Origin of the sequence: Amycolatopsis sp. CFH S0740 (genome assembly GCF_004522315.1) — a bacterium.
Taxonomy (GTDB): Bacteria; Actinomycetota; Actinomycetes; order Mycobacteriales; family Pseudonocardiaceae; genus Amycolatopsis; species Amycolatopsis nivea.
On record NZ_SDLS01000001.1, the window covers coordinates 220,753 to 274,242 of the forward strand.

Annotated in this window: 63 protein-coding genes, 1 pseudogene and 1 riboswitch (2 of these 65 cut by a window edge); of the genes and pseudogenes, 40 read left to right on the forward strand and 24 right to left on the reverse strand. The window is 71.0% G+C overall.

Features of this window, described 5'->3' with window-relative positions; all coding sequences use genetic code 11:
• Positions 1-295 carry the 3' portion of an LLM class flavin-dependent oxidoreductase gene (locus EIZ45_RS01065; RefSeq protein WP_134661645.1) on the forward strand. It extends 863 nt beyond the left edge of the window, so the window shows 295 of its 1,158 coding nt (coding positions 864-1,158); its start codon lies off the left edge, out of view; the stop codon is at positions 293-295.
• A gap of 25 nt (positions 296-320) precedes the next feature.
• Here EIZ45_RS01065 and EIZ45_RS01070 read toward each other — a convergent pair whose 3' ends face one another.
• The 3 genes from EIZ45_RS01070 to EIZ45_RS46385 all read right to left on the reverse strand — a co-directional run bounded on the left by EIZ45_RS01070 (position 321) and on the right by EIZ45_RS46385 (position 3,396).
• A complete protein-coding gene (locus tag EIZ45_RS01070) occupies positions 321-986 on the reverse strand; it encodes a GntR family transcriptional regulator (protein WP_167756313.1) in 666 nt (221 codons plus the stop codon).
• Positions 987-1,046: 60 nt separating this feature from the next.
• Positions 1,047-2,309, reverse strand: a complete 1,263-nt coding sequence (locus EIZ45_RS01075) for an alpha-hydroxy acid oxidase (protein ID WP_134661643.1) — start codon at positions 2,307-2,309, stop codon at positions 1,047-1,049.
• Positions 2,310-2,445: 136 nt separating this feature from the next.
• Positions 2,446-3,396, reverse strand: coding sequence for a helix-turn-helix transcriptional regulator (locus tag EIZ45_RS46385; RefSeq protein WP_205669774.1), 951 nt, complete (start codon positions 3,394-3,396; stop codon positions 2,446-2,448).
• 153 nt (positions 3,397-3,549) lie between these two features.
• Here EIZ45_RS46385 and EIZ45_RS01085 point away from each other — a divergent pair, with 153 nt between their 5' ends.
• Positions 3,550-4,995 carry an amidase gene (locus EIZ45_RS01085; RefSeq protein ID WP_134661642.1) on the forward strand — a complete coding sequence of 482 codons (1,446 nt, stop codon included), beginning with the start codon at positions 3,550-3,552 and terminating at the stop codon, positions 4,993-4,995.
• Here the strand turns inward: EIZ45_RS01085 and EIZ45_RS01090 are convergent.
• Both EIZ45_RS01090 and EIZ45_RS01095 read right to left on the reverse strand, forming a co-directional pair.
• Complete coding sequence (locus EIZ45_RS01090) at positions 4,973-5,821, reverse strand: alpha/beta hydrolase (RefSeq protein ID WP_134661641.1); 849 nt, start codon at positions 5,819-5,821, stop codon at positions 4,973-4,975. The two genes, EIZ45_RS01085 and EIZ45_RS01090, sit on opposite strands and share 23 nt — an antisense overlap.
• A complete protein-coding gene (locus tag EIZ45_RS01095; RefSeq protein WP_134661640.1) occupies positions 5,818-7,035 on the reverse strand; it encodes an amidohydrolase family protein in 1,218 nt (405 codons plus the stop codon). The genes EIZ45_RS01090 and EIZ45_RS01095 overlap by 4 nt, the downstream gene beginning before the upstream one ends.
• Before the next feature lie 52 nt (positions 7,036-7,087).
• On the opposite strand from EIZ45_RS01095, the gene EIZ45_RS01100 reads away from it, so the two are divergent.
• A complete protein-coding gene (locus EIZ45_RS01100) occupies positions 7,088-7,654 on the forward strand; it encodes a TetR/AcrR family transcriptional regulator (RefSeq protein ID WP_134661639.1) in 567 nt (188 codons plus the stop codon).
• On the opposite strand, the pseudogene EIZ45_RS01105 reads toward EIZ45_RS01100, so the two are convergent.
• Together EIZ45_RS01105 and EIZ45_RS01110 are read right to left on the reverse strand one after the other, a co-directional pair.
• A pseudogene (locus EIZ45_RS01105) lies at positions 7,655-7,849 on the reverse strand (IclR family transcriptional regulator C-terminal domain-containing protein); the annotation flags it as partial.
• A 125-nt stretch (positions 7,850-7,974) separates the two neighbouring features.
• Positions 7,975-8,730 (reverse strand): IclR family transcriptional regulator, encoded by a 756-nt coding sequence (locus EIZ45_RS01110; protein ID WP_037805676.1) that lies wholly within the window; start codon positions 8,728-8,730, stop codon positions 7,975-7,977.
• Between the two features lie 39 nt (positions 8,731-8,769).
• On the opposite strand from EIZ45_RS01110, the gene EIZ45_RS01115 reads away from it, so the two are divergent.
• Both EIZ45_RS01115 and dmpG read left to right on the forward strand, forming a co-directional pair.
• Positions 8,770-9,672, forward strand: a complete 903-nt coding sequence (locus tag EIZ45_RS01115; RefSeq protein ID WP_134661638.1) for an acetaldehyde dehydrogenase (acetylating) — start codon at positions 8,770-8,772, stop codon at positions 9,670-9,672.
• Positions 9,669-10,694 carry a 4-hydroxy-2-oxovalerate aldolase gene (dmpG, locus tag EIZ45_RS01120; protein WP_134661637.1) on the forward strand — a complete coding sequence of 342 codons (1,026 nt, stop codon included), beginning with the start codon at positions 9,669-9,671 and terminating at the stop codon, positions 10,692-10,694. Before EIZ45_RS01115 ends, dmpG begins: the two co-directional genes overlap by 4 nt.
• Here dmpG and EIZ45_RS01125 read toward each other — a convergent pair.
• Entirely contained in the window at positions 10,688-11,293 is a 606-nt protein-coding gene (locus tag EIZ45_RS01125) for a TetR/AcrR family transcriptional regulator (RefSeq protein ID WP_043831042.1), read from the reverse strand. The two genes, dmpG and EIZ45_RS01125, sit on opposite strands and share 7 nt — an antisense overlap.
• 91 nt (positions 11,294-11,384) lie before the next feature.
• Between EIZ45_RS01125 and EIZ45_RS01130 the strand changes: the two genes are divergently transcribed.
• From EIZ45_RS01130 to EIZ45_RS01155, 6 genes are all read left to right on the forward strand, one after another.
• The gene (locus tag EIZ45_RS01130; protein WP_134736013.1) at positions 11,385-12,311 is read left to right on the forward strand and encodes an oxygenase MpaB family protein; all 927 of its coding nucleotides are present in this window, start codon (positions 11,385-11,387) and stop codon (positions 12,309-12,311) included.
• A gap of 67 nt (positions 12,312-12,378) precedes the next feature.
• Positions 12,379-13,407: an LLM class F420-dependent oxidoreductase gene (locus EIZ45_RS01135; RefSeq protein WP_134661635.1), complete on the forward strand. Its 1,029-nt coding sequence runs from the start codon at positions 12,379-12,381 to the stop codon at positions 13,405-13,407.
• A 177-nt stretch (positions 13,408-13,584) separates the two neighbouring features.
• Positions 13,585-14,892, forward strand: a complete 1,308-nt coding sequence (locus EIZ45_RS01140) for an MFS transporter (RefSeq protein ID WP_037805686.1) — start codon at positions 13,585-13,587, stop codon at positions 14,890-14,892.
• Positions 14,889-16,304 carry an aminotransferase class V-fold PLP-dependent enzyme gene (locus tag EIZ45_RS01145; protein ID WP_134661634.1) on the forward strand — a complete coding sequence of 472 codons (1,416 nt, stop codon included), beginning with the start codon at positions 14,889-14,891 and terminating at the stop codon, positions 16,302-16,304. Before EIZ45_RS01140 ends, EIZ45_RS01145 begins: the two co-directional genes overlap by 4 nt.
• Before the next feature lie 6 nt (positions 16,305-16,310).
• Positions 16,311-16,502 (forward strand): hypothetical protein, encoded by a 192-nt coding sequence (locus tag EIZ45_RS01150; protein ID WP_304571877.1) that lies wholly within the window; start codon positions 16,311-16,313, stop codon positions 16,500-16,502.
• A gap of 70 nt (positions 16,503-16,572) precedes the next feature.
• Entirely contained in the window at positions 16,573-17,142 is a 570-nt protein-coding gene (locus tag EIZ45_RS01155) for a hypothetical protein (protein WP_134661633.1), read from the forward strand.
• A 62-nt stretch (positions 17,143-17,204) separates the two neighbouring features.
• On the opposite strand, the gene EIZ45_RS01160 is transcribed toward EIZ45_RS01155, so the two are convergent.
• The gene (locus tag EIZ45_RS01160) at positions 17,205-17,939 is read right to left on the reverse strand and encodes a dienelactone hydrolase family protein (protein ID WP_134661632.1); all 735 of its coding nucleotides are present in this window, start codon (positions 17,937-17,939) and stop codon (positions 17,205-17,207) included.
• A gap of 231 nt (positions 17,940-18,170) precedes the next feature.
• Between EIZ45_RS01160 and EIZ45_RS01165 the strand changes: the two genes are divergently transcribed.
• Complete coding sequence (locus EIZ45_RS01165) at positions 18,171-19,073, forward strand: NADP-dependent oxidoreductase (protein ID WP_134736014.1); 903 nt, start codon at positions 18,171-18,173, stop codon at positions 19,071-19,073.
• A gap of 1 nt (position 19,074) precedes the next feature.
• Here the strand turns inward: EIZ45_RS01165 and EIZ45_RS01170 are convergent, their stop codons facing one another.
• Entirely contained in the window at positions 19,075-20,763 is a 1,689-nt protein-coding gene (locus tag EIZ45_RS01170) for an MFS transporter (protein WP_205671767.1), read from the reverse strand.
• Between the two features lie 132 nt (positions 20,764-20,895).
• Between EIZ45_RS01170 and EIZ45_RS01175 the strand changes: the two genes are divergently transcribed.
• Positions 20,896-21,960 (forward strand): zinc-binding dehydrogenase, encoded by a 1,065-nt coding sequence (locus tag EIZ45_RS01175; RefSeq protein WP_134661630.1) that lies wholly within the window; start codon positions 20,896-20,898, stop codon positions 21,958-21,960.
• A 13-nt stretch (positions 21,961-21,973) separates the two neighbouring features.
• Here the strand turns inward: EIZ45_RS01175 and EIZ45_RS01180 are convergent, their stop codons facing one another.
• Genes EIZ45_RS01180 through mrf form a run of 4 tightly spaced genes read right to left on the reverse strand, consistent with a single transcriptional unit; the run spans position 21,974 to position 24,724 of the window.
• Positions 21,974-23,068, reverse strand: coding sequence for a GTP-binding protein (locus tag EIZ45_RS01180; RefSeq protein WP_134661629.1), 1,095 nt, complete (start codon positions 23,066-23,068; stop codon positions 21,974-21,976).
• A complete protein-coding gene (gene rpmF, locus EIZ45_RS01185; protein WP_037805693.1) occupies positions 23,065-23,223 on the reverse strand; it encodes a 50S ribosomal protein L32 in 159 nt (52 codons plus the stop codon). The genes EIZ45_RS01180 and rpmF overlap by 4 nt, the downstream gene beginning before the upstream one ends.
• Positions 23,223-23,486 (reverse strand): type B 50S ribosomal protein L31, encoded by a 264-nt coding sequence (locus tag EIZ45_RS01190; protein WP_134661628.1) that lies wholly within the window; start codon positions 23,484-23,486, stop codon positions 23,223-23,225. Before EIZ45_RS01190 ends, rpmF begins: the two co-directional genes overlap by 1 nt.
• On the reverse strand, positions 23,483-24,724 hold the full coding sequence (mrf, locus tag EIZ45_RS01195; protein WP_134661627.1) for a ribosome hibernation factor-recruiting GTPase MRF: 1,242 nt from the start codon (positions 24,722-24,724) through the stop codon (positions 23,483-23,485). Before mrf ends, EIZ45_RS01190 begins: the two co-directional genes overlap by 4 nt.
• Before the next feature lie 78 nt (positions 24,725-24,802).
• Here mrf and rpmB point away from each other — a divergent pair, with 78 nt between their 5' ends.
• The 6 genes from rpmB (at position 24,803) to EIZ45_RS01225 (ending at position 28,092) form a co-directional block, all read left to right on the forward strand.
• Positions 24,803-25,039, forward strand: a complete 237-nt coding sequence (gene rpmB / locus EIZ45_RS01200) for a 50S ribosomal protein L28 (RefSeq protein WP_009078885.1) — start codon at positions 24,803-24,805, stop codon at positions 25,037-25,039.
• Positions 25,040-25,207, forward strand: coding sequence for a 50S ribosomal protein L33 (rpmG, locus tag EIZ45_RS01205; protein ID WP_037805699.1), 168 nt, complete (start codon positions 25,040-25,042; stop codon positions 25,205-25,207).
• Entirely contained in the window at positions 25,207-25,512 is a 306-nt protein-coding gene (rpsN, locus tag EIZ45_RS01210) for a 30S ribosomal protein S14 (RefSeq protein WP_037805700.1), read from the forward strand. Before rpmG ends, rpsN begins: the two co-directional genes overlap by 1 nt.
• Positions 25,509-25,754 carry a 30S ribosomal protein S18 gene (rpsR, locus tag EIZ45_RS01215; RefSeq protein WP_134661625.1) on the forward strand — a complete coding sequence of 82 codons (246 nt, stop codon included), beginning with the start codon at positions 25,509-25,511 and terminating at the stop codon, positions 25,752-25,754. Before rpsN ends, rpsR begins: the two co-directional genes overlap by 4 nt.
• A gap of 314 nt (positions 25,755-26,068) precedes the next feature.
• Positions 26,069-27,295: a uroporphyrinogen-III C-methyltransferase gene (gene cobA / locus EIZ45_RS01220; protein ID WP_134661624.1), complete on the forward strand. Its 1,227-nt coding sequence runs from the start codon at positions 26,069-26,071 to the stop codon at positions 27,293-27,295.
• 29 nt (positions 27,296-27,324) lie between these two features.
• On the forward strand, positions 27,325-28,092 hold the full coding sequence (locus EIZ45_RS01225) for a PIG-L deacetylase family protein (protein WP_134661623.1): 768 nt from the start codon (positions 27,325-27,327) through the stop codon (positions 28,090-28,092).
• A gap of 332 nt (positions 28,093-28,424) precedes the next feature.
• Here EIZ45_RS01225 and EIZ45_RS01230 read toward each other — a convergent pair whose 3' ends face one another.
• The gene (locus EIZ45_RS01230) at positions 28,425-29,300 is read right to left on the reverse strand and encodes an alpha/beta fold hydrolase (RefSeq protein ID WP_043834334.1); all 876 of its coding nucleotides are present in this window, start codon (positions 29,298-29,300) and stop codon (positions 28,425-28,427) included.
• A gap of 110 nt (positions 29,301-29,410) precedes the next feature.
• On the opposite strand from EIZ45_RS01230, the gene EIZ45_RS01235 reads away from it, so the two are divergent.
• On the forward strand, positions 29,411-30,253 hold the full coding sequence (locus tag EIZ45_RS01235; protein WP_134661622.1) for a crotonase/enoyl-CoA hydratase family protein: 843 nt from the start codon (positions 29,411-29,413) through the stop codon (positions 30,251-30,253).
• A 35-nt stretch (positions 30,254-30,288) separates the two neighbouring features.
• Positions 30,289-31,995 (forward strand): AMP-binding protein, encoded by a 1,707-nt coding sequence (locus EIZ45_RS01240; RefSeq protein ID WP_134661621.1) that lies wholly within the window; start codon positions 30,289-30,291, stop codon positions 31,993-31,995.
• Between the two features lie 21 nt (positions 31,996-32,016).
• On the opposite strand, the gene EIZ45_RS46660 is transcribed toward EIZ45_RS01240, so the two are convergent.
• Complete coding sequence (locus tag EIZ45_RS46660; RefSeq protein WP_037714276.1) at positions 32,017-32,247, reverse strand: hypothetical protein; 231 nt, start codon at positions 32,245-32,247, stop codon at positions 32,017-32,019.
• Between the two features lie 28 nt (positions 32,248-32,275).
• Between EIZ45_RS46660 and EIZ45_RS46665 the strand changes: the two genes are divergently transcribed.
• Positions 32,276-32,455 carry a hypothetical protein gene (locus EIZ45_RS46665; protein ID WP_167756314.1) on the forward strand — a complete coding sequence of 60 codons (180 nt, stop codon included), beginning with the start codon at positions 32,276-32,278 and terminating at the stop codon, positions 32,453-32,455.
• Between the two features lie 351 nt (positions 32,456-32,806).
• The gene (locus EIZ45_RS01255) at positions 32,807-33,040 is read left to right on the forward strand and encodes a hypothetical protein (protein ID WP_037805714.1); all 234 of its coding nucleotides are present in this window, start codon (positions 32,807-32,809) and stop codon (positions 33,038-33,040) included.
• Between the two features lie 120 nt (positions 33,041-33,160).
• On the opposite strand, the gene EIZ45_RS47305 is transcribed toward EIZ45_RS01255, so the two are convergent.
• The gene (locus tag EIZ45_RS47305; protein ID WP_255442913.1) at positions 33,161-33,283 is read right to left on the reverse strand and encodes a hypothetical protein; all 123 of its coding nucleotides are present in this window, start codon (positions 33,281-33,283) and stop codon (positions 33,161-33,163) included.
• Positions 33,284-33,862: 579 nt separating this feature from the next.
• Between EIZ45_RS47305 and EIZ45_RS01260 the strand changes: the two genes are divergently transcribed.
• The 5 genes from EIZ45_RS01260 (at position 33,863) to EIZ45_RS01280 (ending at position 36,937) form a co-directional block, all read left to right on the forward strand.
• A complete protein-coding gene (locus EIZ45_RS01260) occupies positions 33,863-34,459 on the forward strand; it encodes a CDP-alcohol phosphatidyltransferase family protein (RefSeq protein WP_043834337.1) in 597 nt (198 codons plus the stop codon).
• A 46-nt stretch (positions 34,460-34,505) separates the two neighbouring features.
• Positions 34,506-34,889 carry a glycine cleavage system protein GcvH gene (gcvH, locus tag EIZ45_RS01265; protein WP_037805718.1) on the forward strand — a complete coding sequence of 128 codons (384 nt, stop codon included), beginning with the start codon at positions 34,506-34,508 and terminating at the stop codon, positions 34,887-34,889.
• Positions 34,890-35,013: 124 nt separating this feature from the next.
• Positions 35,014-35,484 (forward strand): glycogen accumulation regulator GarA, encoded by a 471-nt coding sequence (gene garA / locus EIZ45_RS01270; protein WP_009078859.1) that lies wholly within the window; start codon positions 35,014-35,016, stop codon positions 35,482-35,484.
• Positions 35,481-36,251 carry a MerR family transcriptional regulator gene (locus tag EIZ45_RS01275; protein ID WP_063697699.1) on the forward strand — a complete coding sequence of 257 codons (771 nt, stop codon included), beginning with the start codon at positions 35,481-35,483 and terminating at the stop codon, positions 36,249-36,251. The genes garA and EIZ45_RS01275 overlap by 4 nt, the downstream gene beginning before the upstream one ends.
• Positions 36,252-36,463: 212 nt before the next feature.
• Positions 36,464-36,937 carry a bifunctional nuclease family protein gene (locus EIZ45_RS01280; protein WP_009078856.1) on the forward strand — a complete coding sequence of 158 codons (474 nt, stop codon included), beginning with the start codon at positions 36,464-36,466 and terminating at the stop codon, positions 36,935-36,937.
• A gap of 36 nt (positions 36,938-36,973) precedes the next feature.
• On the opposite strand, the gene EIZ45_RS01285 is transcribed toward EIZ45_RS01280, so the two are convergent.
• Complete coding sequence (locus EIZ45_RS01285) at positions 36,974-37,603, reverse strand: TetR/AcrR family transcriptional regulator (protein ID WP_037805720.1); 630 nt, start codon at positions 37,601-37,603, stop codon at positions 36,974-36,976.
• 259 nt (positions 37,604-37,862) lie between these two features.
• On the opposite strand from EIZ45_RS01285, the gene EIZ45_RS01290 reads away from it, so the two are divergent.
• Complete coding sequence (locus EIZ45_RS01290; RefSeq protein WP_009078853.1) at positions 37,863-38,444, forward strand: MerR family transcriptional regulator; 582 nt, start codon at positions 37,863-37,865, stop codon at positions 38,442-38,444.
• Positions 38,445-38,477: 33 nt separating this feature from the next.
• A riboswitch (glycine riboswitch) is annotated at positions 38,478-38,577 on the forward strand.
• Between the two features lie 230 nt (positions 38,578-38,807).
• Here EIZ45_RS01290 and EIZ45_RS01295 read toward each other — a convergent pair.
• Positions 38,808-39,182, reverse strand: a complete 375-nt coding sequence (locus EIZ45_RS01295; RefSeq protein WP_134661620.1) for a nuclear transport factor 2 family protein — start codon at positions 39,180-39,182, stop codon at positions 38,808-38,810.
• Positions 39,183-39,307: 125 nt separating this feature from the next.
• Here EIZ45_RS01295 and EIZ45_RS01300 point away from each other — a divergent pair, with 125 nt between their 5' ends.
• The 3 genes from EIZ45_RS01300 to EIZ45_RS01310 all read left to right on the forward strand — a co-directional run bounded on the left by EIZ45_RS01300 (position 39,308) and on the right by EIZ45_RS01310 (position 41,345).
• Positions 39,308-39,892, forward strand: coding sequence for a nucleotidyltransferase family protein (locus EIZ45_RS01300; RefSeq protein ID WP_240690525.1), 585 nt, complete (start codon positions 39,308-39,310; stop codon positions 39,890-39,892).
• Between the two features lie 62 nt (positions 39,893-39,954).
• The gene (locus EIZ45_RS01305) at positions 39,955-40,530 is read left to right on the forward strand and encodes a TetR/AcrR family transcriptional regulator (protein WP_240690524.1); all 576 of its coding nucleotides are present in this window, start codon (positions 39,955-39,957) and stop codon (positions 40,528-40,530) included.
• Positions 40,527-41,345, forward strand: a complete 819-nt coding sequence (locus EIZ45_RS01310) for an NmrA family NAD(P)-binding protein (protein ID WP_134661618.1) — start codon at positions 40,527-40,529, stop codon at positions 41,343-41,345. Before EIZ45_RS01305 ends, EIZ45_RS01310 begins: the two co-directional genes overlap by 4 nt.
• On the opposite strand, the gene EIZ45_RS01315 is transcribed toward EIZ45_RS01310, so the two are convergent.
• Entirely contained in the window at positions 41,335-42,237 is a 903-nt protein-coding gene (locus EIZ45_RS01315; protein WP_134661617.1) for a LysR family transcriptional regulator, read from the reverse strand. The genes EIZ45_RS01310 and EIZ45_RS01315 overlap by 11 nt on opposite strands.
• 70 nt (positions 42,238-42,307) lie before the next feature.
• Between EIZ45_RS01315 and EIZ45_RS01320 the strand changes: the two genes are divergently transcribed.
• Genes EIZ45_RS01320 through EIZ45_RS01335 form a run of 4 tightly spaced genes read left to right on the forward strand, consistent with a single transcriptional unit; the run spans position 42,308 to position 45,364 of the window.
• Entirely contained in the window at positions 42,308-42,997 is a 690-nt protein-coding gene (locus tag EIZ45_RS01320) for a nitroreductase family protein (RefSeq protein ID WP_134661616.1), read from the forward strand.
• A gap of 36 nt (positions 42,998-43,033) precedes the next feature.
• Positions 43,034-43,831, forward strand: coding sequence for a helix-turn-helix domain-containing protein (locus EIZ45_RS01325; protein ID WP_043834352.1), 798 nt, complete (start codon positions 43,034-43,036; stop codon positions 43,829-43,831).
• Positions 43,832-43,851: 20 nt separating this feature from the next.
• A complete protein-coding gene (locus tag EIZ45_RS01330; protein WP_134661615.1) occupies positions 43,852-44,838 on the forward strand; it encodes a zinc-binding dehydrogenase in 987 nt (328 codons plus the stop codon).
• A 40-nt stretch (positions 44,839-44,878) separates the two neighbouring features.
• A complete protein-coding gene (locus tag EIZ45_RS01335) occupies positions 44,879-45,364 on the forward strand; it encodes a GNAT family N-acetyltransferase (RefSeq protein WP_134661614.1) in 486 nt (161 codons plus the stop codon).
• A 145-nt stretch (positions 45,365-45,509) separates the two neighbouring features.
• Here EIZ45_RS01335 and EIZ45_RS01340 read toward each other — a convergent pair whose 3' ends face one another.
• The 3 genes from EIZ45_RS01340 to EIZ45_RS01350 form a co-directional block, all read right to left on the reverse strand.
• On the reverse strand, positions 45,510-45,950 hold the full coding sequence (locus EIZ45_RS01340) for an SRPBCC family protein (RefSeq protein ID WP_134661613.1): 441 nt from the start codon (positions 45,948-45,950) through the stop codon (positions 45,510-45,512).
• A gap of 81 nt (positions 45,951-46,031) precedes the next feature.
• Positions 46,032-46,415: an STAS domain-containing protein gene (locus tag EIZ45_RS01345; RefSeq protein ID WP_134661612.1), complete on the reverse strand. Its 384-nt coding sequence runs from the start codon at positions 46,413-46,415 to the stop codon at positions 46,032-46,034.
• A 163-nt stretch (positions 46,416-46,578) separates the two neighbouring features.
• Positions 46,579-47,064 (reverse strand): hypothetical protein, encoded by a 486-nt coding sequence (locus EIZ45_RS01350; protein ID WP_134661611.1) that lies wholly within the window; start codon positions 47,062-47,064, stop codon positions 46,579-46,581.
• A 123-nt stretch (positions 47,065-47,187) separates the two neighbouring features.
• Between EIZ45_RS01350 and EIZ45_RS01355 the strand changes: the two genes are divergently transcribed.
• The 4 genes from EIZ45_RS01355 to EIZ45_RS46670 all read left to right on the forward strand — a co-directional run bounded on the left by EIZ45_RS01355 (position 47,188) and on the right by EIZ45_RS46670 (position 53,021).
• Positions 47,188-48,138: a zinc-binding dehydrogenase gene (locus tag EIZ45_RS01355; RefSeq protein WP_240690523.1), complete on the forward strand. Its 951-nt coding sequence runs from the start codon at positions 47,188-47,190 to the stop codon at positions 48,136-48,138.
• 183 nt (positions 48,139-48,321) lie between these two features.
• Positions 48,322-49,251 (forward strand): sensor histidine kinase, encoded by a 930-nt coding sequence (locus EIZ45_RS01360; RefSeq protein WP_134661610.1) that lies wholly within the window; start codon positions 48,322-48,324, stop codon positions 49,249-49,251.
• A gap of 402 nt (positions 49,252-49,653) precedes the next feature.
• Complete coding sequence (locus EIZ45_RS01365) at positions 49,654-50,625, forward strand: L-threonylcarbamoyladenylate synthase (RefSeq protein ID WP_134661609.1); 972 nt, start codon at positions 49,654-49,656, stop codon at positions 50,623-50,625.
• 290 nt (positions 50,626-50,915) lie between these two features.
• The gene (locus EIZ45_RS46670; protein WP_240690522.1) at positions 50,916-53,021 is read left to right on the forward strand and encodes an ANTAR domain-containing protein; all 2,106 of its coding nucleotides are present in this window, start codon (positions 50,916-50,918) and stop codon (positions 53,019-53,021) included.
• 144 nt (positions 53,022-53,165) lie between these two features.
• Here the strand turns inward: EIZ45_RS46670 and EIZ45_RS01380 are convergent, their stop codons facing one another.
• Positions 53,166-53,490, reverse strand: partial view of a GAF and ANTAR domain-containing protein gene (locus EIZ45_RS01380; RefSeq protein WP_043834366.1) — the 3' end only. The gene runs 497 nt beyond the window's last position; 325 of the gene's 822 nt are visible here — the last part of the coding sequence; its start codon lies beyond the right edge, outside the window; it ends in the stop codon at positions 53,166-53,168.

Consider the following 53,490-nt stretch of genomic DNA (forward strand, 5'->3'; position numbering starts at 1 on the left):
CGGGACGACGGCACGGGGTCTGGAGATCCATCCGGCACTGTGGGCCGGGATCGGTCTGGTGCGCGGCGGCGCGGGGACGGCGCTCGTGGGGAGTCATGCGGAGATCGCGGACTTGATCGAGGAGTACCGCGAGGCCGGGGTCTCGGAGTTCGTGCTGTCCGGGTATCCGCATCTGGAGGAGGCGTACTGGTTCGGCGAGGGGGTGCGGCCGGAGCTGGCTCGGCGCGGGTTGGTGGACGAGGGACCGGTGGCGGTGCGGGCGGTGCCGGGGGAGCGGGCGGTGGCTGCTCTGTAGGGGAGCCGGGTCCCGGCAGGAACGCTCACGGCAGCAGGTGGGGCACCTCGTTCCGGCGGCGCAGCGCGAGGTGCATCATCGCGCGGCCGCCGAGTTCGAGGTCGTCCTCCAGGGCCTTCAGGGCGGTCTGGCCGCCGACGCGGAGCTGGTCGACGAGGTGCCGGTGCGTCGTCGCCAGGTGGGCCGCGGAGGACTCGGCGCGGATCGTCGCGAGCATGCAGTTCAGTTCGTTCTCGCAGGCCCGGTGCGCGGCGAGCACGCGAGGATTCCCGCTGGCCTTCACGATTTCCGTGTGGACCGCGCTGTGCGCCTCGATCACGTGCCGCCACGGTGTTTCGGCGGTCATCGCTTCGAGTCGCCGCACCGCCTCGTCGACTGCGTCGAAGTTCGCGTTCTGCAGCAGAGCCAGCCGGAGTGCGCCGAGTTCGAGGATGGAGCGGTACGAGCACATCGCGTCGATGCGTTCGGTCGTCACCGCGGGGACGACGATCCCCTTGTTGCGCTGGTGTTCGAGGAGGCCCTCGGACACCAGCGTCTGCAGGCCGGACCGCACCGAATGCCGTCCGGCGCCGAAGCGGGCGCTCAGCGATTCCTCGGTGAGCCGCGTCCCGGGTTCGAGGAGGCCGTCCAGGAGATCGTCGCGGAGTGCTTGCGCGATGCTTCCCGGCGTACTGCCCGCCTGTTCGCGCACTTCGCCACTCGTTTCAGCAGAACTTCCCACAGCGACTGCCGATCTTAGCCGAGCCCGCCGTCAAAGCCGGGCGGGCAGCCGCAGGGAGGCGTGTTCCGCCGCGATCTCGTCGGTGCGCTTGACACCGAGAAGCCGCAACGTCCTTACGTACTCGGCGCGGAGGATCTCGATCGCGCGCTCGACGCCTTGCTCTCCGGCCGCCATCAGGCCGTACAGGTAGGCCCGGCCGACCATCGCGGCCGACGCGCCCAGCGCCCGTGCGGCAACGAGGTCCGCCCCGGTCCGGACGCCGGTGTCGAGGATGACCTCGCAGTCGTCCCCGACGGCGTCCACGACGCGCGGCAGCAGTTCGAGCGGGGTCGGCGCGCGGTCGAGCTGGCGGCCGCCGTGGTTCGAGAGCACGAGGGCGTCGACGCCGGAAGCGGCCATCTCCTTGGCGTCCGCGACACTCTGAATCCCTTTGACGATCAGCTTTCCCGGCCACAGCCCGCGCAGCCACCGCAGGTCTTCGACGGTCAGCGACGGGTCGAACATCGTGCCGATCAGTTCCTCGACGGTGCCGTCGAAGTTGCTCAACGCGGCGAATTGCAACGGTTCCGTGGTCAGCAGGTTCATCCACCAGGACGGCCGGACCGCGATCCCGGCGAGGGTGCGGACGGTCAGCGTCGGCGGGATCGTCAGTCCATTCCGGACATCGCGCATCCGCGCCCCGCCGATCGGGGTGTCGACCGTGAGAACGAGCGCTTCGTACCCGGCCTGAGCTGCGCGTTCGACCAGCGCTTCGCTCGCGGCGCGGTCCTTCCAGAGATAGAGCTGGAACCATTGCCGCGCGGACGGTGCGCTGGCGCGGACGTCTTCGAGGTCGGTGGTGCCCATTGTCGAGAGCACGTACGGGATCCCGGCGCGGGCGGCCGCGCGGGAGACGGCGATCTCGCCCTCGTGGTGCATCATGCGGGTGAAACCGGTCGGTGCCAGCACAAGCGGCAGCGCGGACTGTCCACCGAGGACGGACGTCGCCGGGTCCACCTCGGTGACGTCCTGCAGCACGCGCGGATGCAACTCGACGTTTTCGAAGGCCCGCCGCGCCCGGCCGAGGCTGATTTCCTGCTCCGCCGCGCCGTCGACGTAGTCGAAAACCGGCCGCGGCGTGCGGCGGCGGGCGATGGTGCGCAGGTCGTCGATGGTGTGCGCGGTGGCGAGGCGGCGCTCGCGGACGTCGAACCGAGGCTGCCGGAACTTGAGCAGCGGCCGGATCTCCGACGGCCGGGGCAGCCGCCGCTTGATCGCCCGCCGGGGCAGGTGCTCGGGTTCGAACGTGGTCATCCGCTGCCTCCTGGCCGCCGGGTAATCGGTACACAATCGCGAGCCGGTGAACTTCGGGCTCCATCGGCGTTTGCGCGATTCGTGGGCAGGAGGAGTGAAACATGGCACCCTCGGGAGTGCAAGGATTGTGACACAATCAGCGGTGTGCGGCCTCCAGCGCGCCGAGCGTGTCGAGGTCGTGCTCGAGCGCGTGCCGGGCCAGCGCGGTCCGGTTCGGGCAGTCGAGCTTCACCAGCGAAGACTCGACGTGGCTGCGCACCGTCCGGACTGCGATCCCCAGTGCCGCCGAGATCCGCTCGTTCGACCATCCGCGCGCGACCAGCCCGACGACATCCAGTTCCCGCCCGGTCAACGGCGCGGGATCGGGCAGGCGGGAAATCCGCAGCAGCACTCCGTCCGGTCGGCGCGCCCGGGCGAGCACCTGCCACCAGACGCCGTCCGCGTCCCGATGGCGGAATCCGGTCCGCTCGCCCGTGGTGCATCGCGCGGCGAGCCGGGCCTCGTGCTCGCTCAGCGGCAGGCGCTCCATCGCAGCCGAGCGCACGTCGACCTTCGCCGGTGAGACGAGGAGGACGACGTCGGCCGCGGGATCGCCCGGTTCCGCGCCGGGGTCGGCCAGCGCGGCGAAATCATGAGACAGCATCGTGAGCGCGAGGACGGATCCGTCGTCCAACGGCCGATCGTGGAGGGAACTCAGCGCGACGAAGCTGCGCTCCGGACCGGAACCGGGCGAGAGCGGCAGTGTCACGCCTTCGCGGAAACCGTAGGGCTGGATGCCTTCCCGGTACGTCCTGGTCTCGTGGACCTCCGGGATGTCGACGAAGCGCAGCGGCAGGCCCAGCCGGGCGGCGCGCAGGTGGATCGGGCATTTCCAGCGGTAGGTCGTGGTCATATAGCCGAGCATGTCCGCGGGATAGCCGAGGTTGACCGTCGCGGTGCGCTGTTTGCTGCCGCTCACCAACGCGACGCAGGCGAAACCGAGTTTGTCCCGCACCGCGCGGAGCGGGGTTTCGACGGGCAGTTCGCCGCGGCCCGCCGCGCGCACTTCCCGGGCGAGCCGGGCCCACCACTGCACATCCGCGGTCATTTCCGCACCTCCGCTGCCGGACGGAGCATGAACGGCCGCCGCCGCGGATGTCAACGGGACGCACATCCGCGGCGGCGACGGAACGGCTTTTCGGCCGATGCCGCCGCCCGCGCCCGCTCGTAGCCTTCCGTTCCCCGGCTTAAGGAGACTTCGATGAACCTTGACGAATACGCCGCCCTCGACGCGACCGCGCTGGCCGCGGTCATCGCCTCCGGGGAGGTCACCGCCGAGGAGGTCGCGGCACTGGCGGTCGAAGCCATCGGCAAGGTGAACCCGGAGCTGAACGCGGTCGCCGACGGCCCGTTCGAGCGCCCGCTCGACTACTCGCGCGCCGGCCGGTTCGCCGGGGTCCCGTTCGCGATCAAGGATCTCGTGCTGCACGCTGCCGGAGTGCCGATGCGGATGGGCACGCGGATGCTCGGCCAAGGCATCGTGCCGCCGGCGGACACCCACCTGATGGAGCGCTTCCGCGCGGCGGGTCTGGCGACGCTGGCGGTCACGACTACGCCGGAGCTGGGGTTCAACGGCAATTCCGAAGCGCTGGCCTACGGTTCGACGCGCAATCCGTGGAACACCGGGCACAGCGCCGGCGGATCCAGTGGCGGTTCGGCGGCGCTGGTCGCGGCCGGGGCACTCCCGATCGCGCACGCCAATGACGGCGGCGGCTCGATCCGCGTACCGGCGGCCTGCAATGGCCTCGTCGGACTGAAGCCCAGCCGCGGCCGCGTGCCGACCGGCCCGGACTACGCCGATCCGTTGTACGGCATGGGAGTCGAATTCACGGTGTCGCGGACGGTCCGGGACACCGCCGCCCTGCTGGACGAGGTCGCTGTGAGCTATCCGGGCGACCCGTACGTCCTCGCCCCGCCCGCGCGCCCGTGGCTCGACGAGGTCGGCTCCGATCCCGGACGGCTGCGCATCGGCCTGCACACCGAATCCTGGGCGGGCAGCTACGTCGACCCGGAGGTGGCGCGCGCGGTCGAAGCCGTGGCCGAGGTGCTCGAAGCGGCGGGCCACCACGTCGAACGCGCGACGCCGGTCTTCGACTGGGAAGCGTTCCTGCACACGAATCACGTGCTGTGGTCCGGATTCCTGGCCGGTTCGGTCGCCGGGATCGAAGAGCTGACTGGGGTCGCGGCGAGTCCCGAGAATCTCGAACGCACCACGTGGGCGTGCGTCGAGTACGGCCGTTCGATCAGCGCGATGGAACTGACCGCGGCGTTGGGCGCGATGAACGCCGTTTCCCGGGAGGCAGGCCGGTTCTTCAGCGGATACGACCTGCTGCTGACCCCGACGATCACCACCCCGGCGCCGCCGCTGGGCCGTCTGGACGCGAACGCGGATCTCACTGCGGCCGAGTGGACGAAGCAGCTTTTCGACGTTTGCTCGTTCACGCCGTTGTTCAACTTGATCGGTGCTCCGGCGATCAGCCTCCCGCTGGGCGAGTCCTCGCAGGGGTTGCCGATCGGAGTGCAGTTGGGCGGGCCGGTGTGTTCGGAATCGTTGCTGCTGCGGGTCGCCGCGTTCCTGGAAGAGGCGATGCCGTGGGCGGCCCGGCGACCCGCAGTCCACGCCGCTACTGGGACCGGCACGTCCTGAGGTAGCTGAGGAACGACGCCTGCAACCCGGTCACGTGCGTTTCCCGCAAGACCTCGCTGGTGACGGCGGGCGACGTGACGCGGTGCAGGAACGTTGCCGCGTGTTTCGCAAGATTCTGGTAGACGGCCAGGTCCCCGAAAAGCTCCCGGTCGTTGACGGTCACGTGCAGCTTGGCGGCGGGCCGCCGGTCGCCAAGCTCGCGGAGTTGGGCGAAAACCTGACTGTCTTCACCGATAACGCCGGGGCTGCCCGCTCCGACGCTCTCGAAGAGCGGGCAGCCGCTGAGCCAGGCGTAGAGGCTGAAAAGTCCGCCGTAGGAGTAGCCGAAGAGGCCGTGACCGCTCTCGGCCGTGCCGTAGTCACGTTCGATGCGCGGGTGGAGTTCTTCGGCGAGGAAGGCCAGGAACGCGTCGGCGCGGGTGTCGCGCAGTTCGGCGAGGTAGGCGTCGGCCTCTTCGCGGGTCATCCGGCCCGTGCTGACGCCCATCTCCACGGCATCCACGAATTCCGGGGCGACGGGTTCGCCGGGCGGCACGAGGTCGCGGTTGCGCAGCCGCGCCCAATGTTGCGCGTCCTCGCCCGCGTAGCCGACGCTGACCTGCAGGTACGGCTGGATCTGCTGCATGGGATCCGCCTGCGTGACGATCAGCGGGGCGGTCTGGCCCACGGCCCAGTTGCCGTCGAGCACGTAGACGGCCGGTGCCCGCGTCGTGGCGGGGTCGTAGCCCGGCGGCGTGGTGACCCAGACGCCGTAGTCGTACCCGCTGCTGGAACGCATTTCGAAGTATTCGGTGTCGGCGAAGCAGCCGTGCCACAGGGTGCTCATCGGAGGTCCTTCACTACGCGTCCGGCCTGGACGACGACGATCGCGTTGGCCGGGTCGGAGAAAAGCTGCGGATTCTCGAGCGGGTTTCCGTTCCAGAGCACGAAATCCGCCTGGAAGCCGGGAGCGATGACTCCTACTTCGCCGGCGAGGCCGAGGATCTCGGCGTTGGTTTTCGTGGCTGCCACGAGCGAATCCATCGGCGTCTCCAGACCGGCTCGCAAGGCGAGTTCTTCGCCTCGGTGGTGCTGGGCCGGCCCGATGAGGTCAGACCCCAGCCCGATCCGCAGCCCGGCCTTCTTGGCGACGGCGAGCGCCTCGGCCATCCGCTCGCGAACGCCCAGCACTCGCTCGCGGATCGACTCGTTCAGGCCAGTGCTCGCAGTGTCTCGAAGCAGTTGTTCGACGACGGCGAACGTGGGCACGAGGGCAACGTCGTGCGCGGCCATCAAGGCGGCCGTCGGCTCGTCGATGTCGGTGCCGTGTTCGACGCAGCGCACCCCGGCCTCGACGGCGTTCCGGATGCCTTCGTTGTTGTGCGCGTGAACCGTCACGTAGGTGCCGCGCGCGGCGGCTTCTTGAACCGCGACAGCGATTTCTTCGCTAGTGAACTGGGTGTCGGTCAGCTGGTCATGCGAGCTGACCACCCCGCCGGTCACGCAAAGCTTCAAGAAAGAGGCTCCGCGACGGAAGGCCTCGCGCACGTTGCTGCGCAGCTCGTTCGCGTTGCCAGACTGCATCGACAGGGCGCACAGGCCTGGGATGTGATGGTCGCTCCACCGTTCGGTCGGCTCCCATTCGGCTCCGTAGTAGCCGTGGCCGCCGGTCTGGCATTGAACCGGTCCGCACGACAGCACGCGCGGCCCCCGGACCTTCCCCTTGGCGATCGTGGTGACGACGCCGCCGTCGATGCCGCCGGTGTCCCGGACCGTCGTGAACCCGGCGTCGAGCGCCGCGCCGGCCGTGGCGAAGATGTCCGCCGCGAGCTCGGCGGTACTGAGCCGAAACGCGAACTGCGGTTCGATCGGGCTCGACAGCCCCAGGTGGACGTGCGCGTCGATCAGGCCGGGCGTCATCGTCAGCCCGTCGGCAGCGAAGCGCTCGCCGGACGCGTCGGACTCCGCGATCACCCCGTCTTCGACCGTGACCGTGACCTCGGCGGGATCTCGCCCCGACCCGTCGACGACCGTCGCGCCGACTACCTGAAACCGTCCCACGAGCTGTCCCTCCGCCGTTGCACCGTTCTTTTCCAATGGATAAACTGCGGAGGTGACCTTGTCAAGCACGGAACCCCAGGGCGACGCCCGCGAGCGTCTTCTGGCGCGGCTTCTCGACGCCTTCGACGGGACGCTTCCCTCACCGGAGGTCTCGCTGCGCGAGGTCGCCGCCCGGGCCGACACCAGTCATGCCCTGCTGCGCTACCACTTCGGATCGCTGCCGGGGGTCCTGGCGGCGATGCTCAAGGCGCAGCGAACCCGCGACAACGAGGCACTGTTCGAGACGGCTCGCGACAGCACCTTCGACGAGTTCGTCGTGGCGATCTGGCGGACCTATACCCGCCCGGAGCAGCTGTCTCGGGTTCGCGGGTTCTTTCATGTCGCAGGGCTGGCGGCGTACCGGCCGGAGGACTTCCGCGAGCTGGTCGAGTCGCTGGACGACCTGACGAAGATGCTGGCTTCGCTCGCGGAACGCGAGGGGCGGAGTGCCAGGGATGCGCTGACGATGGCGACTGTCGCCGTCGCGGCGATTCGTGGTTTGTTGTTGCAGGAGGTGCTGACTCCGGAGGGCCATTCGGAGGATGCGGTCGCGTTGATCCTGCGGATGAGCAAGGGCTGATCAGGTCTCGGAAACCGTCCGCGACAACGCCAGTGCCACCGTCCGCACTGCGGGTGCGACGCGTTCGGTGCGCATCCGTGTCGCCCAGCCGGAGATCGACACCGCCGCCACGGCGAGTCCGTTCGCGTCGACCAGCGGGCTCGCCGCGCAGACGACGCCGACCCCGGATTCCTCGCGCTCGAAGGCGATCCCGTCTGACCAAGATGCTGGCTTTGCTCGCGGAACGGCAAGGGCACAGTGCCAGGGAGGCGCTGACGATGGCGACCGCCGCCGTTTCGGAGGATGCGGCCGCGTTGATCCTCCGGATGAGCAAGGGCTGATCAGGTCTCGGAAACGGTCCGCGACAACGCCAGTGCCACCGTCCGCACCGCGGGCGCGACGCGTTCGGTGCGCATTCGCGTTGCCCATCCGGAGATCGACACCGCCGCCACGGCGAGCCCGTTCGCGTCGACCAGCGGGCTCGCCGCGCACACGACGCCGACGCCGGATTCCTCGCGCTCGAAGGCGATCCCGTCCTCGCGGATCCGCGCCAATTGGCGGCGCAGCAACCCGGGCGCGGTGATCGTTCGCGGGCTGACCCGGGGCAGCCCGGCGTCGATCACGCGCGTCACGACGTCGTCGGGGGAGCAGGACAGGATCGCCTTCCCGACGCCGGTCGCGTGCGCGGGAAACCGCCCGCCGGTGCGCGAGGGCAGATCTGGCGCGTCCGGGCCGCGCAGCACGTCCAGGTACACCACCTCGGTGCCTTCCAGGACCGCGAGGTGCACCGTGTTGCGCGTGGCCTCCCGCAGATCCGCCAGGTACGGCCGCGCCGCCTCCACCAGACCGCGGCGGCGCACCGCGAGCTGGCCGATCTCGAAGAGCCGCAGTCCTAATCGGACCGAGGTGCCGTCGCGTTCCAGCAGGCCGGTGTCGGCCAGGTGCCCGGCGAGCCGGTGCACGGTCGTCTTCGCCAGCCCGGTCCGGCGCGCCAGCTCGGATACGCCGAGCGCGTCGTCGCCGGGGCGGAAGGCTTCCAGCACGGCGGCGACCCGTGCGGTCACGAGCCCGTCGCCGTTCCGTCCAGTGGTACGCATGGGTTGAGTGTGCCCCATCCCGGCGAGCACCGTGGCGGCATGGCGGAACGCAAGGTGACGGCCGCGATCGTCGGCCCGGGCAACATCGGTACGGACTTGCTGGCAAAACTCCAGCGCAGCGAGCACGTGGAAGTGCGCTACATGGTGGGCGTCGACCCGGCGTCGGACGGGCTCGCCCGCGCCGCGAAGCTCGGGCTCGAGACGTCCGCCGAGGGCGTCGACTGGCTGCTGGCGTGCGCGGAACTGCCGCAGCTGGTGTTCGAATCGACGTCGGCGAAGGCGCACAAGGCCAACGCGCCGCGGTACGCCGAGGCCGGCATCCGCGCGATCGACCTGACGCCCGCCGCGGTCGGCCCGCTGACCTGCCCGGCGGTGAACCCGCCCGACCAGCTGACCGACCGCAACGTCAACATGATCACCTGCGGCGGCCAGGCGACCATCCCGATCGTGCACGCGGTTTCGCGGGTGACGCCGGTGTCGTACGCGGAGATCGTCGCGTCGGTGTCGTCGCGGTCGGCCGGACCGGGCACGCGCGCGAACATCGACGAGTTCACCGAGACCACCTCGCACGCGATCGAGAAGGTCGGCGGCGCGGACAAGGGCCGCGCGATCATCATCATCAACCCGATGGACCCGCCGATGATCATGCGCGACACGGTGTTCTGCGCGGTCGACCCGGACGCCGACTTCGACGCGATCAGCGAATCCGTGCACCGCATGGTGAAAGACGTCCAGCAGTACGTGCCGGGCTACACGCTCAAGGCCGACCCGCAGTTCGATCCGCCGCGCCCGGACTGGCGCGGCAAGGCCCGCGTGGGCGTCTTCCTCGAGGTCGCGGGCAACGGCGACTACCTGCCCAAGTACGCGGGCAACCTCGACATCATGACCGCCGCCGCCGCGCGCGTCGGCGATCTCTTCGCCGCTCAGGAGGTGGCCGCGTGAACAACACCGACGTCCGGCTGGTCGACACCACTCTGCGCGACGGCAGCCACGCCATGGCGCACCAGTTCACCGAAAAGCAGGTGCGCGACACCGTCCGCGCGCTCGACGACGCGGGCATCTCGCTGATCGAGGTGACCCACGGCGACGGCCTCGGCGGTTCGACCTTCAACTACGGCTTTTCCTTGGTGGACGAGCGAAAGCTGATCGCCGCGGCGGTCGACGAGGCGAAGCAGGCGAAGATCGCCGTGCTCCTCCTGCCCGGCCTCGGCACGGTCACCGACCTGCGCGCGGCGGCCGACCTCGGCGCGGGCGCGGTGCGGATCGCGACCCACTGCACCGAGGCCGACGTGTCCATCCAGCACTTCGGCGCGGCCCGCGATCTCGGCCTGGAAACCGTCGGCTTCCTGATGCTGTCGCACATGTCGTCCCCGGAGGACCTGGCGAAGCAGGCCCGGATCATGGCCGACGCGGGCTGCCAGTGCGTGTACGTCGTGGACTCCGCGGGCGCGCTGATCCTGGACGACGCGTCCGACCGGGTCGCCGCGCTCGTCGCGGAACTCGGCGACGACGCCCAGGTGGGCTACCACGGGCACCAGAACCTGAGTTTCGGCGTCGCCAACTCGGTGCTCGCGTACCGCGCGGGCGCCCGGCAGATCGACGGTTCGCTCGCCGCGCTCGGCGCGGGGGCGGGCAACTCGCCGACCGAGGTCCTGGCGGCCACGTTCGAGCGGCTCGGCATCAAAACCGGCGTGGACAAAGACGTGCTGATGGAAGCCGCGGAGAACGTGGTGAAGAAGTACCTGACCCGGCTGCCGGTGATGGACCGGTCGTCGATCATCCAGGGCTACGCCGGCGTGTACTCCAGCTTCCTGCTGCACGCCGAACGCGCCGCCGAGCGCTACGGCGTCCCGGCGCACGAAATCCTGTACAAGGTCGGCGAAGAACGCTACGTCGGCGGTCAGGAGGACATGATCATCGACATCGCGCTGCGGCTGCGCGACGAGCGGGCAGCCGCTCAGTGAGCTCCAGGGTCGAAAGCGTCCGCGCCGAGCACGAGCTGCACGCAGTGCTCGACGAGACGCTCGCGGCTCACCTTCAGCGTGCCGTCGAGGTAAGCGATGAACACGTTGCTGAGCGCGCCGACGAGACCGATCGCCACCAGCTGGCGGCCGGTTTCGTCGCCGCGCGACAGCTGTTCGCCGACAAGCGTGGTGAACGCCGGGAGCAGGTGCAGGCCGCGCCGGGTCAGCGCCGGATCGGTCAGCGGCGCGAGCAGCAGCACGCGGCCCTTGCGCGGGTCGTCCAGCACCAGTTCCACGAACGCGGTCACGGCGCGTTCGGCCCGGCGGCTCGGATCGGCTTCGCCGGAAACCGCGTCGGCCAGCGCTTTTCTCGCCTGGTCGCCGACGTCCTCGTACACCGCGGCGACCAGGCTTTCCCGGTCGGCGAAGCTTTCGTAGAAGTACCGCTCGGTCAGTTTCGCCGACCGGCACACCGCGCGGACGCTCACCGCCGCGCTGCCCTGCGCGCCCAGCAGGTCGAGCCCGGCGGCCAGCAGCTGGGCCCGGCGCTGGGCCTTGCGGTCGTCGAGCGTCGTGCCCGCCCACGTGCGGCCCGGCATACCCGCTCCCGTCCCGAGTTGACCACAGATGTTGTCACATCCTAACCTGACAACAGCTGTAGTCACTTCGCCGACCCGCCGAGGAGCCGCGATGAGGGACGCACCGGAGCCGCTGGGACCGGACTCGCTGACCTGGAAGTACTTCGGAGACTGGCGCGGGCTGCTGATCGCGCTGTGGGCCGGGTCGATGCAGAACATGCACCCGGGCCTCGGCGCGGGCGTCGAGGAGCATTCGAGGTTCTTCGAGGAGCGCTGGCAGCGGCTGTTCCGGTCGCTGTACCCGATCGGCGGCGTGGTCTACGACGGCCCGCTCGCGCACCGCACGGCGCTGGAGGTGCGCGGTTACCACGACCGCATCAAGGGCGTGGACGCGAAAGGCCGCCGCTACCACGCGCTCGACCCGGACACGTACTACTGGGCGCATTCGACGTTCTTCGTCAGCACCGTCCTGATCGCCGACCATTTCATGGGCGGCATCGGCGAAGAGGAGAAGCGCACGCTGTTCGACGAGCACGTGCGCTGGTGGCGGATGTACGACATGACGATGCGGCCGGTGCCGGAATCGTGGGAGGACTTCCAGCGGTACTGGAAGCACATGTGCGCCGAGGTGCTGGAGGACAACAAGGCCACCCGCGACGTCCTCGACCTCCGCGGCATCGCGAAACCGCCGTTCCTGCCGTGGCTTCCGGATCCGCTGTGGAAACCGGTCGCGAAGATCATCGCGAAACAGTTCGTGTGGCTGACCGTCGGGCTGTACGACCAGGAGGTGCGCGACCTGCTCGGCTACCGCTGGACCGCGCGGGACGCCCGGCGGCACCGTCGCGTGGGCAAGCTGATCAACGCGGCGTTCTCGCTGCTACCGCACGACCGCCGCTACCATCCGCGGGCACGGGCGGGCTGGCGGCGCGCCCGCGGCGAACTGGCCCCGGGGACGCCGCCGGTCGAGACCCCGCGCCGCAATCTTCCCCCGCTCGCCGAGCGCGGGAAACCGGAGCACTACTCGCCGGACGTGCCGTGAAGGACTCCTTCCGGGACTCTGGTTCCCGGAAGGAGCCCTGCACGGGCTTCGAGATCAGGAGGGCTTGATGAAGCTGGGCTTTCACCTCGGGTACTGGGGGAGCGGGCCGATCCCGGGCGCGCAGGAGACCGTGCTCGAAGCCGAACGGCTCGGATTCGACTCGGTGTGGTCGGCCGAGGCGTACGGGTCGGACGCGTTCACCCCGCTGGCCTGGGTCGGCGCGGCGACCAGCCGGATCAAGCTCGGCACCAACATCGTGCAGATGTCCGCGCGCACCCCGACCGCGACCGCGATGAGCGCGCTGACCATGGACCACCTGTCCGGCGGCCGGTTCGTGCTCGGGCTGGGCGCGTCCGGGCCGCAGGTGGTGGAGGGCTGGTACGGCCAGCCGTATCCGAAGCCGCTGGCGCGCACGCGCGAGTACGTCGAGATCGTGCGCAAGGTGCTGGCCCGCGAGGAACCGGTGACCCTCGACGGGCAGTTCTTCCAGCTGCCGCTCAAGGGCGGGACCGGACTGGGCAAACCGCTCAAGCCGACCGTCCATCCGCTGCGCGCCGACCTGCCGATTTACCTCGCCGCCGAAGGCCCGAAGAACGTCGCGCTGGCCGCGGAGATCTGCGACGGCTGGCTGCCGCTGTTCTTCTCGCCCAAGTCCGACGGCTTCTACCGGGCCGCGCTGGAGGAGGGCTTCGCCCGCCCGGGCGCGCGGCGGAGCGGCCTGGACGGGTTCGAGGTCGCCGCGTCGGTGCCGGTGATCGTGCACGACGACGTCGAGGAGGCGGCGAGCTTCATCAAGCCGGCGCTGGCGCTCTACATCGGCGGGATGGGGGCGAAGAGCGTGAACTTCCACCACGACGTGTTCGCCCGGCTCGGCTACGCGGACGTGGCGGACAAGGTGCAGGAGCTGTACCTGGCGGGGCGGAAGGAAGAAGCGGTCAAGGCGATCCCGACTTCGCTGGTCGAGGACACTTCGCTGATCGGCCCCGCGGAGAAGATCCGCGAAGAGCTGGCGGCGTGGGAAGCGACGGTGGTGACGACGCTGCTGCTGCGCGGGGACGCCGGGTCGCTGGCGAAGGCGGCGAAAGCGCTGTCCTGACGAGAGAAGGTCGTGAGCGGCGAGGCCGGTCAGAACCGGCGTCGCCGCTCACGAGGCGGTAGTCGGCCCGGTACGGCCAGTGCATCACGACGGTGGCACGATTCCTCCCGACCACTACCCGGAACCGGCGAAGATCCATTAGGCATGCGTTCGTCGTTCCGCCTTGGAGGAGGACCTTTGGCGTCGCTGTCCCGCCGCACGAGATTCCGCTACTCGCTCGGCTCCTTCGTCACCGGCGGGTTCGGCACGGTGCCCGGGCTGCTCCTGCTCCCGTACCTGACCGACACCATGGCGGTGCCCGCCGCGGCGGCCGGGATCATCGTGTTCGTGCCCAAGGCGTGGGACGTGGTCTTCAACCCGGTCGCCGGGCGGCTGTCGGACGCCGACCTCGCGCGCACCGGCAGCAGGCGGCGCTTCCTGCTGCGCGGTGGGATCGGCGTCGCGATCCTGTTCTTCGCCTTGTTCGCGCATCCCGGCTTCGGCACGCCGGTGTGGGACGCGACGTACGTCGTCGTGATGTTCTTCCTGTGCGCCACCGCGTACGCGTTCTTCCAGGTGCCGTTCAACGCGCTCCCGGCCGAGCTGACCGATTCCGCCGAGGAACGCACGAAGCTCACCAGCGTCCGGATCGGCGTGCTGGCGGTCGCGGTGCTGGTGTCCGGCGGCGGCGCCCCGGCGATCACCGACCTGCTGCCCGGCGTGGCGGGCTACCGGGTGATGGGCCTGGTGATGGCGGTGATCATCCTGGCCGCCACGCTCGGCGTCTACTTCGGCCTGAAGGGCGCGCCGGTCGGCTCGCTGCGGCCCAACACGGTGCGGCTCAAGGAATTGGCGCGCACCATCGCGCAGTGGCGTTCGTTCCGGTGGCTGATGGGCGTCTACTTCATCCAGGCGCTCGGCATCGGCACCGTGCTGGCCGCGATCCCGTACTTCGCGCAGCACGTCCTCGGCGACCCGAGCTACCGCACCTACCTGTTCGTCGGCTTCGTCGGGCCCGCGCTCGTCACCATGCCGCTGTGGCCGCGGGTGGGCGCGCGCTGGGGCAAGCTCGCCGGCTTCCGGATCGCCACCACGTCGTTCTTCGTCGGCTTGGTGGCGATGTACTTCGCTGACCGGCTCCCGTTCGCCGCGACGCTGGTGTTCGTCGCGCTCGCCGGCGTCGGCTACGCGGGCATTTCGGTGTTCCCGCTGGCGATCTTGCCGGACCTGATCAGCGCCGAGGAAGAGCGAACCGGCGAGACCAGGGCGGGCGTGACGGCCGGCGTGTGGACCGCGTCCGAAACGCTCGGGCTCGCGCTCGGGCCGGGACTGTTCGGGCTCGTGCTGCAGGGCGGGAGCTACGTGTCGAGCACCGGCACGACCGCCGTCCCGCAGCCGCATTCGGCGATCACCGCCATCGTGATCGGCGCGTCGGTGCTGCCCGCGGTGCTGATCGCGCTCGGCATCCCGCTGCTGCGCCGTTCGGTCCTGGAGAAGCAGGCGTGAACGACGTACTGGCGCGGCTGCGCGAACTCCGCTCCGGCGACCTGCCGACGCACGGCGGGCGCACGCTCGCTTACGTGTACGACAGCGGACTGTCCGAAGTGGACGAAATCGCCGCCGCCGCGCACGCGCTGGCCAGCTCCGCCAACGGACTCGACCCGACCGCGTTCCCCAGCCTGCTGCGGATGGAGAACGACCTGGTCGCCCGCGCGGCCGGACTGCTCGGCGGGACGCCGGAGACGGTCGGCACGGTGACGTCCGGCGGCACCGAATCGTGTCTGCTCGCGGTCCTCGCCGCCCGCGACGCGCGGCCGGACCTCGCTGCGCCGTCGATCGTGCTCCCGGAAACCGCGCACGCCGCGTTCCACAAAGCCGCGCATCTGTTCGGCGTGCGGAAGATCGTGGTGCCGGTCGATCCGGAGACCTTCCGTGCGGACCCGGCGGCGATGACCGCGGCCATCGACGACTCCACCGTGCTCGTCGTGGCGAGCGCGCCGTCGTACGCGCACGGCGTCGTCGACCCGATCGAGGAGATCGCCGCCGCCGCTTCGGGACGCGGGGTGCGCATGCACGTGGACGCGTGCATCGGCGGCTGGGTGCTGCCTTACTTCGCGAAGCTCGGCGCGGACTTGCCGCCGTTCGACTTCCGCGTTCCGGGCGTCACCAGCATTTCCGTGGACCTGCATAAATACGCCTACTGCGCCAAGGGCGTCTCCGTCCTGTTGCACGCCTCGGCGGAACTCCGGCGCACTCACTACTTCGCAAGCGCCGCCTGGCCCGGCTACACGATGCTCAACCCGACGCTGCAGAGCACCCGCTCCGGCGGTCCGCTCGCCGCCGCGTGGGCCGTCGTGCACCACCTCGGCGAGGACGGTTACCTCCAACTGGCCTCGCGGACGCGGGAAGCCGTCGGACGGATTCGTGCTGGCGTGGCTTCGATTCCGGGCCTGCACGTGCTGGGCGAGCCGGTGTCGACGCTGGTCGCGTTCACCGGCTCGGACGGCTTCGACCTGTTCACCGTCGCCGACGAGATGAAGGTACGCGGCTGGTACGTCCAGCCGCAGTTCGCGCACGGGACTTCTCCGCTGAACCTGCACCTCACCGTCACCGCCGCGAACCACGGCAGCGAGCCGGAATTCCTCGCCGATCTGACGGCCTCGGTCGAGGCGGCGCGGACGCAAGGCCCGGTGCGGGTCGATCCGGACGTCGCCGCGTTCGTGGCCGCGTTGGATCCGGAAACATTGACGTCTGAGCAGTTCGGTGGGCTGCTCGCTGCGGCGGGTCTGACCGGTGGCGGTGGGTTGCCGGAGCGGATGGCGTCGATCAACGCGTTGCTGGCGGCTGCGCCGGAAGCGTTGCGGGAGCGGCTGTTGGTGGAGTTTCTGGGCGCGCTGTACACGCCGTCGCGCGACTAGTTCATCGTGCGGCGCGGCACGTGGCTGACGTCTGAGCAGTTCGGTGGCCTGTTCGCCGCGGCGGGCCTGACCGGCGGCGGCGGGTTGCCGGGGCGGATGGCTCTGGTCAATGCGTTGCTGGCGGTTGCGCCGGAAGTGTTGCGGGAGCGGCTGTTGGTGGAGTTTCTGGGCGCGCTGTACACGCCGTCCCCGGAGTAGCGCAACCGATCGGCCGGTCGCCCGTCCAGGGATCGTGGGGAGTTCCGAGGAAAATCGAAGACCGGGTTTGGTGCGGGCTGCAGTCGTCTTCGTGTGCGGCTGGCTGCCCCTGGCCGCGGTGAAGTACTTCGCCGTCGGTCTCGGCCGGGCTATTCCGTTGCCCGAGATCCTGTACCTCGCTCCGGCGTGGCTGCTCGCCGCGATCGGGACCGCGGTCAGCGCGCGGATGGCGACGCGCAGGCTGGGCCGACGCGGCGCGGCCGGATGGGCGGTGGCCACCGCCGCGGTGATCGCGCTGATGGTCTGTGTCAACTGGGTGCACTTCCATGCCACGACCTGGTACGCGATGCACAGGTCGGAGTACGCCGCCGTGCTGCGCGATGCCGAACACCGCGTGCCGACCGAGCCGTTGCCCGAAGACGTCTTGTCGATCGACACCGGGAACGGCCCGCGGGTGTGGTACATCCGCGTCTGGAAGGGGTTTCTCGCGTGCTCGGCCGGATACGCGCACTTCGATGGTTCTCCGGAGAAGTACATGCCCGGCGTGGTGATCGACTCGCACGACTACCTTGACGACGGCCTGGGCTGCGCCCTCCATCCCACGGTCGAGGTCGGCGACGGCTGGTGGTGGGTCGAGTAGCGGCTGCACCCGGCGCCCGGTCGTGATTCCAGACCGGTGCGCCGGGCCAACTGTTCAACGCCTCAGCCGCGGGGCAAGGCGCGTCCGAGAAGCGGCACTAGGTTTTCCCAGTGCTGCCGCAGCGCGGCGGGATCGAACGTGTCGGTGTCGGCCATGGTGAATCCGTGGACCGTGCCGGGGTAGATCTCGGACGTGCAACTGACCCCTGCGGCATCGAGCGCGCGGTTGAGTTCGGCGAGAGTTTCCGGCGTCAGATCCGATGCGGCGTGGCCGAAGTGCGCTTCCGCGGTGATCCGGGAGAAGACATCCGGCCCGGCAGCGCCGACCGGGGCGTGGAATCCGGCGACCGCGGCCACCTGATCCGGATGGGTCGCAGCGGTGCGGACCGCGAGAAGGCCGCCGATGCAATAGCCGGTGACCCCGACCGGCCCCGCACTGACTTCGGGCTGGGCGGCGAGGAATTCGAGATAAGCGGCGGCGTCACGAAGGACCAGTTCGGGGGTGTGCGCTTCGATCATGGGCAGCACGCGAGCGAAAACCCCGGGACGCTCCTCTGCTCCGATGAACTCCGGAAGTTCGAGCACTGGCGCCGGGCCGTGCCGGTAGAAGTAGTTGGGCACGAGCACGTAATAGCCGTGTCCGGCCAGTTCTTGGGCCATCTCGCGGATTACGGGCCGGATCCCGAAGCCGTCGGCGTACATCAGCACGCCGGGGTGCTGTTCGCCGTCGACGGGGAACGCGGCGAACGCGTCGGCCTGGCCGTCAGGGGTGGGGATCCGCAAAGTCTTGTCGGGCATGAATTCTCCTGTCGTCGGTTGAGGTGGCTGTCAACACGACGAAGCAGGCGGGGCCCGCGCGGCGCTCGGAAGAGCACCGGGTAGCCGATCCGTGAGTGGCGCAATGCCGTCCCGGTAGTCATCGCTGATCAACCTAGCCCATCGCGCGGCGCCGGTCGACCCCGCGGCTTGACGTCAAGTCCGCTTGATGTCGAACACTGGCGGTGATCGACACGAGCGCTGGAGGCGGCGATGAGCAAGGCGATGGGGGTCCGCGAACTGGGCGGGCCGGAAGTGCTGCGGCTGGAGGAGGTGGCGGAACCGCGTCCCGGGCCGGGGGAGGTCCGGATCCGGGCGAAGGCGGCGGGGGTGCAGGCGTTCGACATCGCGGTGCTCGCGGGGCTCATCCCGGTGCCGGAACCGGGCGCGTTCACCGTGCCGGGCAACGAGTTCGCCGGAATCGTCGACGAAGTCGGGGAAGGTGTCGCGGGATTCACCGCGGGCGACGAGGTGCTCGGCTTCGGGCGGCTGGGGGCGTATCAGGAATTGGTCGTCGCCGGAGCGGACCAGGTGGTGCCGAAGCCGCCGGAGATGCCGTGGGAGGTCGCGGGCGCGTTCACCGCGGCGGCGCAGACGGCGGAGATCGCGATCGAGCGGATCAACGTCGGTCCCGGCGACACGGTGCTGGTGCACGGCGCGGCAGGCTCCGTCGGGGCGATGGCGGTGCAACTGTCCCGGTTGCGTGGCGCGAAGGTGCTCGGCGTCGCGCGTCCGGCGTGGCACGAGCAGGTGCGGGCACTCGGGGCGATTCCCCTTGCCTACAGCGAGGATTTCGTCGAACGGGTGGCTCCGCACGGCGTCACGGCGGCGATCGACGGGGTCGGCGGCGTCGCGCTGGAGTACACATTGGACCTCGTTAAGGACCGGTCCCGGATTCTCACCCTGGTCGAGCACAACCGCGCCGACGGACTGGGCATCAAGCTCACCGTGAACGACCGCTCGGCGGCTCGGCTCGCGCGGTTGGCGGCTCTGTATGCGAAAGGCGAGCTGACGCATCGCATCATGGCGACCTTCCCGCTCGCCGAAGCCGCCGAAGCGATGCGGACCTATCAGGCGGGCAACATCCACGGCAAGATCGTGCTCACGATGGACTGACTTAGTCCTGGTGGAAGTACCGCTTCCCGCGCGACGCGGACGCCAGCGCGGCGACCAGCGCCATCACCGCGGCCGCGACGAACACGGTGACCAGTCCGTCGTGGAACGGCCCGGAAATGAGGGTGGGGAAGAACTCCTTGCCGGTCAGCGCGGCGGAATCGGCGGGGGAGAGCTGGCCGAGCACGCCGGGGCCGACCAGGTGCGCCACCGGGTTGCTGCCCAGGAACGCGGCGAAGAGGGTGCTCACCGGCGGCAGCTGGGCGATGTTCGCGGCGACGTCCGCCGGGACGCCGTGCGCCTGCAGCCCGCCGGTGAGCGTCGCGGGCAGCGATCCGGCCAGCCCGGCGATCATGAGCGAGAAGAACACGCCGATGGACAGCGACGTCCCGGAGTTCTGGAACGTCGAGCGCATGCCGGACGCGACGCCGCGCTGGTTGTCCGGCACGCTGCTCATGATCGCCGAGGTGTTCGGCGCGGAGAACATGCCCTGCCCGATGCCGCTCAGCACGAGCAGCAGCGCGAACGCCGGGTAGCTGAAGTCCACCGGCAGCGCGAGCAGCCCGAGGAAGGACCCGGCGACCAGCAGCAGGCCGCCGGTGGAGAACAGCCGCGCGCCGAACCGGTCGGAGAGGAATCCGGACACCGGTCCCGCGATCAGGAACCCGGCGGTGAGCGGCAGCAGGTAGATCCCGGCCCACAGCGGGGTCTGCTCGTAGTCGTAGCCGTGCAGCGGGAGCCAGATCCCCTGCAGCCAGATGATCAGCATGAACTGCATCCCGCCGCGCGCGACCGCGGTGAGCAGCGCCGCGAGGTTCCCGGCGGTGAACGCGCGGATCCGGAACAGCGACAGCTGGAACATCGGCGACGGCACTTTGGTCTCGATCACGCAGAACCCCGCCAGCAGCGCGATCCCGGCGCCGAGCCCGCCGAGCACCCACGGGTTGCCCCAGCCGGTGGCCGCGCCGCCGTAGGGCTGGATACCGTAGGTGATCGAGGCGAGGATGACCGCGGTGCCGAGCGCGAAGGTCACGTTGCCGCCCCAGTCGATCCGCGACCGTTGCGGTGTGCTGATCTCGCGCAGGCTGCGGATCGACCAGACGGTGCCGAAAATGCCGAACGGCACGCTCACCCAGAACACCGCGCGCCAGTCGAGTTCGGCCAGCAGCCCGCCCGCGACCAGGCCGAGGAACTGCCCGGCCAGCGCGGTGATCTGGTTGACGCCCAGGGCCATCCCGCGCTGTTCGCGTGGGAAGGCGTCGGTGAGGATCGCGGCGGAGTTCGCGGTGAGCATCGCGCCGCCGACGGCCTGCACCACCCGCCAGCCGATCAGCCACAGCGCCCCGCCGCCCGCGTGGAACGGGTCGAACGACAGCGCCACCGAGGCGGCGCTGAAGATCACGAACCCGATGTTGTACATCCGGACGCGGCCGAACATGTCGCCGAGCCGCCCGAGCGTCACCACCAGGACCGCGGACACCAGCAGGTAGCCGAGGATCATCCACAGCAGGTAGCCGATGTTGGCCGGGGCCAGCGGGTCGAGCCCGATGCCGCGGAAGATCGCCGGCAGCGAGATGATCACGATCGACCCGTCCAGCGCCGACATCAGCACGCCGAGCGTCGTGTTGGAGAGCGCGACCCACTTGTAGCGCCCGCCGTGCCGTGCCTGGGTGTCGATCGTCCGGTCCGCCACAATCGACAGCCTAGACTGATAAACCTAGCCTGTTCAACTCGTGCGAAACGGACGAACCATCCTGGTAGCGACGGACTCCTGGTTGCCGCCCCCGATTGTGCCGACGATGGGGGCGGGACGAAGGAGGATTCGGTGAAGGCTGCTGTGCTCAGGGAATTCGGGCGCCCGTTGTCGGTCGAGGAGGTCGCGGAGCCGGTGCCGGGCACCGGGGAGGTGGTGGTGGACGTCGTCGCGGCGCCGGTGCTGCACTACACCGCCGAGGTGGTCAGCGGCGCCCGGCGGTACGCGCTGGAACTGCCCGCGATCCTGGGCACCGGCGCGGTCGGACGGGTGCGGTCGGTCGGCCCCGACGCGACGAAACTCCGGCCGGGCGATTGGGTCCGCTGCGACCCGACCGTCCGCTCCCGTGACGACGCGGTGACGCCGGACGTCGTCCTGCAAGGCTTGACCGCGCGCGGCGACGGGGGACTGGCTCTGCAGCGCCACTTCCGGAACGGCGGGTTCGCCGAGCAGATCATGGTCCCGACGGAGAACGCGGCCCCGCTGGGCGAGATCGACGAGGCCGACGCGGGCCGGTGGGCCGCGCTCGGGATCTGCCTGGTGCCGTACGGCGGCCTGCTCGACGGCGGATTGCAGCCGGGGGAAACGGTGCTGGTGAGCGGCGCGACCGGCACGTACGGCGGGGCGGCGGTGGCCGTGGCGCTCGCGATGGGCGCGGGTCAGGTGATCGCGCCGGGTCGGAACCGGTCGGCGTTGGCCGATCTGGAGCGGCGCTTCGGCCACCGCGTCCGGACGGTCGTGGTGAGCGGCAACGGAGACGAGGACCGCGAGGCCATGCTCTCCGTGGCGGGACCGGTGGATCTGGTGCTGGATCTGCTGCCGCCGTCCGCGTCGGTCGCCGCCGTGCGCGCGGCCGCGATGACGGTCCGGGAGTTCGGCCGCGTGGTGCTGATGGGCGGGATCGGGGACGACCTCGCGCTGCCGTACCCGTGGCTGATGCTGAACAGCGTGACGGTGCGGGGCCGGTGGATGTACCCGCGCGACGCAGTGCCGAAGCTGATCGCGCTGGCCCGGTGCGGACTGCTGGACTTGACGCAGTTCTCGGTGGACGAGTTCGCGCTGTCCGCGGTCGGCGAGGCGGTGGAGCACGCGGCTGCGGTGGGTGGCCGGTTCCGGCTCACGGTGGTGCGGCCGTGAGCCGGAACTGTCCTTAGTGGACGTGGACCGGTTCCCATTCGGGGAACGGGTCGTCGGTGGCGAGGCTGTCGGAGAGGCAGGTTTCGAGCGCGCCGAGCAGCGCGGCGTGCTCGAGTCCGACGCCGATGAACACCAGTTCCTGCCTCGGCCCGTCAGCAACGCCCTGTGGCTCGAACCGTGCGACGCTGCCCGCCTGTGACCACAGCCCGAGCGTGCCTGGCCGGGTGCTGAGGCTGAAGAATCCCTTCGACCGCAGCACCGTGCCGAACTCGCCGGAGTCCAGTCGCGAGGTCACGAACTCCCACAACCGCGCCGGGTCGAACGCGCGCGCGGAGCGGAACACGACGCTGGAAATGCCGTACTCCTCGGTCTCCGGCACGTGATCGCCGTTCAGTTCCGCCACCCAGCCAGGCGCTTCCTGCGCGCGTTCGGCGTCGTACCGGCCAGTGCCGAAGACCCGCTCCAGCGGCACCCGGCCGAACTCGGCGGACACGATGTCGGCGGCCGGGTTGAGGCGGCGCAGCGAGGCGAGCAGCCGGTCCCGTTCGGCCGGGGCGACCAGGTCGGTTTTGTTCAACAGCAGCACATCGGCGAACTCCACCTGGTCCATCAGCAGGTCGCTGACCGTCCGCTCGTCGCCCTCGTACTGGTCCAGCCTGCGCTCGGCCAGGCTGTCCCCGCGCGCCAGTTCGCGCGCGAAGTTCGCCGCGTCCACCACGGTGACCATCGTGTCCAGCCGCGCCGACGACAGCACCGGGGAGCCGTCGTCGGCGGGGAAGGAGAACGTCGCCGCGACCGGCATCGGCTCGGAGATGCCGCTCGACTCGATGAGCAGGTGGTCGAACCGGCCGTCCTCGCACAGCCGGGCGACCTCGTCGAGCAGATCCTCGCGCAGGGTGCAGCAAATGCACCCGTTGGTCATCTCGACCAGCCGCTCCTCGGTCCGCGACACGCTGTCCCGCACGAGCGCGGCGTCGATGTTGACCTCGCTCATGTCGTTCACGATCACCGCGACGCGCAGGCCCTCGCGGTTGGCCAGGATCCGGTTGAGCAGCGTGGTTTTCCCGGCACCGAGGAATCCGGAAAGGACAGTGACCGGGACGCTCACCGCTCGAGCCGCTGGAAGTGCTTGATCAGCTTGCGCGGCACCAGTTTCCGCTCGCCGTCCACGACGATCGGCACCAGGTCCGGCGCCGCCGCCTTCCACTGCGAGCGCCGGGACCGGGTGTTGCTGCGCGACATTTTCCGCTTCGGGACGGCCATCAGCGCGCACCCCCTGCGCGGCGCTGCCCGTACCGGCGGTGGAACTTCTCGACCTGGCCCGCCGAGTCGAGGATCCGCTGGGTGCCGGTCCAGAACGGATGCGACCACGAGCTGATGTCCACCACCACGAGCGGATAGGTGTTCCCGTCGGACCATTCGATGGTCCGTTCGGAGGTGGTGGTGGAGCGGGTCAGGAACGCGTCGCCGGTCGACGAGTCCTTGAAGACCACCGGGTGGTAGTCGGGGTGGATGCCGGGTTTCACAGGGTTTCGTCCTTCTGGTTGGCGGCGTTCGCGTGCCGGTCGGGTTCTTCGGTTTCTTCGCAGGGGTCCTCGTGCCAGTCCCCGAACGGGTCGGGGTAGGCGCGCCAGGCCGCTTCGCCTTCGGCGAGTTCGGCGTCGGTGAGCAAGGCGGCTTGCAACGCGCTCTCGATCTCCGCGGGAGCGGCCTGATCGGTGACGATCACCAGCTCCTGCGCGCGGTCGCCGTGCACCGGGTCCCAGCGCAGCGAGGCGAGCGTGCGGCGTTCGGGGGAGACGTCGGCCCAGTCCGGTCCGTCCGGCGAGGCGAGCCACGGGCCGGCGTGCCCGATGCCGAGTCCGCCGCCCGCCGATTCGATCCAGAACGCGACGTCCGGCTGACTCGCCACCCAGGCCCGGCCACGAGTGCGGACCACGCCGTCGAGCAGCAGGTCGATCGCCTCGTGCAGCCGCTCGGGATGGAACGGGCGCTGCGCGGTGAACCGCAGCAGTTCGATGCCGCAGTCCGGGTGCAGCGGCGGCGCGCCGCGCAGCAACGCGCCGTGCAGGTCGGTGACCTCGCCGCGGCGGGCGTCGGCCGGGATCGCGGCGAACAGCCCGGCGGCGTCGGTGCGGGCCAGCTCGACGCGTGGGACGGACGGCGCGACCCGGTCCAGCACCGCGGCGGATTTGGCCGCGCACCACGCGTCCGGCGCGGCTCCGGCGAGCACGAGCACGTCCGCGGATTCCACTTGGGACAGTGCGACCTGCGCGACCGTCCGCTCGTCCTCGGGGCTGCCCTGCAGGCCGCGCTCGGCGAGCAGGTCGTCGCCGGTGACGTCGGCGAGCCAGGTCGCGCAGTCCAGCACGGTGAACACCGCTTCGAGTTCGACGTCGTCGCTCACCGGGCGGTCGCCGACCAGCACGTTGCGGATCGCCCAGCTCACCGGCTCCGGCTCCATCGCCTCGTCCAGCCGCACCACGATGCGGTCGACCTGCGGCATCCGGGCCAGCCGGCGCAGCAGCGGCAGCAGGTCCTCGCGCAGCGTGCAGTTGACGCAGCCGTGCGCGAGCTCGAGCGGGGTCAGCTCGTCGCGCCCGCGCAGCAGGATCCGGCGGCGGACGACGCCGGAGCCGATGTCGCGCAGGTCGTGGTGGACGACGGCGGTGCCGGGGCTCGCGCGGAGCAGGAGCGCGGCGAGGGCGCCGGTGCGGGCGATCCCGCTGCAGAGCACGAGCGGGACACGCGGACGTTGGGGCACTGGATCTCCAGACGACGGGGCGGGGTACGGTGACGAGCGTAGTTGAACATGAATGTCACTATCAACTTGGGAGGGTCCGTGTCAGCCGTGTGCCAGGTCACCGGCCGCAAGCCGGGCTACGGCAAGCAGGTCTCGCATTCGCACCGCCGCACGTCGCGCCGCTGGGAGCCGAACCTGCAGACGCGCCGCTACTACGTGCCGAGCCTCGGCCGCACCGTGCGGCTCAAGGTGTCGGCGAAGGGCATGAAGACGATCGACAAACGCGGCATCGACGCCGTCGTCGCCGATCTCGTCGCGAAGGGAGCGAAGTTCTAGATGGCGAAAAGCACCGACATCCGGCCGATCGTCAAACTGCGGTCGACCGCGGGCACCGGCTACACGTATGTCACCAAGAAGAACCGCCGCAACAACCCGGACCGGATGGTGTTGCGGAAGTACGACCCGGTGGCGCGCAAGCACGTCGAATTCAAGGAAGAACGCTGATGGCGAAGAAGTCGAAAATCGCGAAGAACGAGCAGCGGAAGGTGATCGCCGCGCGGTATGTGGAACGCCGGCGCGCGCTCAAGGCGGTGATCGCGTCGCCGTCCGCCTCGGCCGACGAGAAGGCGGACGCAGTGGTTGCGCTGCAACGGATGCCGCGCGACGCGAGCCGCACGCGGATCCGCAACCGCGACGCCGCCGACGGCCGTCCGCGCGGATACCTGCGGAAATTCGGGCTGTCCCGGGTGCGCATGCGGCAGATGGCGCACAACGGGGAACTGCCCGGCGTCTCGAAGTCGAGCTGGTGATCGCCGTGCCCAAACCGGACCGCGCGCCGCGCCGCCGCCCGAATCCCTTCCACACGGCCGGAATCACCCAGGTGGACTGGAAAGACGTCGACCTGCTGCGGAAATTCATCTCCGACCGGGGCAAGATCCGGGCCCGCCGGGTCACCGGATTGACGCCGCAGCAACAGAAACAGGTGGCGACCGCGATCAAGAACGCGCGGGAGATGGCGCTGCTGCCGTACCCGACGGCGGCGCGGAGCTGAACCCGCGGGCAAGGCTGGGCGGACGCGGGGCCGCCCAGCCGCGCCCGGCGCTGCCAAGCCCGAACCGTCCGGTATTCCGTTCCGGTGGCGAATGGTCGCGCTTGTCCGCGAAGCCCCGGCCGCGATTCGGCCCCGCGATGTCGTCCGTTGACCAGGGTGCGGGAGCCGTCGTGTCCCCAGGTCACCCGAGCGGAAGCTGGAGCACGGTTGCCCGCCCGCAGCGGTCGAGTTCGTGTCTGCCCTCGGGCGGCGTTCAGCGTGGCATGACCCACGCTCGCCGTGCGAACCGGCGCCCCGCCCATATGCTTCCGCGCATGGACGACCCGCACTACCTTTCCGGCCTCAACCTGACCGGCCGCCGCGTCGTGGTGTTCGGCGGCGGTTCCGTCGCCCAGCGCCGGCTGCCCCGCCTGATCAGCGCGGGCGCCCGCGTCGAACTGGTGTCGCCGCACACGACGCCGTCGGTGCAGGGGATGGCGGACGCGGGCGAACTGGTGTGGCATGAGCGCCGCTATGCCGAGGGCGACCTGAAGGACGCCTGGTACGCGCTGGCCTGCACGAACGACCCGGAGACCAACGCCGCGATCTGTGCCGAGGCCGAGCGGGAACGCGTCTTCTGCGTCCGCGCCGACGAGGGCGAGTCGGGTTCGGCGGTGACCCCGGCGACCGGGCGGCACGGCGGTCTGCTGTTCGGCGTCCTGTCCGGCGGCGAGCCGCTCCGCTCGGCCGCGGTCCGCGATTCGATGCTGGACGGCCTGCACGCGGGCACGATCGAGGACGGCCGCCAGCCGCATCCGGAAGGCACGCTGCCCGGCGTCGCGCTGGTCGGCGGCGGGCCCGGCGACCCGGACCTGATCACCGTCCGCGCCCGGCGGCTGCTCTCGCGCGCCGACGTCGTGGTCGTCGACCGGCTCGGCCCGCGCGATCTGCTGGACGAGCTCGCGCCGGAGGTCGAGGTCGTCGACGCGGCGAAGATCCCGTACGGCCGCGCGGCGAGCCAGGACGTGATCAACCGGACGCTCATCGAGAAGGCCAAGGAAGGCAAGTTCGTCGTCCGGCTCAAGGGCGGCGACCCGTACCTGTTCGGGCGCGGGTTCGAAGAGGTCCAGGCGTGCGCCGAGGCGGGCGTGCCGGTGACCATGGTCCCGGGCATCACCTCGGCGTTCGCGGTGCCCGCGGTGGCCGACGTGCCGGTGACGCACCGCGGGGTCGCGCACGAGGTGGTCGTCGTGTCCGGGCACGTCGCGCCGGGGGACGAGCGGTCGCTGGTTGACTGGTCGCTGCTGGCCCGGATGCGCGGGACGATCGTGCTGATGATGGGCGTCGAACGGCTGCCGAAGTTCGCCGCCGCCCTGCTCGAAGGCGGCCGACCCGGCGACACGCCGGTCGCGGTGATCGAGGACGGGACGATGCGGACCCAGCGGGTGCTGCGCTCGACGCTCGCCTCGGTGGCCGAGGAAGCGGCGGCCGCGGGAGTCCGCCCGCCGGCGGTGATCGTGTTCGGCCCGGTGGCCGGGCTGGACCGGAATCAGCCCGGATAACGCAGACAGCGGGCCGTCCGCGCGCGAAGATGTCCGGTATGACCTTGCCTGCCCTGCCCGAGGAGTCCTTCCGGCGCGTGCTCTGCGTCGTCGCGCACCCGGACGACATGGAGTACGGCACGTCCGCGGCCGTCGCACGCTGGACGGCGCGCGGCATCGAGGTCGGCTACCTCCTGCTCACCCGCGGCGAGGCAGGCATGCCGAACCCGCCCGAGGAGACGGCCCGCCTGCGCGTCGCCGAACAGCGCAACGCGTGCGCGGCTGTCGGCGTCGAGCGCCTCACCGTCCTCGAACACCCGGACGGCGTGCTCGTCTACGGCCTCGACCTGCGCCGCGACATCGCCCGCGAGATCCGCCGGTTCGAGCCCGACGTCGTGCTCGGCTGCGGATTCGACGTCGAAACTCCCTACGGCTTCGACCAGGCCGACCACCGCGCCGCCGGACTCGCGACCCTCGACGCGATCCGCGACGCGGGCAACCGGTGGGTCTTCCCCGAGCAGATCGACGACGAGGGCCTCGCTCCGCATTCGGCGCGCTGGTACCTGGTCCCGGGACTTCCGGGTTCCGGGGCGACCCACGGCGTCGACATCACCGGAGAGCCGCTGCGGCGCGGCGTCGCTTCCCTGGAGGCGCACGCCGCGTACCTGGCCGCGCTTCCGGACCACCCCGCGCCCGCCGACTTCATCCCGCAGTTCACGGCGATGAGCGGCAAGGCGATGGGGGTGGCGCACGCGGTGCTGTTCCGCGCCCACGACCTCCAGGCGCCGCCGGAGTTCCCCGAAGCCGACCAGGACTGACCCCGGCCGGTCGGAAGCCTGGGGGAGCCCGGCGGGACGCTGCTCCCGCAGGTCTCCCTTCCTCGCCGGGCGCGGGTCGGGAGGGTGCCTTTCGCGGACGAGCCCTGCCGCCGGAACGCACCCAATGCGGCATTGGTTGCGTCGCACGCACCCAATGCCACATTGGGTGCCCCCGCGAGTTCCAAGCCCGCCCAGCCGACCGCGGTCGAGCCACCAGCGCAGCCGCCCCGCTGTGAAGCCAAAACGCGGTCGCACCCCACCAAGTCCGTGAAGGGCTCCTTGAGGGAATCAGATTCCCTCAAGGAGCCCTTCACGGACCGCGGGGGCCGGGCTCAGGCGGGGTAGCGGCGAAACGCGAAGTCCCGGATCGCCGCGCTCAACCGCTTCGGGTCGAACCGCAGCTCGACCGGGCTGCGGGCCTGGACGAACTCGGCGTTCGGCAGGTCCTCGGCCAGGCTGCCCGCGTCGCCGAACGGGTGGATCGGGTCGCCCTCGTGCCCGATCACCAGCGTCGGCGTGGTGATCGTGCCCCGGATCGACTTGGGCGGCGCGACCCGGCCGAACAGGACGCCGTGCAGCAGCGCGGCCATCGGTGCCGGTTCCTGGCTCAGCGTGTCCGTGATGACGTCCACCCACTGGTTCCCGTGCGGCACCAGATGCGCGGCCAACGCCACTCCGCGCACCGTCGCGGGCAGGAAGCGGGCGGCGAACAACAAGGGTGCGAAGGTCAGCAGCCCGGCGATGATCGCGTTGTCCAGCACCGGCATTTCGACCACCAGCCCGCGCACCCGCGACGGGGCGGCCACGGCCACCTCCAGCGCCACGTTCGCGCCCAGCGAGGTGCCGCCGACCACCGCGTCCTCGATCTCCAGATGGTCGAGCAGCGCGACGGCCTGTTCGCCGAACGCGGGCATCGAATAGCGCCACGACTGCGTCGGCCGGTCCGAATCGCCGTGGCCGAGCAGGTCGAGGGTCACCACGCGGAACCCCGCGCGGGCGAGCCGCCTGGCCAGCGGCGCGTGCATCCGGCGGGTGAACATGATCCCGTGCATCAGCACCACGACGCGGTCGCCGCTGCCGTACTCGGTGTAGCACAGGCGCTGGCCCTCGTGCCGGAACGAGCCGGACAGCTCGATCGGCCGGGCCTTGCGGGCCGCCGCGGGTTCGGCCGGCGGGGCGTCGGCGACGGGCACGGGTGCCGGGTCCATACGGGCGCCTCCCTCTCCACCTCGGGTCTCCAGGAAAGCATCCCGCAGCGCCGTTGGCACAGTGTCAACCGGATGGGCTGGGGTCGGGGGGATGAGTCAAGATGATCGGCATGACCGAACCAGTAGCCGCCCTTCCCGAACTCGCCTCGCTCCGCGTCGACCTCGACGGACCGGTCGCCGAGGTGACCCTGCTCGGCCCGGGCAAGGGCAACGCGATGGGCCCCGACTTCTGGCGCGAGCTGCCGCTGGTGTTCGCCGCCCTCGACGCCGACCCGCGCGTGCGCGCCGTCGTGCTGACCGGAAGCGGCAAGCACTTCTCCTACGGCCTCGACCTGCCCGCGATGATGGGCGGCTGGGCCCCGCTGCTGGCGGGCGACGCGCTGGCCGGGCCGCGCACCGAGTTCCACCGCGAGGTCCAGCGGCTGCAGCAGGCGGTCAGCTCGATCGCCGAATGCCGCAAACCGGTGGTCGCCGCCGTGTCCGGCTGGTGCATCGGCGGCGGCGTGGACGTGATCACCGCCGCCGACATCCGCCTGGCCAGCGCGGACGCCAAGTTCAGCGTCCGCGAGGTGAAGGTCGCGATCGTCGCCGACATCGGCAGCCTGCAGCGGCTCGCGCCCATCATCGGCGAGGGGCACGTCCGCGAGCTGGCGCTGACCGGCAAGGACGTCGACGCCGCGCGCGCGGAGAAGATCGGCCTGGTCAACGACGTGTACCCGGACCAGGAGACGCTGCTGGCCAAGGCCCGCGAACTGGCCGCGGAGATCGCCGCGAACCCGCCGCTGGTCGTCCAGGGCACCAAGCAGGTGCTGTCGGCGAACACCGAACGCCAGGTCGCCGAGGGCCTGCGCTACGTCGCCGCGTGGAACTCCGCCTTCCTGCCGAGCAAGGACCTCCAGGAAGCCGTCCAGGCCTTCCTGGAGCGACGAGCGCCGGACTTCAAGGGCGAGTAAAACAGGCACGGGAAAGCGAGCACGAGGAGTACGACGTGAGCAACGGCGCTGAGGTCACCGGCTACCAGGCATTCCGCGCGGCGCGGGACTATCTGCAGGCCCACCGCTTGGACTACGAAACCGCATACCGCGAGTTCGCGTGGCCGCAGCTGGACGAGTTCAACTGGGCCACGGACTGGTTCGACGCGATCGCGGCGGACCCGGCGAACGCGCAGCGGTACGCGCTGTGGATCGTGGAAGAGGACGGCACCGAGAACCGCTGGACGTTCCCGGAGATGTCGGCCCGGTCCAACCAGGTCGCGAACTGGCTGCGCGGCCTCGGCGTCGCGCGCGGCGACCGGGTGATCGTCATGCTCGGCAACCAGGGCGAGCTGTGGGAGACCATCCTCGCGGCGATCAAGCTGGGCGCGGTCGTGATCCCGGCGTCGACGCTGCTCGGCCCGGCCGACCTCGTGGACCGGGTGGAGCGCGGCAACGCCAAGCACGTGATCGTGCGCGACGTCGACGCGGAGAAGTTCGCCGACGTCGCCGGCGACTACACGCGGATCGCGGTCGGCGAGCCGGTTTCCGGTTGGCACGCCTTCGAAACCGCGTATGCGTCCTCCGCCGAATTCACCCCGGACGGGATCACCCGCGCCGAGGACCCGCTGCTGCTGTACTTCACCTCGGGCACCACCGCGAAGCCGAAACTCGTGCAGCACACGCACGTTTCCTATCCGGTCGGCCATCTGTCCACAATGTACTGGATCGGGCTGGAACCGGGCGACGTCCACCTCAACATCTCGTCGCCGGGCTGGGCCAAGCACGCCTGGAGCAACTTCTTCGCTCCGTGGAACGCCGAAGCGACGGTGTTCCTGTACAACTACGCGCGGTTCGACGCGGCCGCGCTGATGGCGCAGATGGACCGCTGCGGCATCACCAGCTTCTGCGCGCCGCCGACGGTGTGGCGGATGCTGATCCAGGCCGACCTCAGCGCGCTGCGGACGCCGCCGAAGAAGGTCGTCGGCGCGGGGGAACCGCTCAACCCCGAGGTGATCGAGCAGGTCGAGAAGGCGTGGGGCGTCACCATCCGGGACGGCTTCGGGCAGACCGAGACCAGCGTCCAGGTCGCGAACACGCCGGGCCAGGACGTCGTGGCCGGCTCGATGGGCCGCCCGCTGCCCGGGTTCGCGGTCGCGCTGGTCGACCCGGTCACCGGCGAGCGCGCGACCGAGGGCGAGATCTGCCTGGACCTCGCGCACCGGCCGGTCGGCCTGATGGCGGGCTACGCGGACGACGACGAACGCACCTCGGCCGCCTTCGCGAACGGCTACTACCACACCGGCGACGTCGGCTCGATCGACGAACGCGGCTACATCACCTACGTCGGCCGCACCGACGACGTCTTCAAGGCGTCGGACTACCGGATCTCGCCGTTCGAGCTGGAGAGCGTCCTGCTGGAGCACGAGGCGGTCGCCGAGGCGGCCGTGGTGCCCGCGCCGGACCCGATCCGGCTGGCCGTGCCCAAGGCGTACGTCGTGCTCGCCTCCGGGCGCGAGCCCAACGCCGAGACCGCGCGCGAGATCCTGGCGTACGCGCGGGAGCACCTCGCGCCGTACAAGCGGATCCGGCGGCTGGAGTTCGGGGAGCTGCCGAAGACCATCTCGGGCAAGATCCGCCGGGTCGAACTGCGCGGCCGGGAAGGCGGCGAGCGGCCCGAGGGCGAGTTCCGCGAGGACGACTTCCCGGACCTCAAGTCCTGAGCCGCGGCGGCGGTCCCGGTCCTATTCGGCCGGGACCACCGCCGCCAGCACGGTCTGCTCGCCCTTGCTGCACGTGGTGCCGCCCTGCGCGGCGGGCGGGCCGGACACGCACAGCCAGCCGTCGACGGTCGCGTTGACCGGGTTGTTCGAGCCCGCCGCCTGGCGGCCGTTGATCGCCTGGTGGAACTTCTTGACGAGCGCCATCGCGTCCGCGCACGGGATGGCTTTGTTGTCGTAGACGTACAGCGTCATCCCGCTCGCCGCGGTGACGGTGCCGCACGTGCCCGGAGTGGACGGCGGCGCCTGCTTTGACGGTTTCGGCGCGGCCGCGGTGCTGCTGGGCGCGGCGGGCGGGCTGCTCGCGCCCGCGGTCTGCGGCAGCGGCGGGGGAGCGTGCGTGCTCGGCGCGACCGAGGCGACAGCGGAGGGCGCCGACGACGCGGCTGCCGGTGGCGCTTGATCCCCCGAACAGGCGGTGAGCGCGGGCAAAACCACCACAGCCGCGCACAGCGGCCCGTACACGGTTTTCGACGGGAGCACCGCGATCCTTTCTCCGGGGTCGCGCCCATTCTGGCCCCTCGCGCCCCCGCTGAGCGGCACCGACACACCGGAGCGGCGCCGGTTGAGTCTACTGTGGACGGTTGGTTTCGCTTTCCGGACGGGGAAATCCGCATCGCCGGGACGCATCGTTCGGAGGAATCCGTCCCGGGGCGGTTAACGCTCGGCGGTCCCGCGCCGACGTAGAGGGCAGGCGCCCCGCGCGTTCCAGGTCCCCGAAGCCCGACGCCAGAGAGCACGAGTCACCGAGAGCATGAGCACCGAAACCGCCCCCGCAGCCGAGACCGACGCCCCGACCGACCCGCCGACCGAACCCTGCAGCGTGGTGTGGTGCGGCGGCCGCCCCTACGTGCTCGAAGCCGGAGCCGTGCGCCCGCGCTGGGTGGGCACCGACGGCCGCGGCCGCCCCGAAACGCTGAGCAACGCGCAGCTGCAGCGCCGCGGCTGGAGCCACCGCCGGGCGGCCAGCAGGCGACGCTCCCGCTGAAACTTCCGCCGGACGGCGGCCGGAACCGGGGAGGGGTCCCGGCCGCCGTCCGGCGGATCCGCGTTTTTTCCCGGCCCTGCACCGATTCACCCGCTGCGGCGGCTCGGCCGCGGCATCGATTCACCCGCCGTGCTGGCTCGCCTGCCGTACTGCCTTGCCGCGCTGCCTTGCCGCGCTGCCTTGCCGCGCTGCCTTGCCGCGCTGCCTTGCCGCGCTGCCTTGCCGCGGCGCCGGTTCGCTCACGGTGCCAGCTCGCCCTGCCGCGCTGGCCCGCCTGCCGCACCGGGTTGCCGCACTGCCTTGCTGCGGCACCGGTTCGCTCACCGCGCTGGCCCGCCTGCCGTACCGGGAGCTGCCGCACCGGCTTCCCGCGGCGCCGGTTCACTCACCGTGCCAGCTCGCCTGCCGCGCCGGACCGGCTGCCGCACCGCCTTGCCGCGGCGTTGGCCCCCCGCCCTGTTGCCCTCCCCGCTGCTCCGATTCGCCCGCCGCGCCGACGGAATCGTTCCAGCGCCGAGCCGAACGGATCCGGCCGCGCCGATTCGCCGTGCACCGCGCGCCGTGCAGCGAGGTGCGGGTGCGCGGCGGGCCCGCCGCAGCGCGCCTCCCCAAGACACCGCACCGGCGGCGAGACCCACCCCGGCCTCGCACAGCGCCCGTCAGCCGAAGCGAGAAACCCGCCGCCGCGCATGCCCCAACGCCGCACCAGACCAGGGCACCCCGTGACCTCCCGCGCCCGAACCCACCCCCAGCACAACCGAACCCCCGCCTTTCACCCGCCAGGACAAACCTCGCGATCCCGTCCGCTCTAGGCTGACCGGCGTGACCACGGTCCCCGACGAGCCCCAGACCGAGCCCTCCCTGTGGCGGCAGGCGCTCAACGTCCCCAACCTGCTGTCGCTGCTGCGCCTGGCGGGCGTCCCGGTGTTCCTGTGGCTGCTGCTCGGCCCGAAGGAGGACGGCTGGGCGCTCGCCCTGCTGATCTTCTCCGCGCTCACCGACTGGCTCGACGGCAAGCTCGCCCGCTGGCTCGACCAGATGTCGCGGCTCGGGCAGCTGCTCGACCCCGCCGCGGACCGGCTCTACATCCTCGCCACGCTCGTCGCGTTCCTGATCCGCGACATCATCCCGTGGTGGGTCGTCGTGCCGCTGGTGCTGCGCGAGCTGGTGCTCGGGGTGTGCGTGGTGCTGCTGCGCCGCGGCGGGTTCGCGCCGCCCGAGGTCACCTACATCGGCAAGGGCGCGACCTTCGTCCTCATGTACGCCTTCCCGTTCCTGCTGCTCACGCAGGGCGGCTCGGACGTCGCGGCGGTCGCGCGGCCGATCGCCTACGCGTTCATGGTGTGGGGCGGCGTCCTGTATGTCTGGTCCGGGGCGCTCTACGTCGTGCAGGCGGCTCGCGCGCTGCGCACCCGGTGATGGAAGATTGTCGGCACGAAAGCCAGCACCAGGAAGGGGAGCGGCGTTGACCACTCCGGAAGAACTGCGCTACACCGAGGAGCACGAGTGGGTCGCGACCCGCGAGGGTTCGCTCGTGCGGGTGGGCATCACCGAGTACGCGCAGGACCAGCTCGGCGACGTCGTGTTCGTCGACCTGCCCGAGGTCGGCAAGCAGGTCGGGGCGGGCGACGCGTTCGGCGAGGTCGAGTCCACGAAGAGCGTCTCGGAGCTGTTCGCGCCGGTCGACGGCGAGATCGTGGCGGTCAACTCGGCGGTCGCCGATTCGCCGGAGCTCGTCAACTCCGACCCCTACGGCGAGGGCTGGCTCGTGGAGATCCGGCTCGACGACCCGGCCGGTCTCGAGGCGCTGCTCGAGGCCGAGGCGTACCAGGCCCTCATCAAGGGCTGAGCCGTTCGGCCGGGCGCCGGAGCCTCAAGGGGAGCCCGAGGGTTCCGGGCCGGTCGGGCACGGTACGTTGACAGCTGCACGTTCTTGGTCGATGACAACACTTCATGCGTAGAGGAGAGCTCAGGTGAGCACGAACGACGGGCCCGGCGTTCCCCCGGAGCAGTCTCCGGAGCGGACCTCTGTCTTCCGGGCCGATTTCCTGGCCGACATGGAAGGCCAGCAGGAGTCCGCGCCGGCCGCCGAGGCACCGGTGCAGGGCGTCGACGCCCTTCCGCCGGGTTCCGCCCTCCTGGTCGTGAAGCGCGGGCCCAACGCGGGCTCCCGCTTCCTGCTCGACCGCGACACCACCAGCGCGGGACGGCACCCCGACAGCGACATCTTCCTCGACGACGTCACGGTTTCCCGCCGCCACGCGGAATTCCGGCGCGAGGGCGGGGAGTTCGTCGTGATCGACGTCGGCAGCCTGAACGGCACCTACGTCAACCGCGAGCCGGTCGACCAGGCCGTCCTCGCCGGCGGCGACGAGGTGCAGATCGGCAAGTTCCGCCTGGTCTTCCTGACCGGCCCGGGGCACGGGGGCCAGGGGGCGCAGTGACGGCGGCCGGGCAGCCCGGTCGTCAGGAGGCCCGGCGGGACGGGTTGAGCATCGGGGCGGTGCTCGCGCAGCTGCGCGGGGACTTCCCCGATGTCACGATTTCCAAGATCCGCTTCCTCGAGGCGGAAGGCCTGGTCCGCCCGGGCCGCACGCCCTCGGGGTACCGGCAGTTCTCGCCGGCGGACGTGGAACGCCTGCGGTACGTGCTGTCCGCGCAGCGCGACCACTACCTCCCGCTCAAGGTCATCAAGGAGCAGCTCGACGCGGCCGACGCGGGCGCGCAACCGCCCGCGCCGGTCCCGTCGGCTCCCCAGCTGCCGCGGCGGCTCGTGCCGCTCGGCGACGGGAGCGATCCGGCGGGACTGCCCGCGGCGGCGGACTTCGAGACCGGGCCGGACACCCGGCTCACCCAGGAAGACCTGCTGGAGCAGGCGGGCATCGACGACGCGATGCTCGCCGAGCTGTGCCAGTACGGCCTGCTGCGCCCCGGCGCGGCGGGTTTTTTCGGCCCGGAATCGGTCCTGATCGCCCGCACCGTCAAGGCGATGACCGAATTCGGGCTCGAACCGCGGCATCTGCGCGCGTTCCGCGCCGCGGCCGACCGCGAGGTCGGCCTGCTGGAGCAGATCGTGACCCCGGCGTACCGGCATCGTGACGCGGACGCGAAGGCGCGCGCGGACGAGGTCGTGCGCGAACTGGCCGCGCTGTCGGTCACGCTGCACACGCTGCTCGTCAAAGCGGGCATCCGCGGCGTCGCCGGCGATTGACCCTTATGCCCGAGACGCGTTGTCGGTCACTTGTCAATGACTGAACCTCAGCGCCGGGATGCCGTACCGTGAGAGACGGTTCGCGAGACCACGAACCGAGAATGTCCGCTGCGAGCGAGCACAGCGCCCGGATGACGGGTAGCGTCGGAGACAACGGTCGTCAGCCGTCGCCAGCGCTGCGGCCCGTGTGCACGAGAGGGAGGCGAAGCCCGATGAGCGAGATGCGCGTCGTCGGAGTGCGGGTCGAACTGCCCGCGAATCAGCCGATCTTGTTGCTGCGGGAGACCGAGGGCGAGCGGTACCTGCCGATCTGGATCGGCTCGGTCGAAGCCACCGCGATCGCCCTGGAACAGCAAGGCGTGCGGCCCGCCCGGCCGCTCACCCACGATCTGCTCAAAGAGGTCATCGGCGCGCTCGGCCGCGAGCTCGAGCAGGTCGTCATCACCGACCTCAAAGAAGGCACGTTCTTCGCCGAGCTGGTCTTCGACGGCGACATCCGGGTCTCGGCCCGCCCGAGCGATTCGGTCGCGCTGGCGCTGCGGATCGGCGTCCCGATCCACGCGGTCGACGCGGTGCTCGAGGAAGCCGGCCTGATCATCCCGGACGAGCAGGAGGACGAGGTCGAGAAGTTCCGCGAGTTCCTCGACTCCGTGTCCCCGGAAGACTTCCGCGGCGCCGACACCTGATCGCCCCTGCCCGGCGGTTTCCCGCCGGGCACGAGTTCACCGCGCGGTCGCGCGGGCGAACAGGTCCGCCAGCTCCCGGCCGTACCGGTCCAGGTCCACGGACGGATCTGCGGCGTAGGCGGCCGCCACTCCGTCGACGGCCTGCGCGATCGACAGCGCCACGATCTCCGGCGAGATGTCGCCGAACGCCCCCTCCTTGCGGCCCTGTTCCAGCTGCCGCTGCAGCGCGCCGGTGCGCAGCTGCCCGACCATGACGCCGGTCATCGCCCAGCCGTCGCGGTCGTCGGCGTGCGCGGCCATCTCGACCAGCACCCGCTCGCATTGCGGGTAGTCGCGCAGGAACGCGACCGAAGTCTCGATGTACGCGCGCAGGTTCCCCGGCCGGTCCGCCGGGTCGACGCCTTCGCTGCGCTCGCGCAGGTATTCCGATTTGGTCTCGGACACCGTGCTCAGCACCGCCTGCATGAGGCCGGCCTTGTTGGTGAAGTGGTACGAGATCAGCCGCGTGCTGCTGAGCCCGGCCCGTTCCTTGATGCGCGCGAAGGTGGTGCGCGCGTACCCGTGGTCGGCGATCGTGGCGATGGTCGCGCCGATGATCTGGGCCCGGGTGGTGGCCTCGGTGACGCTCAGGCCGAGTTCGGCTTGCGTGTCGATGTTTACTTGCATGAGTAATAAGTTACTCAGCCGAGTAAAAAAGGTCAATCCCGTACGGCGAACGGGCCAAAGCCTCGACACGGCCTCGAGGTCCGCCGCGCGTCGCGTTGACCGGCTAGCGGCGCAGCCTTACCGTCAAAGGCGGTAAATCGCCACGATGTGATTCGCCGACCCGGCGCGCTCGTGGCAGTTTTCCCCGGCCGATCCCGATCCTGGGCTCGACCGGCCTGTCGAACGCCCCGCCGCGAGGCCGGGCGAGGGGAGGCTTGCGGTGGTCGAGGCTGGTCGTCCGGAGATACCTGCCGGACCTGTCGCCGACGGCGAGCAGGGCGAGCTGTTCCCCGACGCCTCGCTGCCCGACGAGCTGGTCGGCTACCGCGGTCCCGCGGCCTGCCAGATCGCCGGGATCACCTACCGCCAGCTGGACTACTGGGCGCGCACGAAGCTGGTCGCGCCCAGCATCCGGACGGCGCACGGTTCGGGGTCGCAGCGGTTGTACTCGTTCAAGGACATCCTGGTCCTGAAGGTCGTGAAGCGCCTGCTGGACACCGGGGTCTCGCTGCAGAACATCCGCGTCGCGGTCGACCATCTGCGCGTGCGCGGGGTGCGCGACCTGGCGAAGGTCACGCTGTTCTCCGACGGCACCACGGTGTACGAATGCACGTCGCCGGAGGAGATCGTGGATCTGCTCCAGGGCGGCCAGGGAGTGTTCGGCATCGCGGTCAGCGGGGCGATGCAGGAGATCAGCGGCACCATCCACGAGTTCCCGGCCGAGCGCGCCGACGGCGGACTGGTCGAGGCCGTCGTGCCGGACGAGCTGACCCAGCGCCGCAACGCCCGCCGCACGGGCTGATCTTCGTCCGCGCTAGACTGGGCGCGCGATCGACGAACCCGCGCGGGAGAGACCGAACCGGCATCCCCGGTCCGGCGCCGAAGGAGCAAGTCCTCCCCGGAACCTCTCAGGCACCCTGGACCGCGCGGACGAGACGCCTCTGGAAAGCGCATCGGCAGGAGACCACCAGCCGGTGCCGCCGACGGTGCAAACCCGGCTATCCACGCGGGTGAAACTCTCAGGCGCCCCGCGGGGTACGGACAGAGTGGGGAGGACCACGCCTGTTGTGCGGCGTGGCGGCTTGGCCGGGTGAGGTTCAGACCTCCCGGGTGGTCTGAACCTCGTGCCTGTGGTCAAGACCACATCCCCGGCGTTTCCGGCGGCTCAGCCCGGAATCTTGTCCAGGAAGCCGTGCACCTTGGCGATCCGGCCGTCGGCGATCTCCACGACGTCGAACCCGATCGCGATCGGCTCAGCGGCGCCGGGAGCCGACAGGTGCCACTGGAACCGCGCGAGATCGTGGTGCGCGTCCGGCTCCGCGGGCAGGCTGAAGACGAGCCCGGCGAACTGCGCCTGCGCGCCGCCGATGAACCCGTCGATCTCGTCCTGGCCGGCGACCGCGCCGAGCGGATCCGTGTAGGTCGCGCCCGGCGCGAAGACCTCCGAGACGAGCTGGCGGCGCCGCTGCGGGTCGGTCTCGTTCCACACGTCGACGTAACGGCGGGCGAGGTCGGCTGCGGTCGGTGCGATGGTGGTCATGTCGGGGTTCTCCTTGCGTTGTCCCGTTTTCGGTAGGGCCAAGCCTGGCCGACGATCGGCGGCTGGTCGATTACGCGGGAGGTAATCGGCTGGCCGTGCTAAACCGGGGCATGGACTACGGCCGGATGGCGATCGACAGGCAGCTCGGGACCTTCCGCGAGTTCGTGACGCGCAACGAGCTGGTGCCGGAAGTGCTGGCGAGGGCGGCGAAACTGGCTCTTCCCGGCTGGTACCTGACCGCGGGCTGCCTGTGCCAGACCGTGTGGAACGTGGTGACCGGACGCCCGCCCGCCGAGGGCATCAAGGATTACGACCTGTTCTACTTCGACGACTCGGATCTCAGCTGGGACGCGGAGAACGCGGTCATCGAGGAGGGCGCCCGGAGGTTCGGGGATCTCCCGATCACGGTGGAAATCCGCAACGAGGCACGGGTGCATCTCTGGTACGAGGACCGCTTCGGCGTCCCGTGCGCGCCGTACCCGTCCACCGAGGCGGCCATCGACTCGTTCCCGTCCACGACGCCCTGTCTGGGGATCCGGTTGGCCGAAGGAGGGGAGTGGCAGGTCTACGCGCCGCACGGGTTCGCGGACATGTTCAATCTCGTCGTCCGGCCCAATCCCGGACACGCGCCGCGGAGCAGTTACGAGGCGAAAGCCCGGCGCTGGCAGGAACAATGGCCGGAGCTGACCGTCCTGCCTTGGCCCGGTTGACGGGGGTGCCGGCGCGGGCGTACTTTTCGATACGCAACGGGAGCGTATCGAAAAGAGGCATCGTGTCGGAGGAGTTCTCGGTGGGCAGGCCGCGTGATGCCCGAAGGGATGCCGCGATCCACGAGGCGGCCCTGGCGCTGCTGCCCGAAGTCGGCTACGACCAGTTGTCCATCGAGGCGATCGCGGCCCGCGCCGGTGTTGCCAAGACGACGGTTTACCGGCGGTACCGCGACAAGGCGGCCGTCGTCGCGGCGGCGGCGGAGCAGCGGCAAACCTCGGCACCGCCCGAGGCCGTGTCCGGCGGACTGCGGGAAAACTTGCTGGCCGTCGTGCGGTGGCTGGCGCGCGAGATCGCTGAGCAGGAGATCGGGGTGCTGGGCGCGCTGTTCGCGGGGATGCGCAGCGATCCGCGGCTCGCGGACGAGATGCGCCGGATCCTGCACCGAGACCAGGCGGCGATGGCGGATCGGGTGCGCCACACCGCATCGGCGCCTGGTGCGGCCGAACTGTTCGCCGAGGTCGCGCCGGGAGTGATCGTGCACCGGATCGTCTTCGCCGGCGAACCGTGCGACGACCGGTTCCTGCGGCATCTCGTCGACGACATCCTGCTGCCATTGCTGAAGGGAATCCGGAGATGATCGTGATCACGGGGGCGACCGGCGCGCTCAACGGGGCGACTGTGGAGCATCTGCTCAAGCGCGTCCCGGCGGAGGAGATCGGCGTCAGCGTCCGGGATGTCGCCAAGGCGCGGCACTTCGCGGACCGGGGCGTACGGGTGCGGCAGGGGTCCTACGAGGATCCCGCGGCACTGCGGAAATCGTTTGAAGGGGCCGAAAAAGTCCTGCTGGTGTCCTCGAACGATCCGCACGCGGACGGGGCCGCCCTGCATCGTGCCGGCGTCGAGGCGGCGGTAGCGGCTGGGGCGCAGCGGATTCTGTACACCAGCCATCAGAATTCCCGGATGGACACGCCTTTTCCGCCAGGCCCGGAGCACGCGGCGACCGAGCGGATCCTCGCCGGATCCGGGGTGGCGTGGACCGCGCTGCGCAACGGTTTCTACGCGCACAGCATTGGCTGGCTGCTCGGGAACTGGCGGGAGGACGGGGTGATCGCGGCCCCGGAGGACGGCCCGGTTTCGTGGACCGATCGGGCTGATGTCGCGGAGGCGGCGGCGGTGATTCTGGCCGGGGCCAGGGAGTTCGACGGACCGGTTGTGCTGACCGCGCGGCAGGCGGTGACGTTCGACGACGTGGCCGAGCTCGCGTCGCGGGTCAGCGGGCGTGCGGTGCGGCGCGTGGTAGTAGCGGACGAGGAGTGGGTCGCGGGCGAGCCGGAGGAGGTGGCGCGGATGAAGCTGTCGATGTTCGAGGCCTCCCGGCAAGGCCACTTTGCCGAGACGAGCCCGGTGCTGGCCGAGCTTCTCGGCCGCGAACCACGCGGAATCACGCTCTAGCACCGAAAAACTCCCGGCAGAAAGCGCGAAACGTCTCCGCCCGCCGAGTCAGCCGCGCACCCTCCGCGCGAGCCAGCACGACCGGCGTCGTCGGGACTCGCTCGCGCAGCGGACGTACCGCGAATGGCGTGCCCTCGACGGAAAGTTCCAGCGGCGGTCGCTGCACCGAGAGGGTGTAGCCGAGTCCTCGAGCCACTAACGCGCGGGCGAGTTCGAAGCTCGTCGTGCGGTGTGCGACCGGCATCGGCAGGCCGACTGCGGCGAAGACGTCCCGGAAATAGCGTTCCGACGGCGGTACGTCCAGCAGGATGAACGGCTCGTCGGCCAAGGCTCGCAACGAAACCGTCTTCCGGCGCGCCAAGGGATGCGCCGACGGGAGGAGCACGCTCGGCGGCTGGTCGTAAAGCTGGTCCACTGCGATCCCGGGCACGAGGTCCTGCCGGTACAGCACGGCGAGGTCGCAGCGGCCTTCCAGCAGGAGGTGCTGCAGGTCCGGCAGGGTGCCTTCGGCGAAGGAGACGTCGACTTCCGGGTGCTGGGTGCGGAAAGTCGCCAGCGCGGCGGGGACGTGGAGTGGCGCGAGAGGGGTGTAGCAGCCGAAATTCAGGCGTCCGGCGAGGTCTTGGCCGTAGTCGCGGGCGGTGGTGCCGAGTTCCGCCACCGAGGTGAGCACCGCGCGGGCCTCGCCGACGACCTGGCGGCCGGCGTCGGTCAGCGCGGTCGTGCGGCCGGGGCCGCGGAGGATGAGCTGGACGCCCAAAGTCCGTTCCAGCGAAGCGATCGCCAGGGACACCGCCGACTGCGACACGTGGCAGCTGTCCGCGGCCGCGGTGAGGCCGCCGGTGTCGGCGACCGCGACCAGGTACTCGAGCTGGCGCAACGAGGGAGACATCAGTTCAGCTTATGTCCTTCACCAGAAATGTGAACTGGACCGATGACCGTCGACGCGGCAGGGTCGGGGCATGACCCGGCACCAGCATCCGTTCGTCCCGTACGCGCCGCCGCGGCTGTCCCCGGAGGAGAGCCTCGCGCGCGGGCAGGAGCTGTACCGGCTGCTCGACCAGCGCCGGTCGGTCCGCTGGTTCTCCCCGGACCCGGTGCCGCTCGAAGCGATCGAGACCGCGGTGCGGATCGCGAACACCGCGCCGAGCGGGGCGCACCACCAGCCGTGGACGTTCGTCGCGACGGCCGACCCGGACGTCAAACGCGCGGTGCGCGAGGCAGCGGAGGTCGAGGAGCGGAAGTTCTACCGCGAACGCAACGCGCCGGACTGGCACGCGGCGCTCGCCCGGCTCGAAACCGACGAGCACAAGGAATTCCTCGAGGTCGCGCCGTGGCTGGTGGTCGCGTTCGCGCAGAAGAGCACCCCGCTGCCGGACGGTTCGCTGCGGAAGAACTACTACGTCAACGAGAGCGTCGGGATCGCGTGCGGCATGTTCATCACGGCGCTGCACACGATGGGGTTGGCGACGTTGACGCACACGCCGAATCCGATGGGTTTCCTCAACGAGGTTTTCGGGCGGCCGGTGACTGAGCGGCCGTACATCTTGTTCCCGGTGGGTTATCCCGCGCCGGACTGTGAGGTGCCGGATCTGGACCGCAAGCCGCTGGCGGAGGCGTTGGTGGTGCACGCGCCGTTACCTCGGGGGTAATGGTCTCCCCGCGCGCGACCCCGTAGCTTCGGACGCGTGACGACCACGGTGAAGGCCCCGATCGGCGAACTGCTCCGGGAATGGCGCGACCGCCGCCGCATCAGCCAGCTCGATCTCGCGATCTCGGCGGACATCTCGACGCGCCACCTGAGCTTCGTGGAGACCGGCCGGTCCAAGCCGAGCCGCGACATGGTGTTGCGGCTGGGCGAGCATCTCGACATCCCGCTGCGCGAACGCAACCGCCTGCTGCTCGCCGCGGGCTACGCGCCCGCCTACGGCGAGTCCGACATCGGAGCGCCGGAAATGACCGTGATCCGCGAGGCGGTCCGGCGGCTGCTCGCCGGGCACGACCCGTATCCGGCGGCGGTGGTCGACCGCGGCTGGAATCTCGTCGACGCCAACCTCAGCCTCGGCGTGCTCACCGAGGGCATCGCGCCGTCGCTGCTGACCGGTCCGGTGAACGTGCTGCGCGCGACGCTGCACCCGGACGGGATGGCGCCGCGGGTGCTGAACCTGGGGGAATGGCGCGCGCATCTGCTGGGACGGCTGCGCCGTCAGGTCGAGCAGACCGCGGACGCCGGGCTCGCCGAGCTGCTGGAGGAACTGCGCGGGTATCCGTGCGACGACGAGGTCCCCGAGGTGGAGATCCCCGGCCCGGGCGACATTTTCGTGCCGCTGCGCTACCGGCACGGGGATCTGGAGCTGACGTTCTTCAGCACGGTCGCGACCTTCGGGACGCCGCTGGACGTGACGGTCGCCGAGCTGGTGATCGAGTCGTTCTATCCGGCCGACCCGGCGACGGCGGCGTTCCTGCGCGAGCGCGTGACCGGCTGAGCGCCGCTACGATCGGGGCCATGCGGGCGTTCGTGGTGACCGGACCGGGGGAGGCCGGGCCTGCCGAGGTGCCGGAGCCGGAAGCCGGGGTCGGCGAGGTCGTGGTCGACGTCGAGCGGGCCGGGGTGTGCGGCACCGACGTCGAGTTCTTCACCGGCGAAATGCAGTACCTCGCCGACGGGCACGCCCGGTACCCGATGCGGCTCGGCCACGAATGGTGCGGCACGGTGTCGGCGGTCGGCCGGGGCGTGCATCCGGCGTGGGTCGGCCGCCGCGTCACCGGCGACACGATGCTCGGGTGCGGGGACTGCCGGCGGTGCCGGGGCGGGCATCAGCACGTCTGCGCGGCCCGGCAGGAGGTCGGCATCCGCGGCGGCCGGGCGGGAGCGCTGGCCGAACGCCTCGCCGTGCCGGTGCGCTCGCTGCACGAACTGCCGGACACGGTGGATCCGGTCGCGGGCGCGCTGGCCGAACCGGGCGGCAACGCCTGCCGGGCGGCGCGGGCGGCCGCGGGCGAACGGGTGCTGGTCCTCGGCCCGGGGACGATCGGGTTGCTCACCGCGCTGTTCCTCCGGGCCGCGGGCAGCGAGGTCCATCTCGTCGGCGCGACGCCGTGGTCGGTGGAATTCGCGCGCGGCTTGGGTTTTTCCGCCGGGACGAGCGTTCCCGAGCCGCCGTTCGACGCGGTGGTCGACGCGACCGGCGATCTCTCCGCTCCCGCGCTCGCTGCCGAGGTGGTCGAACCCGCGGGCCGGATCGTCTGCATCGGGCTGTCCGGGCGGCCGAGCCTGCTGGACACGAGGATGCTGGCGTTGAAGGACGTCACCGCGATCGGCGTGCTGAGCGGTTCGCCGGGCTTGGCGCAGGCGATCGACGCGTACGCGTCCGGCGAGGTGGATCCGCGGCCGCTGGTGGCGGCGACGGTCGGGCTGGACGAGGTCGCAGCGGTGCTCGGCGGGGAGCGGCCGGCGGGCGCGCCGAAGATCCACGTCGACCCGCACCGGTAACCAGGTTGCCCGGCGGGCGCGGAAACGAGAGGGTCGGGGCATGAGTGCCGACCTGACTTTCCGCCAGCCGACCGAAAACGACCACGCGCGCGTGCTCGCCGCGCTGGGACCGTGGTGGGGCGGCCTGAAGGGCGAAGCCGGTGCGCAGGAGCGGGCGCTGCTGGTGCCGCGGCTGTACTTCCAGCACTTCACCACGACGAGCCGCCTGGTGGAGCGTCCGGACGGGACGCTGGCGGCCTTCCTGATCGGCTTCGTCTCGCAGACCGACCCCGACACCGCCTACATCCACTTCGTCGGTGTCGACCCGGCGCTGCACGGGCAGGGGATCGGCCGTTCGCTGTACGAGTGGTTCTTCGGGCAGGTGCGGGAATCGGGGGTGCGCAAGGTGAAGTGCATCACCAGCCCGCAGAACACCGCGTCGCGCGCGTACCACGCCCGGCTCGGGTTCGAGGTGTCCGACGTGCTCCCGGATTACGACGGGCCGGGTCTGGACCGGGTCGCGTTCACCCGGAGCCTTGGCGACTAGCCGGGTAGCCGAGCTTGCCGGAAGGGACGGGCACCCTGACAGCTTCAGCGGTCGTGAGGGGAACCCTGAGGGAACCAGATTCCCTCAGGGTTCCCCTCACGGACGGCGTCAAGCGAGACCCGCGCGAGGGACAGCTGAAGACCGGTCACCGGGCTCCGATGACAGTCCGAAACTGTTCAGCAGCCCGCTCGACCTTCTTCTGCGGATCGGCCAGCAGCGAAGCGACCGCCTCGCCGAGTTTGCCTGCCGGGGGCTCGTATTCGAGGGAAACCTCCACGCCGGTGCGGCCGTGGCCCTTGTCGTCGAACCGGACGACCCCGGAGTTGTGCACGTCCGGATCGGCGTCGTCGACCGTGGTCCAGGCGATCTTGCGCGGCGGTGCGTCCTCGACGATCCGGGCCTGCCATTCCACTGTGGACCCCGCGGGTCCGTCGACCTTCCACCGGGTGCGCGTCCCGTCGCCGTCCAGGGCTTCGACCGACTGGACGTCGGAGAAGAGCTCCGGCAGCCGGGTCAGCGGACGCCACCAGTCGTAGCACGCCTGCGCGGGAGCGTTGACCTCGACGTAATGCGCTGCAGCAGCCATGGGCACCTTTCCTCGGAGTTCAGCGAAGTCTTGCCGAACTCCCCGGCTACCCGGCTGATCGGAGGCGCAAACCGCCCGCGGTTACGAGAGTTCCTTGCGGGGCAACGGAACGAGACGGACGTCGAGGGTCCGGTCGAGGCCGAGCAGCCGGAGGGGACGCAGCACGGCGCGGTGGCGCGCCAGCACCGTGAACGACACCTCCGCGAGGCGAGCCGTGTGGTCGGCCGCCAGCAGGACGGACAGCCCGCGGCAGCTGCAGAACGTGACGGCGCCCAGATCGGCGATCACTTCGCCGGGCGACTGGGCGATCGCCGTGACGGTGTGCTCGAAAAACGTGTCAGCGCTTGAAGAATCGAGGTCTCCGGAGACCGCGACGACCGTGCTGTCGTCGGCGGTGCTGACGGTGATGTCCGCGAGGGGCGCTGCGCGGGTGGGCAGCCTCGCCGGGCGAACGGGGTGAGTCATCGGGGGCCTCCTGCGGACCGGCGGAGGCGGACCGGCGCTGGACTGCCTCGCTTGTGCTGGGCGGCCGGCTCCTTGCTGAACCGATGCTGCCACGGTAGCTGCGCCGCGGAATTCCGACAACCAGGTGCCGGGCGCCCGGGGGATCCTCGGTTTCGCTGCCTGGTCAGGAGTGCCGGGCGAACGCGTCCTCGCCCGCCCGGACGCGCGCCGGCTCCAGCAGCGAGCGCTGCCGGTCCGCGCGCAGCAGGAGGGCGTCGAAATCCACGTCGGCCAGCCGCTTTCCCAGGTTCGCCGAATCGCGCAGCGTGGTCCACAGGATCTTCTTGCCCTCGATGCCCATGGCCAGCGCCTCGAGTTCCCAGAACCGGCTGAGCGGCGAGTGCGACGTGATCCTGCCGTTCAGCTTGAACCGTCCCAGCCGCTCGGCCACGATCGCGAGCCCGGCTTTGACCGGGTTCGCCCGCACCGGCACTGCCTGCATGATGCCGCGGAAAGTCTCGACGTCCTCCGCGATCGCCGACGCCACCTCGCGCAGCGGCGTCTCGAATTCGGTGCCCTGGTTGGTGCGGGCGGCCCGGCGCGCCAGCTCGCGCCAGGCGAGGCCCATGGCCAGCTGGTCGTTGAGGTAGATCCCGAGCAACGTGTCCATGCGGGCGGGGATACCCGGCCGGGCGGCGGGTAACCGGCGGTCGCGCAGCGGTCCACAGTGGACCGCTCGGCTTCGGCGCGGAACAGGACGTTTCGCCGCGCCGGTGCCGGGTATCAGGGCGGAATGTCTGTGCGAGCTGTGGTGATGGACGAGTTCGGCGGCCCGGACGTCTTGACGCTGCGCGAGGTCCAGCGTCCCGAGCCGGGGCCGGGCGAGATCCTGGTGCGCGTGGTGGCGTCCGGCACGAACCCGGTCGAGGCGAAGATCCGGCAGGGGGTGGCGATCCCGGATCTGGAACTGCCCGCGGTGCTGGGCGGCGACGTCTCGGGCGTCGTGGCGGCAGTAGGTCCCGGCGTGACTGACTTCGCCGAGGGCGACGAGGTGTTCTACACCCCGGAAATGGCGTCCCGCCTGGGCAGCTACACCGAGCTGAACGTCGTCTTGGCGGCCATCGCGGCGCCCAAACCCCGCGGGCTCAGCCACGTCGAGGCGGCGGCGATCCCGCTCGCCGGCGGGACGGCGTGGGAGGCGATCGTCCGCCGGTTGGCGGTCCGGCCGGGGGAGACGGTGCTGGTGCACGCCGGTGCCGGCGGGGTCGGCTCGTTCGCCGTGCAGTTCGCGGTCGCAGCGGGTGCCCGGGTGCTGGCGACGGCGGGCCCGGACAACCAGGATTTGCTGCGTGACCTGGGTGCCGTTCCGATCGACTACCACGAGACCGACCCGGTCGAAGCGGCGTTCGAGCACACCGGCGGCCAGGGCGCCGACGCGGTGCTGGACCTGGTCGGCGGGGAGAACGTCGCGAAGAGCTCCGCCGCGGCCAGGGCGTTCGGCCGGATCGCGACGGTGCTGCCGCCGAAGGGCGAGCTGCGCACCCTCTACCAGCGGAATCAGCAGCTGCACGGGATCCTGCTCACCCGGGAGCGTCGTCGGCTGGAGGAGCTGACGCCGCTGTTCGAGCGCGGCCAGGCCCGTCCCGTCGTGGACCAGGTCCTGCCGCTCGACCAGGTGCGCCAGGCCCACGAGCGGCTCGATTCCGGGCACGGGAGGGGAAAGACGGTGCTCGATCTGGTCTGACCGGCAGGACAAGGGCAGGTTCTCCGGGCCTGCCGCACCGAGGCGTCCGGTCGGGCGTGCGGAACTGTCGGACGGCTGGGTTAGCCTTGAGGGGCAAGGTGAACCGAGCTGTCCGGCGGACGGCAGAGGTGAGGTAGTGATCGTGGTGCCCGCGATGATGTCGGTGTTTCGTTCGGGGCGGCCATGACGTACTCGGAGCAGGCGTTCCTGCATCCGGCGCTTTTCTACCGAAGCGCCGAGGAGTTCACGGCCGGGGTGGTCGCGTTCGTCCGCGAGGGGCTGGCGGCGGGCGAGCCGGTCGCGGTCGCCGCGCCGCCGGAGCACGTGCGCCTGGTCCGGGCCGAACTGGGCGCGGACGCCGAGCGGGTGCTGCTGGTCGACATGACCGAGGCGGGCCGCAATCCGGGCCGGATCATCCCTGGCGTGCTGCGCGCGTTCGCCGACGGGCATCCGGACCGGCACGTGCGGATCGTCGGGGAGCCGATCTGGGCCGGCCGGTCGCCGGCGGAGTACCCGGCGTGCGCGCAGCACGAGGCGTTGATCAACCTGGCGTTCGAGGGCCGGTGGGCGACCATCCTGTGCCCGTACGACGCCGAAGCGCTGGGCGCGACCGAGCTGGCCGACGCGCTCCGCACGCACCCCTGGCTGATCGACGGCACGGGGGAGTGGCGCTCGAGCGGCGACTACGCGCCCGACGCGGTGGTCGCCGACTACAACCGCGAGCTGCCGCCTCCGCCCGGCGCCCGGTCCTTCGTCGTCGCCGAACCCGACCTCGTCGACCTCCGCGCGGTGACCGCCGAGACGGCGCGGCGGCACGGCCTGCCCGAGGACCGGGTCGAGGACGCGGTGATGGCGGTGTCGGAGCTGGCGGTCAACAGCGTCGAGCACGGCAGCGGGGCCGCGATGGTGCGGCTGGGGTTCGCCGACGGCGAGCTGGTCTGCCAGGTCCGGGACGAGGGATGGCTGGCGGATCCGATGGCCGGTCGCGTCCCGGCCGCCCCGGACCAGGTCCGCGGCCGGGGACTGCTGCTGGTGAACCATCTCGCGGACCTGGTGCGGATGCATTCGGATCCGGCGGGGTCGACGGTGGAGGCGCGGTTCGCCGCCGGGTGAAGCCGCCTGGCGCGGGCGGCTTAGGCTGACGGGCGAGGAAAAGCTATCCGCGGCAGCTGGCGATATCGAGAGGGCGGCCGGGGTCTGCTGCTGGTGAACCATCTCGCGGCGGGTGCATTCGGATCCGGCGGGGTCGACGGTGGAGGCGCGGTTCGCCGCCGGGTGAAGCCGCCTGGCGCGGGCGGCTTAGGCTGACGGGCGAGGAAAAGCTATCCGCGGCAGCTGGCGATATCGAGAGGGCGGCCGGGGTCTGCTGCTGGTGAACCATCTCGCGGCGGGTGCATTCGGATCCGGCGGGGTCGACGGTGGAGGCGCGGTTCGCCGCCGGGTGAAGCCGCTTGGCGCGGGCGGCTTAGGCTGACGGGCGAGGAAAAGCTATCCGTCTGGCAGGAGAGTGCGAGCGTGACCGCGGCAGCTGGCGACATCGAGAAGGCGGCCGGGGTGCTGCGCGCCGGGGGCTTGGTGGCCTTCCCGACCGAGACGGTCTACGGCCTGGGCGCCGACGCCTCGGACCCGGCCGCGGTGTCCCGCATCTACCAGGCGAAGGGCCGCCCGCCCACGCATCCGCTGATCGTGCACCTCGCCGGTGCCGGGCACCTGGACGGCTGGGTCGAGAAGATGCCCGAGCCCGCGCGGCTGCTGGCCGAGCAGTTCTGGCCGGGACCGCTCACGTTGGTGCTGCGGCGCGGCCCGCGCGTGTCGTCGGCGGCGACCGGCGGGCTGGAGACGGTGGGGGTGCGCGTCCCGGACCATCCGGTGGCGCTGGCGCTGCTGTCGGCGTTCGGCGGCGGCGCGGCGGCTCCGTCGGCCAACCGGTTCGGCTCGGTCAGCCCGACCACCGCCGAGCACGTCCGCGCGGAGCTGGGCGAGGCCGTCGATTTCGTTCTGGACGGCGGTCCCTGCCAGGTCGGTGTCGAGTCCACCATCGTCGACGCCACCAGCGACACCCTCAGCGTGCTGCGGCCCGGCGGCGTGCCGCGGGAAGACCTCGAAGCGGTGCTCGGGAGTTCCCTCGAGGTGCCGTCCGTGAGCCCGATCCGGGTTCCTGGCCAGCATCCGTCGCACTACGCGCCGCGGGCCTGGGTGATTCTCGTCGAGCCCGGCGAGGTGGCCGCCGAAGCGGAGCGCGCGCGGAAACTCGGGCACCAGGTGGGTGTCTTCCTGCCGCCTTCCCAGGACGTCGCAGCGCCGGGGGCGCACGCGGTGGTGCCGGTTCCGGCTTCGCTGGCCGAGTACGCGCGCGGTCTTTACGGCTTCCTTCGCGAGCTGGACCGGAAGGGCTGCGACCTGATCGTCGCGTCGCTGCCGGAGGAGAAGGGGCTGGGGCTCGCGATCGCGAACCGGCTTCGCCGCGCCGCAGGGCCGCGCGGCTGAACGGGCCGCTTCGTCGGTAGTCCACAGTAGACAGTCCGGCCGGGAACGCCCGCCGGCGGTTCCGGCGTGCCCCGCTCCGGCGGAAGATCGTGCCGGGTAGGGTTTTTCCTCGGTGCGTTAAGCAGGCAGCGTCCACAACTCCCTGGCTGAGGCGCGCCCTGCGCCCGGTCCGGCCCGCTCCTAGGAGTGCGTGTGGCGACCGCCGAGTGCCGAGCATCCCGTCCGGCGCAGAGATGCGCGGCCAAGCCCGATCCGGGCGATTTCGGGCGAAACGTGGTCGTGCAGCTGCCGTGACGGAGCTGAAGATCGCCCCTCGGCAGTTCGGGGGTGCCGTGGTGCTGACCTTGCCGGACCGGCTCGCGAAGACTCACTCGGCCGAAATCGTCGAGGCGCTGCACGCGGCGGGCCGCGCTGTCGCGCCGGGCACGTGCCTGGTGGTGGACCTGCGCGGCGTCAGGCCGCTGAGCGCACTGCTGGCCCGGGCGCTGGTCTCGTTCGCCCGTGATCGCGACTGCGTGCTGGTGACGTCGCCAGACCAGGCCGCGACGCTGGACAGCGCTGATCCTGGCGAGGCCGTCCGGCGGGCTGCGTCGCCGGCGGAGGCGCTGGCCGAGCCCGGCGACGTCCGGCAGCCGTTCGCGGCGAGCGGCGCGGTGTTGTCGCTTGCCTTCGACAGCGACGATCTCAGCCGGACCGAGGCGTTCCTGAGCAGCGCGTATGCGCCGATGCGGATCGGCAGCGACACCGGGCACGCGGGCACACACATCCGCAGGCACGAGGTGGACGGGCTGAGCGCCGACCGGCTCGACCTGTCCTTCGAGATGAGCTACTCCGTCGAGCCGCTGGGCACGATCTGCCTCTGCGACGTCGAATCGGGCACGATCGAGGACCACCGCGTGGACGGCTCGCCGGAAGCGGAGACGTTCGGCCCGGGGGATCTGGTGTCGTACTCTCCGGACCGGCCCTACACCGGGCGGATCGCGCGCGCCAAGTACAGCATCACCATGCTGGATCCGGCTCTGCTGAGCCAGGCGGCGGGCGTCGACCGGCCGGTGCGGCTGCTCGGCCACCGGCCGGTCGACGCCAGCGCCGCCCAGCACCTGCGGTCCACTGTCGCGCATCTGCGGGACGATGTGCTCGGCGTGCCCGGCGTCGGGGAGAATCCGCTGGCTGTGGCGACGGCGACGCGCTACCTCGCCGTAGCCGTGCTGAACGCGTTCCCCCACACGGCCTCCGCAAAGCGCACCGGGGACGGGCTCGACGCCCATTCGCAGACGCTCCGCCGCGCGATTTCCTTCATCGAAGCCAATCTCGACCGGCCGATCGACATCGCGGAGATCGCCGCGGCAGCCCGGGTTTCCGCCCGCGCGGTGCAATTGGCCTTCCGGAGACATCTCGGCACGACCCCGATGGCCTACCTGCGCCGGGCCCGTCTCGACCGCGCGCGAGCGGAACTGCGCGCCGCCGTGCCGGATCAGGACACCGTCGCCCGGATCGCGGCCCGATGGGGCTACGCACCCAGTGTGTTCGCCGCCCACTACCGGGCCGCGTACGGCGAGTCGCCCTCGTCGACGCTGCAGCGGGATACGGCCGAGCAGGTTCGTTTCCCTGGCAGCCGGAGCTTCGTTCGGACGGCGATCGCGGTGAAGAGCGAATCCGGTACGGCTGAGCGCGCCAGGCCGGACGCCGCGGACCGGTTCGAGTCGCTGAGCAGGATGCTGCTGTCCGCGAACTCGGTCGCGGACGTGCTGCGCCAGGTCGTGGAAGCGACCGCGGCGGCGGTCGCCGGAGCGGACTGGGTCAGCGTCACGGTGCTGGGTTCCGACGGCCGCTTTTCCACCGCTGCCCGGACCGGGAAGACCGCCGCCGAGCTGGACCGGATCCAGTACCGCGACGGGGAAGGCCCCTGCGTGGAGGCGGCCCGCGCGGACGGCCCGGGCTATGTCGCGAGCGCGGACCTGGCGACCGAGGCCCGATGGCCCCGGTTCACCGCCGCCGCGCGCGCCCTCGGTTGCCGCGCGGCGTTCTCCACCGAACTCCCGGCAGCTCCGGGCCTCGACCGGACGGCGGGCTCGCTGACCGTCTACTCGCGTCGCCCGGACAGCCTGGCCGAGACCGACCGCCGCATCGCCCTGCTGCTGGCTACCCACGCGTCGCTGGCGCTGGCGAACAGCCACCTGCGAAAGACCGCCGAACTGCGCCGGGCCGAGTTCCGGCGAGCCGTCGACACCCGGGACGTGATCGGGCAGGCCAAGGGCATCCTGATGAACCGGGAGGGCCTCACCGCGGAGGAAGCGTTCGACCTGCTGCGGCGGACTTCGCAGGACCTGAACGTGAAACTGGTCGAGGTGGCCCGGACTCTGACCGGCCGGCACGGCGAGCTCGGGCAGGAGTGACGGGCGGTTCCGCCGGCCTCGGGTCTCGACCGGCGGAACCTGGGTCCCGGTCTCCTGCGCGCCGGAGGCCGTCCCTGGTCCCCGGCTACCCGTTCGCCGGCAATTCACGCGAGCCGGACGGATCGGAACGGAAACCGGCGGGGGTCAGAGGTCGAGTTCGCGGTGCCGTTCGGTCACCGTGCGGGCGAGTTCGACCAGCTTGACGTTGAGGTCCTGGGACGTGCGGCGCAGGATGTCGAACGCCGCGTCGGCGGTGACCCCGCGCCGGTTCATCAGGATGCCCTTGGCCTGCCCGATGAGGTCGCGGCTGTCGACGGCGCGCTTGAGGTGGACCTCCTTGAGCGCGGCCGCGGTGTGCGCGGACGATCCGGAGAGGGCGAGCGAGGCGTGCGACGCCAGGATGAGCGCGCTGTCGACGGCGGTGTCGTCGAACGCCCCGGCCTTGCGGCTGTAGAGGTTGATCGCGCCG

What these genes read in the sequence shown, in the direction of transcription:
- EIZ45_RS01075 (WP_134661643.1), bottom strand. Translation starts at nt 2,309, where the DNA reads ATGACCACGTTCGAACCCGAGCACCTGCCCCGGCGGGCGATCAAGCGG.
- EIZ45_RS46385 (WP_205669774.1), bottom strand. Translation starts at nt 3,396, where the DNA reads ATGACCGCGGATGTGCAGTGGTGGGCCCGGCTCGCCCGGGAAGTGCGC.
- EIZ45_RS01085 (WP_134661642.1), top strand. Translation starts at nt 3,550, where the DNA reads ATGAACCTTGACGAATACGCCGCCCTCGACGCGACCGCGCTGGCCGCG.
- EIZ45_RS01090 (WP_134661641.1), bottom strand. Translation starts at nt 5,821, where the DNA reads ATGAGCACCCTGTGGCACGGCTGCTTCGCCGACACCGAATACTTCGAA.
- EIZ45_RS01110 (WP_037805676.1), bottom strand. Translation starts at nt 8,730, where the DNA reads ATGCGTACCACTGGACGGAACGGCGACGGGCTCGTGACCGCACGGGTC.
- EIZ45_RS01115 (WP_134661638.1), top strand. Translation starts at nt 8,770, where the DNA reads ATGGCGGAACGCAAGGTGACGGCCGCGATCGTCGGCCCGGGCAACATC.
- EIZ45_RS01125 (WP_043831042.1), bottom strand. Translation starts at nt 11,293, where the DNA reads ATGCCGGGCCGCACGTGGGCGGGCACGACGCTCGACGACCGCAAGGCC.
- EIZ45_RS01130 (WP_134736013.1), top strand. Translation starts at nt 11,385, where the DNA reads ATGAGGGACGCACCGGAGCCGCTGGGACCGGACTCGCTGACCTGGAAG.
- EIZ45_RS01135 (WP_134661635.1), top strand. Translation starts at nt 12,379, where the DNA reads ATGAAGCTGGGCTTTCACCTCGGGTACTGGGGGAGCGGGCCGATCCCG.
- EIZ45_RS01160 (WP_134661632.1), bottom strand. Translation starts at nt 17,939, where the DNA reads ATGCCCGACAAGACTTTGCGGATCCCCACCCCTGACGGCCAGGCCGAC.
- EIZ45_RS01165 (WP_134736014.1), top strand. Translation starts at nt 18,171, where the DNA reads ATGAGCAAGGCGATGGGGGTCCGCGAACTGGGCGGGCCGGAAGTGCTG.
- rpmF (WP_037805693.1), bottom strand. Translation starts at nt 23,223, where the DNA reads ATGGCCGTCCCGAAGCGGAAAATGTCGCGCAGCAACACCCGGTCCCGG.
- rpmG (WP_037805699.1), top strand. Translation starts at nt 25,040, where the DNA reads ATGGCGAAAAGCACCGACATCCGGCCGATCGTCAAACTGCGGTCGACC.
- rpsN (WP_037805700.1), top strand. Translation starts at nt 25,207, where the DNA reads ATGGCGAAGAAGTCGAAAATCGCGAAGAACGAGCAGCGGAAGGTGATC.
- cobA (WP_134661624.1), top strand. Translation starts at nt 26,069, where the DNA reads ATGGACGACCCGCACTACCTTTCCGGCCTCAACCTGACCGGCCGCCGC.
- EIZ45_RS01225 (WP_134661623.1), top strand. Translation starts at nt 27,325, where the DNA reads ATGTCCGGTATGACCTTGCCTGCCCTGCCCGAGGAGTCCTTCCGGCGC.
- EIZ45_RS01230 (WP_043834334.1), bottom strand. Translation starts at nt 29,300, where the DNA reads ATGGACCCGGCACCCGTGCCCGTCGCCGACGCCCCGCCGGCCGAACCC.
- EIZ45_RS01235 (WP_134661622.1), top strand. Translation starts at nt 29,411, where the DNA reads ATGACCGAACCAGTAGCCGCCCTTCCCGAACTCGCCTCGCTCCGCGTC.
- EIZ45_RS46660 (WP_037714276.1), bottom strand. Translation starts at nt 32,247, where the DNA reads ATGACGCTGTACGTCTACGACAACAAAGCCATCCCGTGCGCGGACGCG.
- EIZ45_RS01255 (WP_037805714.1), top strand. Translation starts at nt 32,807, where the DNA reads ATGAGCACCGAAACCGCCCCCGCAGCCGAGACCGACGCCCCGACCGAC.
- EIZ45_RS01280 (WP_009078856.1), top strand. Translation starts at nt 36,464, where the DNA reads ATGAGCGAGATGCGCGTCGTCGGAGTGCGGGTCGAACTGCCCGCGAAT.
- EIZ45_RS01285 (WP_037805720.1), bottom strand. Translation starts at nt 37,603, where the DNA reads ATGCAAGTAAACATCGACACGCAAGCCGAACTCGGCCTGAGCGTCACC.
- EIZ45_RS01295 (WP_134661620.1), bottom strand. Translation starts at nt 39,182, where the DNA reads ATGACCACCATCGCACCGACCGCAGCCGACCTCGCCCGCCGTTACGTC.
- EIZ45_RS01300 (WP_240690525.1), top strand. Translation starts at nt 39,308, where the DNA reads ATGGCGATCGACAGGCAGCTCGGGACCTTCCGCGAGTTCGTGACGCGC.
- EIZ45_RS01310 (WP_134661618.1), top strand. Translation starts at nt 40,527, where the DNA reads ATGATCGTGATCACGGGGGCGACCGGCGCGCTCAACGGGGCGACTGTG.
- EIZ45_RS01315 (WP_134661617.1), bottom strand. Translation starts at nt 42,237, where the DNA reads ATGTCTCCCTCGTTGCGCCAGCTCGAGTACCTGGTCGCGGTCGCCGAC.
- EIZ45_RS01320 (WP_134661616.1), top strand. Translation starts at nt 42,308, where the DNA reads ATGACCCGGCACCAGCATCCGTTCGTCCCGTACGCGCCGCCGCGGCTG.
- EIZ45_RS01330 (WP_134661615.1), top strand. Translation starts at nt 43,852, where the DNA reads ATGCGGGCGTTCGTGGTGACCGGACCGGGGGAGGCCGGGCCTGCCGAG.
- EIZ45_RS01335 (WP_134661614.1), top strand. Translation starts at nt 44,879, where the DNA reads ATGAGTGCCGACCTGACTTTCCGCCAGCCGACCGAAAACGACCACGCG.
- EIZ45_RS01340 (WP_134661613.1), bottom strand. Translation starts at nt 45,950, where the DNA reads ATGGCTGCTGCAGCGCATTACGTCGAGGTCAACGCTCCCGCGCAGGCG.
- EIZ45_RS01345 (WP_134661612.1), bottom strand. Translation starts at nt 46,415, where the DNA reads ATGACTCACCCCGTTCGCCCGGCGAGGCTGCCCACCCGCGCAGCGCCC.
- EIZ45_RS01350 (WP_134661611.1), bottom strand. Translation starts at nt 47,064, where the DNA reads ATGGACACGTTGCTCGGGATCTACCTCAACGACCAGCTGGCCATGGGC.
- EIZ45_RS01355 (WP_240690523.1), top strand. Translation starts at nt 47,188, where the DNA reads ATGTCTGTGCGAGCTGTGGTGATGGACGAGTTCGGCGGCCCGGACGTC.
- EIZ45_RS01360 (WP_134661610.1), top strand. Translation starts at nt 48,322, where the DNA reads ATGACGTACTCGGAGCAGGCGTTCCTGCATCCGGCGCTTTTCTACCGA.